Source organism: Zemynaea arenosa (assembly GCF_004614185.1).
In the GTDB taxonomy this organism is placed as follows: Bacteria; Pseudomonadota; Gammaproteobacteria; order Burkholderiales; family Burkholderiaceae_D; genus Telluria; species Telluria arenosa.
The window spans coordinates 1-55,900 of sequence record NZ_SPVF01000142.1; the positions used below are offsets into that span (position 1 = coordinate 1).

The window sequence follows — 55,900 nt, forward strand, 5'->3', positions numbered from 1 at the left end:
GCTGGTGCGCGTCCGTGCCGATATCCTCGACCGGCTGGTCAACCAGGCCGGTGAAGTCTCGATCACGCGTTCGAAACTCGAAACGCAGATCGGCACTGTCAAATCGTCCCTGAACGACTTCGCCGACAACTTGGCCCGCCTGCGCGCCCAGTTGCGCGAAGTGGAGATGCAGGCAGAGTCGCAGATTGCCTCGCGCCTGTCCATTGCCGGCGAGCGCGAATTCGACCCCCTGGAGTTCGACCGCTTCACGCGCCTGCAGGAACTGACCCGCATGATGGCGGAAAGCGTCAACGACGTGGCCTCGTTCCAGGAGACCCTGGCGCGCTCGATCGACGGCGCGGCGGGCGACTTGGCCGTGCAGTCGCGCCTCACGCGCGACCTGCAGCAGGACCTGATGCGGGTGCGGATGGTGCCGTTTTCCAGCCTCTCCGAGCGTCTGTTTCGCGTGGCCAGGCAAGCCGCCAAGGAACTCGACAAGCGCGTGAACCTCGACATCCGAGGCGGTGCGGTGGAGATCGACCGCAGCGTGCTGGAACAGATGGCCGCGCCCTTCGAACACCTGCTGCGCAACGCCATCGTGCACGGCATCGAGCCGCGCGACAAGCGTGCCGCCAACGGCAAGGCGGAAACGGGCGAGCTGCTGGTGCAGGTGAGCCAGCAGGGTAACGAAGTGGTGCTGACCTTCAGCGACGACGGCGCAGGCCTGGACCTGGACCGCATCCGCGCCAAGGCGCGCGCCAACGGCTTGATCGGCCCGGACCAGCAGGTCAGCGACGCGGAAGCGGCGGACCTGATCTTCGAATCGGGCTTCTCCACCGCCGACACTTTGACCGAGCTGGCAGGCCGCGGGGTGGGCATGGATGTGGTGCGGTCGGAAGCGCAGGCCCTCGGCGGCCGTGTGTCCATCGATTCTCAGCCCGGCAAGGGCGCACGCTTCACCATCCACCTGCCGCTGACGCTCGCCGTGACCCAGGTCGTGCTGACCAGGAGCGCGGGCAAGACCTACGCACTGCCGGGCATCCTGGTGGAGCAGGTGCTGCAGGTGAAGGAAGGCCCGCTGCAGGAGTCGCACAAGGCCGGTGTGATCGACCACCAGGGCAGCAAGCTCGCGCTGCACTATCTCCCGGCGCTGCTGGGCGACGCCAGGGCGGTGCCGCTGTCGCAGCGTTCTTCGCCGGTGCTGGTGCTGCGCAATGGCGCGGACCGCATCGCCTTGCACGTGGACGAAATCGAAGGCAACCGCGAGGTCGTCATCAAGAACATCGGGCCGCAGCTGTCGCGCATGATCGGCATCGCCGGGGCGACGGTGCTCGGCTCCGGCGACATCGTGCTGATTTTGAATCCGGTGGCGCTGGCGGCGCATCTGCAGCATCACCCTGAGCTGCGGCGTCACTTCACGGCCGCCGATGGCAGCGCCGCCGCGCCGGTGGTGCCGGAACTGCGTCCGCGCCGTGGCGTGGTGATGGTGGTGGACGATTCCATCACCGTGCGCCGCGTGACCCAGCGCCTGCTGGAGCGCGAAGGCTACCAGGTGGTGCTGGCCAAGGACGGTGTCGACGCGCTGGAGCAGATCGCGGAGACGCGCCCGGACCTGATGCTGGTCGATATCGAGATGCCGCGCATGGACGGCTTCGACCTGACCCGCAACATCCGCGGCAACGACTCCACGCACGACATCCCGATCATCATGATCACCTCGCGCACGGCGGACAAGCACCGCAACTACGCGACGGACCTGGGCGTGAATGCCTACTTCGGCAAGCCGTTCCAGGAACCGATCCTGCTGGCGGCCATTTCCGGCCTGCTGGCCAAGTAAGCCCTAGCGTCCCTTCACCACTTCGTAGCGCGCCAGTGTCTTCCGGCGCGCTGCGTCGTGGTCGACGATGGGCGGCGGGTAGCCTTTGGCGCCACCGGCCAGCCAGGGCGCGTGGATCGCCTTGCCTTCCACCTTGCGGAGCGCGGGCAGCCAGCTCTTGATGAAGTCTCCGTCCTTGTCGAACCGTTCCGACTGCGTGACCGGATTGAAGATGCGGAAGTAGGGTTGCGCATCGCAGCCGCTGGACGCCGCCCACTGCCAGCCGCCGTTGTTGGAGGCCAGCTCGTAGTCGTTGAGATGCAGCGCAAAATAGCGCTCGCCCCAGCGCCAGTCGATGCCGAGATCCTTGACCAGGAAGCTGGCCGTCACCATGCGCAGGCGGTTGTGCATGAAGCCCGTGGCGTTGATCTGTGCCATCGCCGCGTCCACCAGCGGATAGCCCGTGCGGCCCGCGCACCAGGCGGCGAACAGCTCGTCCGCTTCCGGCCCGCTTTCGAATTCAATACGGTCGTAGGCGGGCTTGAAGGACTGCGTGACCACATGCGGGTGGTGCCACAGGATTTGCTGGTAGAACTCGCGCCAGATGAGTTCCGACAGCCAGGTGCGCGCGCCTTCGCCGCCGGCGCCGTTGGCGATCAGTGTCAATGCGGTGCGCACGAGGTGGCGGATCGACGTGGTGCCGAAGCGCAGATGTACGGAGAGCAGGGAGGTGCCGTTCACCCCCGGGTAGTCGCGCGCGGTGGTGTAGTCGCGCATGCGGCCGACGAAGTCTTCGAACAGCCGGGATGCGCCGGATGCGCCGGGCGGAATCGGCGGCTCGGGCAGGTTGGTGCGTTCGAAACCGATCTGCTCCAGCGCTGGCACTCCGGCAACCGAGGAGGGTGGCGGCACCAGGGCGCCCGCATGTGCATCGACGTCGTAGGCGGCCAACACGGACGGGTCGGCGTCCAGCTTGCGCAGCCAGGCGTTCTTATATGGAGTAAACACCGAGAAGGGCTTCCCGGCCAGCGTCAGCACCTCGTCGCGGGCAAACACGACCTGGTCCTTGAACAGCAGGAGCGCGCGCCCGTCCGTCTGCAAGCTTCGCGCGACGGCAGCATCGCGCTCGATGGCGGCCGGGTCGTAGTCCTCGTTGGCGAACACCGCCTCCACGCCCAGCTCGGCCGCGAGCGCTGGAATGGCCTCGGCGGCAATGCCTTGGCGCACGATCAGCCCGCCGCCCAGCTGCCGCAAGTCCTCGTCCAGCTCCACCACCGATGAGTGAATGAACTCCACCCGCCGGTCCTGCCGGGGCAGGGATGTTAAAATAGCGTCATCAAAAATAAACGCACAATAGACGCGGTTCGCGCCAGTTAGCGCCTGATATAACGCGCAGTGGTCGAACGCGCGCAGATCGCGCCGGAACCAGACCAGGGCCGAGCCAAATTGAGTGGGCATTTGTCCAGGACAAAATGAAAGGGAAGTGGCATTGTACCGCCCGGGAGCGCGCGCGCGTTACGGTGGGCGGTTCTCGGCTGCGTGGCCGAATCGGTGTAAACTATCGAACAAGTCGATCGAAACAATCGCCATCGTTCCCCCGCCCCGAGAGTGTGCCCAGAGAGAGTCAGCGTATGAAGAAGAGCAGAATCGGCAAAACTCTACCCATGCGTGGCTTGACTCCGGAAGAACACGAGCATCTGGACCAGGGCGTCGCGGCGGGGCCGCAGCTGAATCTGGCCAACCACTTCCTGATCGCCATGCCGCAGATGCAGGACCCGATCTTTGGCGGAACGGTGGTCTATGTCTGCGAACACAACGACAAGGGCGTGCTCGGCGTGGTCATCAACAAGGCCACCGACATGACCATGGAAACCCTGTTCGAGCGCATCGACCTGAAGCTCTCGAACGGCCTGTCCGGCCGCACCGGCAGCGAGCCGATCATGTTCGGCGGCCCGGTGCAGGACGACCGCGGTTTCGTGCTGCACACGCCCGGCCGCCGCTATTCTTCTTCCCTGACCGTGACCGACGAAGTCGCGTTCACCACCTCGATCGACGTGCTGGAGGCCGTGGCCAAGGGCGACGGGCCGCAGCGCATGCTGGTCTCGATCGGCTACGCGGGCTGGAGCCCCGGCCAGCTGGAAGAAGAAATCAGCCGCAACGGCTGGCTCACCGTGAACGCGGATCCGCGCGTGCTGTTCGACCTGCCCATCGAAGAACGCTATACCGCCGCCCTCAAACTCCTCGGGATCGACCCCTTGATGCTTGCGTCCGAGGCCGGGCATGCATGAGTGCCTGGAGTGCCGGTGACAGAAATCGTCTTCGGCTTCGACTTCGGCTTAAAGCGTATTGGTATCGCGATGGGCAACACGCTCACCGGCCACGCACAGCCGCTTTCCGTGATCCATGCGGCCGACAATGCGAGCCGCTTCAAGGCCATCGAGGACCTGATCCGGGAATGGCAGCCCACCCGCCTCGTCGTCGGCGAGCCACGCCATCCGGACGGTGCGGAACACGAGATGACCATGCGTTGCCGCCGTTTCGCCAACCAGCTGAACGGCCGCTTCAATCTTCCGGTGACGCTCGTCGACGAACGCTATTCGTCCGCCGTCATCCAGGCCAGGCGCGGCGAGGTGATCGACGCGCAGGCCGCCGCCATCATTTTGCAACAGTACTTTGACGACCATGCCCACTCCTAACCCATCCGCGCTCGACGCGGAGGCGCTGTACCAGGCGCTGCTCGACCAGGTCCGCGGCGGCCTGGCCGGCCAGCCCGACCCCGCCATCGTCGGCATCCATTCCGGCGGTGCCTGGCTGGCCGAACGGCTGGCGCGCGACCTCGATCTAAAGGGCCGCCTCGGCTCCATCGACGTCTCGTTCTACCGCGACGACTATGCCAAGAAGGGCCTGCACCCGGACGTGAAACCGACCAACATCCCATTCGATGTGGACCGTGCCACCATCCTGCTGGTGGACGATGTGCTGTACACGGGGCGCACCACGCGCGCGGCGATCAACGTGCTGTTCGACTATGGCCGGCCGCAGCGCATCATGCTGGCGGCGCTGGTCGACCGCGGGGAGCGGCAGCTGCCAGTAGCGGCGGACTTCGTGGGCACGCACGTGTCGCTGAATGCCGGCCAGCTGCTGGCGCTCTCGCGCGATGCGGAGGGCAAGCTCGCACTGGCGGTGGAGGACGACCATGTCTAAGCATCCGCAGCTGAACAGGAACGGTGAGCTGACCCACCTGATCACCATCGAGGGCCTGCCCAAGTCCATCATCAACCACATTCTCGATACCGCGTCGTCTTTTGTGGGCATTTCGGACCGGGAAGTGAAGAAGGTGCCGCTCATGCGCGGCAAGAGCGTGTTCAACCTGTTCTTCGAGAACTCGACGCGCACCCGTACCACCTTCGAGATCGCGTCCAAGCGCCTGTCGGCGGACGTGATCAACCTGAACATCCAGGCCTCGTCCACCTCCAAGGGCGAATCGCTGTTGGACACTATCGACAACCTGGCCGCCATGCATGCGGACATGTTCGTGGTGCGCCATTCGCAGTCCGGCGCGCCCTACCTGATCGCCAAGCACCTCAACGAAACGAAGCAGCACCACGTGCACGTGGTGAATGCGGGCGACGGCCGCCACGCGCACCCGACCCAGGGGCTGCTGGACATGTACACCATCCGCCACTACAAGAAGGATTTCACCAACCTGACGGTGGCCATCGTCGGCGACATCCTGCACTCGCGGGTGGCGCGCTCGGACATCCACGCGCTGACCACCCTCGGCGTGCCGGAAGTGCGGGCCATCGGTCCGGCCACACTGCTGCCGGGCGGGCTGGAACAGATGGGCGTGCGGGTCTTCAACAACATGGACGAAGGCCTCAAGGGTGTGGACGTGATCATCATGCTGCGCCTGCAGAACGAGCGCATGACTGGCGCGCTGCTGCCGTCCGCGCAGGAGTACTTCAAGAGCTATGGCCTGACCCCCGAGCGCCTGGCGCTTGCCGCGCCGGACGCGATCGTGATGCACCCGGGCCCGATGAACCGCGGCGTGGAGATCGACTCCGCCGTAGCGGATGGCCCGCAGGCGGTGATCCTGCCGCAGGTGACCTTCGGCATCGCGGTGCGCATGGCGGTGATGAGTATTTTGGCGGGAACGCAGGCATGAGAATCCATATCAAGAGCGGCCGCGTGATCGACCCGGCCAACAAGGTCGATCACACCCAGGACGTCTACATCGCCGACGGCAAGATCGCCTCGGTGGGCTTTGCCCCCAACGGCTTCACCGCGGACCGCGTGATCGACGCGACCGGACTGGTGGTGGCGCCGGGCCTGGTCGACCTGTCCGCGCGCCTGCGCGAGCCGGGTTACGAGTACAAGGCCACGCTGGAATCGGAGATGCAGGCGGCGATGCAGGGCGGCGTGACCTCGCTGGTCTGCCCGCCGGACACCGATCCCGTGCTCGATGAACCGGGACTGGTGGAGATGCTGCGCCACCGCGCCAAGGGCCTGAACCAGGCCAATGTGCATCCGCTGGGCGCCCTGACCATGGGCTTGAAAGGCCAGGCGTTGACGGAGATGGCGGAGCTGACCGAAGCGGGCTGCGTGGGCTTTGCGCAGGCCGAGGAGCCAGTGCGCGATACTAACGTGCTGCTGCGCGCCCTCCAGTATGCGAAGACCTTTGGCTATACGGTCTGGCTGCGGCCGCAGGACGCCTACATCGGCCTCGGTGGCGTGGCGCACAGCGGCCCGCTGGCCTCGCGCCTTGGCTTGTCCGGGGTGCCGGTGATGGCGGAGACCATCGCGCTCAACACCATCTTTGAACTGGTGCGCTCCACCGGCGCCCGCGTCCACCTGTGCCGCCTGTCGTCTGCCGCGGGCCTGGAGCTGGTGCGCAAGGCGAAGGCGGAAGGCCTGCCGGTCACCTGCGACGTCGGCGCCCACCACGTGCACATGACGGACGCAGACATCGGCTTCTTCGACCCGAATGCGCGCCTCACGCCGCCGCTGCGCTCACAGCGCGACCGCGATGCGATTCGCGCGGCGCTGCTTGATGGGACCGTGGATGCCATGTGCTCCGACCACACCCCCGTGGACGACGACGAGAAACTGCTGCCGTTTGCCGAGGCGTCGCCCGGCGCGACGGGGCTGGAGCTGCTGCTGGCGCTGGCCATCCGCTGGTCGGAGGAGTACGCGGAGAAGCACTGTGCCGATCCGCTGCCGCGCGCCATCGCCCGCGTGACCTGCGACGCGGCCCGCATCGCCGGGCTGCGCGCGGGGACGCTGTCGCAAGGCCTGCCGGCGGACGTGGTGGTGTTCGACCCGGCCGTGCGCTGGACGGTCCAGGCCTCGGCGCTGGCAAGCCAGGGGAAGCACACGCCCTTCCTGGGCTACGAGCTGACCGGCCAGGTGCGCGCCACCATCGTCGGCGGACAGGTGGCCTGGCAGCGCTGACTGTTGTCGGGCTGCAACAGGCGGTAGGGTACAATCCCCGCCGCCTGTCTGCTGCGCCCATTGGATCCACCTTGACTATCCGTTTTGCCTTCCGCCTCGTGCGCGTTCTCCTGCACCTCGTGCAGGGACTGCTCACGTGCGCCCTGGTGTTCCCGTGGGCGAAAGCGGAGCGGCGCAATACGCTGGTACGGCGCTGGTCGCGCCAGTTGCTGGCGATGTGCGGGGTGCGGGTGCAGGAACTGGCCGGAGTGGCGCCGCTGTCGCATGCGCTGATCGTGGCGAACCACGTGTCCTGGCTCGATATCTTCGTCATCAATTCACTGCACCCGAGCCGCTTCGTGGCCAAGGTGGAGATCCGCGAGTGGCCCGTCGTGGGCTGGCTAGTGGCAATGGCGGGGACCGTGTTCATCGCGCGCGGCAACCGGCGCGACTTGCGGCATATCTTCCAGGGCCTGGTAGATAACCTGAAGACGGGCGAGCGCGTGGCCTTCTTCCCGGAAGGGACCACGGCCCAGCAAGGGACCGTACTGCCGTTCCACGCGAACCTGTTCGAAGCGGCCATCGATGCGCGCATCGACGTGCAGCCGTATGCGCTGCGCTATGTGGACCGGCATGGGGCTTTTCACCCCGCCGTCGATTACGTCGGCGAGACCAATTTTGTACAAAGCATGCTGGCGATCCTGCGCTCGCAGGGTGTGCGCGCGCAGCTGGTGTGCCTGGAGCCGATTCCGGCCGCGGGTGCGCACCGGCGCGAACTTGCGGTGGCGGCGCATGACGCCATTGCGGCGGCGTTGAAGGCGTCTTGACGCGGCTTGGCGCCGCGGCGCGGCCTACTTCTTTCCGGTGTGCGGCTTGTACTCGGGGCAGTCCACCTGCAGTACCGAGCGGTCTTCCAGGCACACGGCCGTGAGCTTGCCGCCCCACACGCAGCCGCTGTCCAGCCCAATGAGATTGGGCCGCTGGACCAGCCCAAGCGCCGACCAGTGCCCGAACACCACGGTGATATCAGCAGTGCGCCGCTCCGGCAGGTCGAACCACGGCAGCAGGCTGGAACCCTCCGGCGCGCCCGCGCTCTCCTTGATGTGAAAGTCCATGGTCCCGTCGCGCGCACACAGGCGCATACGGGTGAGGGCATTGACGATGCAGCGCAGCCGCGCGCTGCCCGTCAGGCTGTCGTCCCACTTGTCCGGATCGTTCCCGTACATCTCACTCAAAAAGGAGGTCCAGTCCGGGCCGCGCAGGATATCCTGTACTTCACCGGCCAGCGCCAGGGTTTGGGTGGCGCTCCATTGCGGCAGCACGCCCGCGTGCACCATCAGGCAGCCCGCGCGCTGCACGGCCAGGGGCCGGCGGCGCAGCCAGGCCATCAGCTCATCGCAGTCGGGGGCGTCGAGGATCTCGTCGAGAGTGTCGGACTTCGAGCGCGTTTGCGTGCCCGCATACACGGCCAGCAGGTGCAGATCATGATTGCCGAGCAGGGCCTCGCACAGGCCCGCCTCCTGCATGGTGCGCGAGCGGCGCAGGGCCTGCAGCGAAGCGGGGCCGCGGTTCACCAGGTCGCCGACGAAGACCACGTGGTAGCCGTCGGGCGACTCGTCGGCGATACGGTTGAGCAACACCTGGGCTTCGTGCGCACAGCCCTGCAAGTCGCCAATGACAAAATTCTTCATCTTTACTACGGAGTGGGTCGGTACACGAATCGTATCGGCTGGAAACGGGGTTTCACTTAGAATATAGCCTCAACGATAACGCCTGCGGGATACTAAATGATTTTTGTTACGGGTGGTGCGGGGTTTATCGGCTCGAATTTCGTGCTCGACTGGCTGGCCCAGTCGGATGAGCCGGTCCTCAATTTCGACAAGCTGACCTACGCAGGGAACCTGAAAAACCTCGCGTCCCTGCAGGGCGATGCGCGCCATATTTTCGTGCGCGGCGATATCTGCGACCAGGAGCAGGTGCTGGCGCTGTTCCGTGAGCATAAGCCGCGCGCAGTGGTCAACTTTGCTGCCGAAAGCCACGTGGACCGCTCGATTCTCGGGCCGGGAGAATTCATCCGTACCAATATCAACGGCACCTTTGCGCTGCTGGAAGCGGCGCGGGCGTATTGGACCGAAATGACGCCGGAAGAGCAGGGCGCGTTCCGCTTCCTGCACGTGTCCACGGACGAGGTGTATGGCACCCTGGGCCCGGCCGACCCGCCGTTTTCCGAGACCACGCCGTTTGCGCCCAACAGCCCGTATTCGGCGTCCAAGGCCGCCTCGGACCACTTGGTGCGCGCGTATCACCACACCTACGGCATGCCGGTGCTGACCACCAACTGCTCGAATAACTACGGTCCTTATCATTTCCCCGAAAAACTAATCCCGCTGGTGATTTCGAACGCCCTGGCGGGCAAGCCGCTGCCGATTTATGGCGACGGCCAGCAGATTCGCGACTGGCTGTTTGTGAGCGACCACTGCGCCGCCATCCGGCGCGTGCTCGAAGGCGGCAAGCTGGGCGAGACCTATAACGTCGGCGGCTGGAATGAAAAAGCCAACCTCGATGTCGTGCATACGCTGTGCGATATCCTGGACCGGCAAGCCCCAAAAGCCACGGGCAGCTACCGCGATCAGATCACCTTCGTGAAAGACCGCCCCGGCCACGACCGCCGCTATGCGATCGACGCGCGCAAGCTGGAACGGGAACTGGGCTGGAAACCGGCCGAGACTTTTGAAACCGGCATCGCCAAGACGGTTGCCTGGTACCTGGCGAACCAGGAATGGGTGCGCGACGTGCAGTCCGGCGCGTACAAGGAGTGGGTCGACCAGAATTACGGCCAACGGGAGAACGCATGAGCACACGGAAAGGCATTATCCTCGCGGGCGGCTCCGGCACCCGCCTGTACCCGATCACCATGAGCGTGTCGAAGCAGCTGCTGCCGATCTACGACAAGCCGATGATCTACTATCCCCTGACCACGCTGATGCTGGCGGGGATCCGCGACATCTTGGTCATTTCGACGCCGCAGGACACGCCGCGCTTTACCGACCTGCTGGGCGACGGCAGCCAGTGGGGCCTGAATATCACCTACGCGGTGCAGCCATCGCCTGACGGCCTGGCGCAGGCTTTCCTGATCGGGCGGAATTTCGTGGGCAACAACCCATCGGCGCTGATCCTCGGCGATAACATCTACTACGGCCACAATCTGGACGCGAAACTGAATGACGCCAACGCGCGGACGGAAGGCGCCACCGTGTTCGCCTATCACGTGCTCGATCCGGAGCGCTACGGCGTGGTGGAATTCGACGGCGGTCAGAAAGCCGTGTCGATCGAGGAGAAACCGGCCAAGCCGAAATCGAATTACGCGGTGACCGGGCTGTATTTCTACGACCAGCAGGTGTGCGATATCGCCGCGGCGATCAAGCCGTCAGCACGGGGCGAGCTGGAAATCACAGACGTCAACAAGACTTACCTGGAAATGAACCAGCTGCGGGTGGAAGTGATGGGTCGCGGCATGGCCTGGCTGGACACTGGCACCCACGAGTCGCTGCTGGACGCGTCCCAGTTCATCGCGACGCTGGAAAAGCGGCAGGGCTTGAAGATCGCCGTGCCGGAAGAGATCGCCTACCGCAAGGGCTACATTTCCGCCGAAGCGGTGGCCAAGCTCGCCGAACCGCTGAAAAAGAACGGCTACGGCCAGTACCTGATGCGCGTGCTGCAGGATAAGGTGTTTTGATGAAGGTGGGATTTTGATGAAAGCGATTCCGACTGCCATCCCCGAGGTCCTGATTTTCGAACCCCAGGTGTTCGGCGACGACCGCGGCTTCTTCTTCGAAAGCTTCAATGCGCGCACCTTCCGCGAATTGACCGGCATTGCCTGCGACTTCGTGCAGGATAACCACTCGAAGTCCGCGCGCAACGTGCTGCGCGGCCTGCATTACCAGATCGAGCAGACGCAAGGGAAGCTGGTGCGCGTCGTGTCCGGCGCGGTGTTCGACGTGGCCGTGGATATGCGCCGCAGCTCGCCGACCTTCGGCCAGTGGGTGGGGGTCGAGCTCTCCGCCGAGAACAAGCGGCAGCTGTGGATCCCGCCCGGGTTCGCCCACGGCTTCCTGGTCACGAGCGACAGCGCCGAGTTCTTGTACAAGACCACGGACTACTGGGCGCCCCAGCATGAGCGCTCGCTGCTGTGGAACGACCCGGCCCTCGGCATCGAGTGGCCGCTGCAGGGCGAGCCGGTCCTGTCCGGCAAGGACGCGCAGGCCAAGCGGCTGGCCGATGCGGAAACCTTCGCATGAAGATCCTGCTCACCGGCACCACCGGCCAGGTCGGCTACGAGCTGGAGCGCAGCCTGCAGCCGCTCGGCCAGGTGATCGCGGCGGACCGTGCCCGCATGGACTTGTGCAAGCTGGACCAGATTCGTGATGTCATCCGCGAGCTCAAACCGGATCTGATCGTCAATCCGGGCGCCTACACCGCGGTCGACAAGGCCGAGTCGGAACCAGAGCTGGCCCGGCTGTGCAATGCCCAGGCGCCCGCAGTGATGGCCGAAGAAGCGCGCAAGATCGGCGCCGCTCTGGTGCATTACTCGACCGATTACGTCTTCGATGGCACCAAGCAGGGCGCTTATGTCGAGACCGACCCGGTGAACCCGGTCAACGTCTACGGCCAGACCAAGCTGGAAGGCGAGCAGGCCATTGCCGCCTCCGGCGCCCGTCACCTGATCCTGCGCACCAGTTGGGTGTACGGCATGCGCGGCAAGAACTTCCTGCTGACCATGCTCCGCCTGGGCAAGGAGCGGGACGAACTGCGGGTGGTGGACGACCAGCACGGCGCGCCCACCTGGTCGCGCACCATCGCCGATACCACGGCGGCGGTGCTGGCGCAATCGCGCCAGGACGGCTGGTGGGACCAGCACAGCGGGATCTACCACCTGTCCGCCCGCGGCCAGACGAGCTGGTGCGGCTTCACCCGTGCCATCGTCGAGCAGGCGGGGCTGGCTTGCCGGGTCACCCCCATCGGCGCCGCCGACTACCCGACGCCGGCCCGGCGCCCGGCGAACTCGGTCATGAATGCGGACAAGCTCATGCGCCTGGCCGCGCTGCCGGACTGGGACGCCGCCCTGCGCCTCTGCCTCGCCTGACGGCTTGCTTTTTATCGCGCGCCCGACGATTCAGCGACAAACCGAAGACATCGGGCGCGCGGCTCATCCGTTACAATGCCGGCTTAGCTTTTCGGCACGCACCCATCCCTCATGTTTTCCTTCCTCGTGAGTTTCATCACGTCGGCCCTGCTGACGGTTCTGGTCATTAAACACGCGAGGCTGCATGGACCGGCGCTGGACACCGACTTCGACGGTGTCCAGAAAGTGCATTCTCATCATGTGGCCCGAATTGGCGGGCTACCCATTTTCTTGGCGACCGTCCTGTCGGCCTGCATTTCCGTTTGGCGCCTGCCGGCGATCGCGGAATGGATGTTTTATCTCCTGCTGTGCTCGGCTTTTGCTTTTTGTGGCGGAATTGCCGAGGATTACACAGGCCGGGTGAGCGCCGGAAAACGCCTGGTCTTGACAATGGCCGCCGCGGGACTAGGATTTTTCCTGCTTCAGGCTCAATGGATCCGAATCGACCTGCCCTTTACGACCATTTCATTTGCGTGGGCATGGCTGAGTTTGCCATTGACGATGCTGGCCGTTGCCGGAATTGCAAATGCAGTCAATATCATCGACGGATTTAACGGGCTGGCCGCGGTGGTGGTGATTTGCATGCTGGTGTCGCTCGGCTATGTGGCCCTGCAGGTGGGCGATTCGCAGGTGCTGATCGCGGCGCTTATGGTGGCGGGCGCGACGGCGGGCTTCCTGATCTGGAATTACCCGGTGGGCCTGATTTTCCTGGGCGATGGCGGGGCCTATTTCATCGGTTTCATGCTGGGAGAACTGGCCCTGCTGCTGGTGATGCGCAATCCCCAGGTGTCGACCTGGTATGCAGCGCTGCTGCTGATTTATCCGGCTTTTGAAACGGTGTTTTCGGCATATCGGCGGGTGTTCGTGCGTGGGACCTCCCCGGCGGTCCCGGATGGCATTCACCTGCACAGCCTGATTTTCCGGCGTATAGTCCAATGGGCTGTCGGCAGGAAAGAAGCGCGCGCCCTCATGCGCCGCAATTCGCTAACATCGCCGTACTTATGGCTGTTCTCGCTGATGGCCGTCATTCCGGCGACAATATTCTGGCGGCACACCGGGGTCCTGATTTTCTGCTGTTTATTGTTCGTCGTCAGTTATGTCTGGCTTTATGCGCGTATCGTTCGATTTAAAGCTCCACGCTGGATGATCATACGCAAGAAGGGCTAGTAATTATTCGTGGTTGTAGTATATTGCGACAATTGGTGAGAATTCATTAATTAACCAACCTGAAGGAAAGATGATGATCGATCTGTCGAATTTGTCTCTTGGTGATTTGCGCAATCTGCAAGACCAGATCAAGCAGGAAATGAAGAAGCGCGAGCACCAGGAAGTGGCAAAAGCCCGTGAACAGATTCTCGCCATCGCCCAGAGCGTGGGCATGCCGCTGAAGGAGCTGCTGGCGGCCAATCGCGGTGGCAAGGGCAGCACTGTCGCCGTCCGCTATCGCCATCCGGATAACGCGGGCCAGCAATGGACCGGCCGCGGCCGTCAGCCGAAGTGGGTCAAGGACTGGGTGGACAGCGGCAAATCGCTGGACAAACTGCGCGTGTGATTTTCCGGTCGATCTGACTGAATTCTCGGGGCCCCAGCGGGCCCCGAATGTTTTTCTGGCCCCGGCACGCAAGCGGGTTGTCATTCCCACACGACCCGCTTGCCGCTACAATCACCGGGTCTCGTACTTTCCCCGATCCCTCCCATGCTTCCACTCTCTCCCTCGATCTTCAAGGCCTACGACATCCGCGGCGTCATCGGCAGCACGCTGGACGGCAGCGTCGCCAAAAAAATCGGCCACGCATTCGGCCTCGCGGCACTGAAGAAGGGCGAGAAAAAGGTGGTGATCGGGCGCGATGGCCGCCTGTCCGGCCCCGAGCTGGCCAGCGCGCTGGCGGACGGCCTGCAAAGCGCGGGCGTGGACGTAATCGACCTGGGCGTGGTCGCCACCCCGATGGTCTACTACGCGACCAATGTGCTGGATACGAAATCCGGCATCATGGTCACCGGCAGCCACAATCCCCCGAACTACAACGGCTTCAAGATGGTGCTGGCCGGCGAAGCGATCTACGGGGACGCCATCACGGGCCTGTACGACACCATTCGCAGCCACGATGGCAGTACCGCCGTGGTGCGCGGCTCCTACGCCACCCATGACATTACCCAGGCCTACATCGACCGCATCCTCGGCGACGTGAAGATCGCGCGCCCGATCAAGATCGCGGTCGACTGCGGGAACGGCGTGGCCGGTGCCTTCGCGCCCCAGCTGTTCCGTGGCATGGGTTGCGAGGTGATCGAGTTGTTCTGCGAAGTGGACGGCACCTTCCCCAACCACCACCCGGACCCGGCGCATCCTGAGAACTTGCAGGACCTGATCAACTGCCTGCGCGACACCGCCGCCGAAATCGGCATCGCCTTCGACGGCGATGGCGACCGTCTCGGCGTGGTCACCAAGGATGGCCACATCATCTACCCGGACCGCCAGATGATGCTGTTCGCGGCCGACGTATTGGAGCGCAATCCGGGCGCGCAGATCCTGTTCGACGTGAAGTGCACGCGCCACCTGGCGCCGTGGATCGCCAAACATGGCGGCCAGCCGCTGATGTGGAAGACCGGGCACTCGCTGGTCAAGGCCAAGCTGAAGGAAACCGGCGCCCCGCTGGGCGGCGAAATGAGCGGCCATATTTTCTTCAAGGACCGCTGGTACGGCTTTGACGATGGCCTGTACTCCGGTGCGCGCATGATGGAACTGCTGACCCGCTACGAGCACCCGTCCGCGGTGCTGAACGCGCTGCCGCAGTCCGACAGCACGCCCGAGCTGCACCTGCATCTGGCCGAAGGCGAGAACTTCGAGCTGATGGACAAGCTGCGCGCCGGCGCGACCTTCCCCGGTTCGGAGCAGATCATCACCATCGACGGCCTGCGCGTGGAATACCCGGACGGCTTTGGCCTGGCCCGCTCGTCCAACACCACCCCGGTGATCGTGATGCGCTTCGAGGCCGAGACGCCGGAAGCGCTGCGCCGCATCCAGGGCGAGTTCCGGCGCGTGATCGTGGCGGCCAAGCCAGACGCCAAGCTTCCGTTCTGAGGCATCGAGCCGATTTTGAAAATCCTGCTGGTGCGCGTCTCCTCTCTCGGAGACGTGCTGCATAACCTCCCGATCGTGGCGGACATCCGCCGCCACTATCCCGACGCGGTCATCGACTGGGTGGTGGAGGAGGGCTACGTGAGCCTGGTCGGGCTCAATTCCAATGTCCGCAAGATCATCCCGTGGGGCCTGCGCCGCTGGCGCAAGAACCTGGGCGACGCGGCGACGCGCGCCGAGATCAAGGCCTTCTTCCGCACCCTCCGCGAAGAAACCTACGACTACGTGATCGATGCGCAGGGCCTGATCAAGACCGGCATCATCATGGCTTGTGCCCATGGCCGCAACAAGATCGGCTTTGCCAACGGCACCGAGACCTCGGGCTATGAAGGCGTCTCGCGCATTTTTCACACCAGGAGCTACGGCACGCCCAAGCGCGCGCACGCGGTCGAACGCGGGCGCCTGCTGGCCGCGCAAGCGCTGGGCTACCAATTGACGCAGCCCGCGGACTTCGGCCTGCCGCCGCCCAGCCGCGGCACCCGCCCGGCCTTCGTGCCTCCTGCCGACTACACTGTGTTCTTCCACGGGACCGCACGCGCCGCCAAGAAGTGGGCGGACGCGAACTGGATCGCCGTTGGCCAGGCACTGGCGCCGATGCCGGTGCTGCTGCCCTGGGGCTCGGCGCAGGAGAAGCTGGACGCCGAGGCGCTGGCCGCGCAGCTGCCGAATGCGCGCGTGCTGCCCAAGCTGTCCATGGACGATGCGGTGCAGGTGGCCCGCTATGCCAGCCTGGCCATCGGCGTGGACACCGGCCTGACCCACATCGCGGCGGCCTTTGTGCGCCCGACCATCGAGATCTATTGCGACTCGCCGCGCTGGAAGACCGAGGGCAACTGGTCGGACCGCATCATCAACCTGGGCGACAGTGGCGCCCCGCCGTCGGTGGACGACGTGCTGGCTGCGGTCCGCACGCTGCTCTGATCATGCGAACTGTGTATTCGACCGTATATTCGTTCATGTGGTGGCTGGCCCTCCCGCTGGTGCTGGGCCGCCTGTGGTGGCGCGGACGCAAGGAGCCGGGCTACCGCGCGCACTGGGCCGAGCGCCTTGGATTCTATGGTGCCCGCCGTCAACCGCCGGGGCGCGCGATCTGGGTGCACGCCGTGTCGGTGGGCGAAACCCGCGCGGCCGAGCCGCTGGTCGATGCGCTGCTGCGCGCCTACCCGGACAGCCACATCGTGCTGACGCACATGACGCCGACCGGCCGCGCCACCGGCGCCAGCGTCTTCGCCAAGCATGGTGCGCGCGTGGTGCAGTCCTACCTGCCGTACGACACCGGCTTCATGGTCGGGCGTTTCATCCGCCACTTTGCGCCCGCGATCTGCATCTTGATGGAGACGGAGGTCTGGCCCAACCTGATCGCAGGCTGCGCGGCGCATGGCGTGCCGGTGGCGCTGGTGAACGCGCGGCTTTCCGAGCGTTCGCTGCGCCGCGGCCAGCGCTTCGGGCGCCTGATGGGCGACGCGGCGCGCGCCATCACCGTGGTCGCGGCGCAGACGGAGGCCGATGCGCAGCGTATCCGTTCACTCGGCGCGCCGCAGGTGGGCGTCACCGGCAGCATCAAATTCGACGTGGTCATCCCGGCGCAGGCGCTGGAGACGGGCGCCTGGCTGCGCGAGAGACTCGGCAAGCGTCATGTGCTGCTGTGCGCGAGCACGCGCGAGGGCGAAGAGAATCTGATCCTGGATGCGTATGTGGGCGTGGACCCGGCGGTGCGCCCGCTGCTGCTGCTGGTGCCGCGCCACCCGCAGCGCTTTGACGAAGTGGCCATCCTGGTCGAGGCACGCGGCCTGTCGCTGGCGCGCCGCTCGCAGCTGCCCGGCGATGCTGCGGCTTTCGACGTGGTGCTGGGCGATTCGATGGGCGAGATGTTTGCGTACTACAGCGCCTGCGAGTGCGCCTACATCGGCGGGAGCTTGCTGCCGCTGGGCGGGCAGAACCTGATCGAGGCCTGCGCGTTGGGCAAGCCGGTGCTGGTCGGTCCGCACACCTTCAACTTTGCTCAGGCGACGGAAGATGCGCTTGCCGCAGGTGGTGCGGAACGCGTGCCGGATGCGCGCACGCTGATGTCCGAAGCCGTGCGCCTGCTCGGCGACCACGCGGCCCGTGAGGCCATGGGCCGCAACGCCGCCGCCTTCGCGGCCCAGCATCGCGGCGCCACCGCGCGCACGCTGGATCTGCTGCAGCCTTGGCTCAAGTAAGGGAGTGCCTCATGTTCTTCTTCCTGCACCCGCGCAAGGTCACCTCGAACAAGGAGGTTGCGCTCAAAGTGGTGCAGGCGCGCACGGAGCAAAAGACGATTTCGGTCGATGCACCCGTGCTGGTGGTCGAGCGCGCGCTTAAGGACGGGTCTCGTCAAACACCGTCTGCTGCTCGGCCCACGCCGCATGCGCAGCCAGCGCTGGAAACGCCGCCGGCAGCACGGCCTCTCCCAGGTTCTGCTGCATAAAGCCCCAGGCCACGGCAGTGGTGATGGAGGCTTGGTCCAGGATGCCGCCAAACGGATGGCGCGCAATCTCGCTGTCCAGCGCGGACACCGCCGCCATCAATTGTTCCATCACGCGCTGCGCCCACGGCTCGTACTGCAGTTCGCGCGGCCGCAGGTGGCGCTCCTGCACCACCTGGTTGACCTTCTCGCAGGCCGTTAGCGCGAGCCCGATCAGGCGCAGCGCGCGGCGCCGTTCGGCCGAACCATCCGGCAGCAGCGACTGGTCCGCGATGTGCTCCAGGTAGTCGATGATGAGGCTCGAATCCATCAGCACCATGCCGTCGTCGCACACCAGGGTCGGCGCTTTCACGACCGGATTGAAGACCTTGAACTGGTCATACCCGGACACGGTCGAGACCTGCTTCAGTTCGAAGTCCAGCTCCAGCAGCCGCAGGGTGATGGCGACGCGCCGCACGAAAGGGGAATCGAGCTTGCCGATCAGTTGCATGAGGTCTCCGTGTCGTTCGCAAAACCTCATCATAGGCGATGACCAGCCAATCCGCTCCAGCTCTGCTAATCTAGCGTTTTTCACGCTTTGATAAAAACGGAGAACACGCATGCTGTCCAAAACGTCTTTACTAGGTGCCGCCATCTTCTTCGCGTTCTCCGCACAGGCGGCGGATACGCTCTCCGCGCAGGACCTGCAGGCCGCGGCTGCGCTGCGCGATGCGGCGCGCACCGGAAACCTGAGCTACCAGATCCTCGAATCGCTGACCACCGAGGTCGGCCCGCGCATGGCCGGTGGCCCGAACGATGCACGCGCGGTGGCCTGGGCGGAGGCCAAGCTCAAGGCGCTCGGTTTCGACAAGGTGTGGAAAGAGCCGGTGACGTTCCCGAAATGGGTGCGCGGCGAGGAGACTGCGGAGATCACCGCGCCGTTCCCGCAGCCGCTGCATATCACGTCGCTCGGCATGTCCGTCGGCACGCCGAAGGAAGGCGTGACCGGTGAGCTGGTGCGCTTCGCGAATCTGAAGGAACTGGTCGACGCTCCGGCCGACAAGGTGCGCGGGAAGATCGTCTTCATCGACCACAAGATGGAGAACGATCACGATTACGGCAAGGTGCAGGCGGGCCGCTCCAACGGCGCGTCCGAGACCGCCAGGAAGGGCGGCATTGCCGTGATCATCCGTTCGGTGGGCACCGACAGCCACCGCTTCCCGCACACCGGTGCGATGCGCTACCAGCCGAACCTCCCGCAATTGCCCGCAGCGGCCATGTCCAACTCGGACGCGGACCTGGTGGCCCGCATGATCGCACGCGGCAAACCAGTCACGCTGAAGATGACGCTGGGCGGCCGCATGGAGGGCACCGCGACCTCCTACAACGTGATCGGCGAAATGACGGGCAGCGAAAAGCCGGACGAATATGTGCTGATCGGCGGCCACCTGGATTCCTGGGACCTGGGCACCGGCGCGGTCGACGATGGCGCGGGCGTGGCCATCACCATGAGCGCGGCCGAGATGATCAAGCGCCAGGGCCTGAAGCCCAAGCGCAGCATCCGCGTGATCGCGTATGCGAACGAGGAGCAGGGCCTGATCGGTGGCCGGGCGTACTACGAGGCGCACAAGAACGAACTGCAGAAGATCCACGCGGCGGCGGAATCGGACGAAGGCCAGGGTCCGATCCTGGCGCTGAATTCCTTCGTGGTCCCGGCCGCGCTGCCGGTGGTGAAGCAGATGCAGGAGGTGCTGGCGCCGCTGAACGTGAAGGCGGGCGACAACAACGGCAATCCGGGGCCTGACATGGGCATCCTGAAAGCGAACGGTGTCGCGAGCTTTGGCCTGACGCTGGACGGGCACGACTACTTCGACCTGCACCACACGCCGGACGACACTTTCGACAAGATCGAACCGGCACGCATCAACCAGACGGCGGCCGTGTATGCGGTGTTTGCCTGGATGGCGGCCCAATCGCCGGTGAGCTTCGGCTCGGGCACGGGGCAGCTGGTGCCGCCGCCGCGCCCCGCGCGCTAAGGAATTGAAGGCTTAAGGGAAAACGACGGGCAGCTCGGCCGACCGCTTCTTCAGGGCGGCCTTGGCTCCGTCGTAGTCCGGATAGACTTCGGCCACTGCGGCCCAGAAGCGCGGGCTGTGATTCATTTCGCGGATGTGCGCCAGTTCGTGCGCGACCACGTAGTCGACCAGCGACAACGGGTAGTGAATCAAACGCCAGTTCAGGCGGATGTTGCGCTCCACCGTGCACGAACCCCAGCGCGTGCCGGCGGAGGTCAGCGTGAACTGGTTGTACTGGACGCCCAGTTGCGGCGCATAGAAGTCCAGGCGCTCCTTGAACAGCGTCTTGGCCTGCAGCTCGAACCAGCGGCGCACGCGCTCCACCAGCTGCCATTCCTGCAAGCCGGGTGGTACGCCCACATTCAATTCATTCAAGGTCTTGTCGAACCAGCAGTGGCTGCGCGCGGCCGTCTCCAACCGCAGCGTGATCTCGCCACCGAGGTAGGGCAGCTTGGCGCCGTCCACCCAGGTGATGGGCTGTTCGTCGCGCTTGGCCTTGCGTTCTCCGCGCTCGCGCAGCTTGGTCAGGATCCAGCGCTGCTTGGCGCGGATCGCGTTATCGACATCGGCCAGCGCGAGGCGTTTCGGTGCGGTGACGCGCAGGCCGGTATCGTCGATGGTGAAGCCGATCGAGCGGCGCGCGGAGCGCTGCAGCACGTATTCCACCGATTGCGATCCGAGTGCGATCATGCGCCGCGGCGGGGCCTCGGGGACCTGCGCCGGCGGAACGATGACCGGAGGATTCGGCTGGACGCGCGGCGGTGCCTTGAACAGCGGGGCCGGCGGCGCGGGAGCGACAGCCGGGGTCGGGAGCGAAGCGAAGAAATCCTGGGCGAAGAGTTCGAGCTGGGTGCCTTGGACTTTGGGTGATGTCATTGAGCGAGGGGATGGTGCGGGCTGCGTGAGGTCTTGAATCTGCGCGCCCACTCCGCCGTTCAACCAGCGCTGTAGGCGTGGGGCGAAATGACGCGCATTTCTGATTCTATCCAATTTTCCACCTCTTGCATCAGACTCTCAGCGGTGTGGTTTTCTGGCGATATCGGCTTGCCAATGGAGACCGTCACCACGCCTGGCCGCTTCACAAAAGAGTTCTTCGGCCAGCATTCGCCCGAGTTTAATGCAATCGGTACCACAGCGGTACGGGTTTCGACGGCTAGGCGCGTGCCACCCGACTTGTATTTGCCTTTTTGCCCCACCGGGATGCGCGTCCCTTCGGGGAACATGATGATCCATTGGCCATCCGCGAGACGGCGCTTGCCTTGCGTGACCACCTGCTGGAAGGCGTTGCGGCCCTGTGAGCGGTTAATCGGAATCATGCGCAGCAGCGCCATGCCCCAGCCGAAGAAGGGGATCCACAGGATCTCGCGCTTGAACACGTAGACCAATGGGCGCGGCATGGCCTTGATCATGAAGACCGTCTCCCACGCCGACTGGTGCTTGGACAGCAGGATGGCCGGCGTATCGGGCAGGTTTTCGAATCCCTTGATCTCGTAGCGGATCCCGCACAGCACTTTGGCCAGCCAGATGCAGAAGTGGTTCCAGCGCGAGGTCACCCAGTAGCGCGTGTTGTACTTGAAGGGCGCAGCGAGCAGGCACACCCAAACCCAGGTCGCGGTCGCGACGACCATGATCGTGACAAACAAGAACGAACGCAGGAACAGGGCGGCGTTACGCAAGTGGCGTCTCCGTTAAAAAGTGAATCAGATGGGGATGTGCGCGGCCGCGGCCTGCACCTTGAGCAGCGAAGTGACCATCGCGGCGAGGTCCGGGAACACCTGCGTCCCGGGCGGCAGGCCGCCGGTCTCGAAGGTCTTCTGGCCTTTGCCAGTGAGGACCAGGTAGGGCACGCAGCCGCTCACGAAGCCGGCCTGCAAATCGCGCAGCGAATCGCCGACCGTGGGCACGCCTTTGAGGCTGATCTTGAAGCGCTTGGAAATCTCCTCGAACATGCCGGACTTGGGCTTGCGGCAGTCGCAGTTGTCGACTGCGGCGTGCGGGCAGAAGAAGATCGCATCCACCTGCGCGCCGACCTGCTGGGCGCTGGAGTGCAGCTTGTGGTGGATGGCGTTGAGGGTGGTGATGTCGAACAGTTCGCGCGCGAGGCCGGACTGGTTGGACGCCACCACCACGCGGTAGCCCGCCTGGTTCAAACGGGCGATCGCTTCCAGCGAGCCGGGAATGGGGATCCACTCGCCCGGAGATTTGATGAACTCCGGCGAATCGTGGTTGATGACCCCGTCCCGGTCGAGGATGATCATCTTCATGGTCGTTTCGTATTCCTTTACGCGGCCAGTTTGGAGATGTCCGCGACGCGGTTCATCATGCCGTGCAGGGACGAGAGCAGCGCCAGGCGGTTGTTGCGCAGGGCGAGGTCGTCGGCCATGACCATCACGTCATTGAAGAAGGCGTCCACGTCGTCGCGCAGCTGGGCCAGGGTTTTCAGCGTGCCGGTAAAGTCGCCCTGCGCGAAGGCGGCGTCCACGGAGGGCTTCACGCGCTCGATGGCGGCGTACAGGTTCTTCTCGGCCTGTTCCTGCAGCAGCTCCGTCTTCACGCCGCCCACTTCCACCTCGGTCTTCTTGAGGATGTTGGTGATGCGCTTGTTGGCGGCGGCCAGCGATGCGGATTCCGGCATCGCGGCGAAGGCCTGCACGGCCTCCAGGCGCTGCACGATGTCGTCCAGGCGGTCCGGATTCTGCGCCAGCACGGCTTCCACTTCGTTCACCGAGAAGCCGCGGTCGCGCAGCATGCCGCGCAGGCGGTCCAGCATGAAGGCGGTAACGTCCGCGGTCGGATCGGTGAAGCCGGCGCGCTCCTTGAACTGGTCGTGCGCGATGGCCAGCAGCTCGCTGATGCCCACCGGGAGGCGCTTCTCGACCAGCATGCGCAGCACGCCAAGGGCGTGGCGGCGCAACGCGAACGGGTCCTTGTCGCCAGTCGGCTGCAGGCCGATGGACCAGATGCCGACCAGGGTCTCCAGCTTGTCCGCCAAGGCGACGGCGGTGCCGGTGTTGGTGGCGGGCAGGGCATCGCCCGCGAAGCGCGGCTGGTAGTGTTCGGACGCGGCCAGCGCGACCTCTTCGTCCTCGCCGTCGTGACGGGCGTAGTAGGTGCCCATGATGCCTTGCAGCTCGGGGAACTCGCCGACCATGTCGGTCAGCAGGTCGGCCTTGGCCAGCAGGGCGCCGCGTTCGGCCAGCTGCACGTCGTAGCCCAGGCGCTGGGCGATGCCGCCGGCGATGCTCTCCAGGCGCACGGTGCGCTCGGCCTGCGTCCCGAGTTTGTTGTGGTAGACGACATTGGCCAGCTGCGGCAGGCGCGATTCCAAGGTCTTCTTCTTGTCCTGCTCGAAGAAGAACTTGGCGTCGGACAGGCGCGGGCGGACCACCCGCTCGTTACCGCCGATGATGTGGCGCGGGTCGTCGGTCTGCAGGTTGGAGACGATCAGAAAGCGCGAACGCAGCTTGCCATTCGCATCGGTCAGCGCGAAGTACTTCTGGTTGGTCTGCATGGTGAGGATCAGGCATTCCTGCGGCACGGCCAGGAACTCTTCCTCGAAGTGGCACTCGTAGACCACCGGCCATTCGACCAAGGCGGTGACTTCGTCCAGCAGGGATTCGGGCATCAGGGCCTGGTCGGCACCGGCCTTGTCCAGCAGGGAAGCGCGGATCTTTTCCTTGCGCGCGTCCACTGCGGGAATGACCTTGCCTTCGCTTTCCAGCGTCTGCGCGTACTGGTCGGCGTGCGCGATCGAAATCGCGCCGCCGTGTGACAGGAAGCGGTGGCCGTAGGTGTGGCGGCCGGCATCCAGCCCAAGCACCGAGACCGGCACCACGGCTTCGCCATGCAGCGCGATCAGCGCGTGCGCAGGGCGCACGAACTGCACGGTCGCGCCGTCCGGGCGCTGGTAGCTCATCACCTTCGGGATCGGCAGCTTGGCCAGCGTGTCCTCGATCACCGGCTGCAGGCCGACGGCGAGCGCGCTGCCGGCGGCGGTGTAATTCAGGAAGAAGCTCTCGGCCTTGCCGTCCTGCGCGCGTTCCAGCTGGTCCACGGTCATGTCGGCGCGGCCCATGGCAGCCAGCTTCTTGGCCAGCGGTGCGGTCGGCTTGCCTTCGGCGTCCAGTGCCACCGACACCGGCAGCACTTTTTCGCGGATCTGCTTGTCGGGCGAGGTGCCGCGCACATTGGTGATGGAGACCGCCAGGCGGCGCGGGCTCGCGTAGGAGGTGGCGACGCTGTCGGCTTCCAGGAAGTCGCGCGACTTCAGGCCGTTGACGATGCCGGACGCGAAGGCCGCGCCCAGCTTGGCCAGCGCCTTGGGCGGCAGCTCTTCGGTGAACAGTTCGACGAGGAGGGTCTGGTTCATGATTCGTTATTCTGTATTCAGGCAGCAGCGGGAGCGTCGGTCTTCGGGAGCATGGGGAAGCCCAGCTTTTCGCGCGAGTCGTAATAAGCCTGCGCGACGAGGCGCGACAGGGTGCGCACGCGGCCAATGTAGGCGGCGCGCTCGGTCACGGAGATGGCGCCGCGCGCGTCCAGCATGTTGAAGCTGTGCGAGGCCTTCATGATCTGCTCATACGCGGGCAGGGTCAGTTCCAGCTCGATCAGGCGCTTGGCTTCCGACTCGTGGTTCGCGAACTGCGCGAATAGCAGCTCCGTGTTGGCGTGCTCGAAGTTGTAGGTCGACTGTTCGACTTCGTTCTGGTGGAAGACGTCGCCGTAGCTCAGCTTCTTTTTGATGCCGTTTTCTTCCCACTCGGTCCACACCAGGTCATACACGTTTTCCACGCCCTGCAGGTACATCGCGAGGCGCTCCAGGCCATAGGTGATCTCGCCCAGCACCGGCTTGCAATCGAGGCCGCCGACCTGCTGGAAGTAGGTGAACTGCGTCACCTCCATCCCGTTCAACCACACTTCCCAGCCGAGGCCCCAGGCGCCCAGCGTCGGCGACTCCCAGTCGTCTTCCACGAAGCGCACGTCGTTCTGCTTCAGGTCCAGGCCGAGGGCTTCCAGCGAACCGAGATACAGGTCCAGGATGTTTTCCGGCGCAGGCTTGAGCACCACCTGGTACTGGTAGTAGTGCTGCAGGCGGTTGGGGTTCTCGCCGTAGCGGCCATCCTTGGGGCGGCGCGAAGGCTGCACGTAGGCCGCGCGCCACGGCTCGGGGCCGATCGCACGCAGGAAGGTCCCGGTGTGGAAGGTGCCGGCGCCGACTTCCATGTCGTAGGGCTGGAGCAGGGCGCAGCCTTGCTTGTCCCAGTAGGCTTGCAGCGTCAGGATGATTTGTTGGAAAGTGAGCATCGGTGTCGGGCGCCGCGCACGTTCGGCGCGGGGCATGAATGGGTTTGCAAATCGGCCAATTTTAGCATCCCGCGGCCGTGGCCGGCCGCAGGGATTTCGCTTGGCAGGGCAGGTCAGGCGCGGGCGCGGCGCGCGGAGAACCAGGCCCCCAGCAGGGCGAGCGCACCGAGGCCGAGGAACAGGGCGTTACCGAAGCGGATGTACGGCGTGCTCCCCGCCATGCCCTGCACGCTGGCTGTCAATACGCCGCGCGTGTAGTAAGCCAGCTTGGCTTGGACCTTGCCACGGCCATCGATGACGGCGGTGGCGCCGTTGTTGGTGGAGCGCAGCATCGGGCGGCCGGTTTCCAGGGACCGCATCTGCGAGATCTGCAGGTGCTGTGGAATCGCCACCGATTCGCCGTACCACGCCAGGTTGGAGACGTTGAGCAGCAGGGTGGCCGGTTGCGGCGCCTCGCGCAGCTGCTGGGCGATCTCCTCGCCAAACACGTCCTCGTAGCAGACGTTGGGCAGCACGCGCTGGTCCTTGATCGCGAACGGCGCCTGCACCGGCGCGCCGCGCGAGAAGTCGCCCAGCGGGATGGCCATCATGTCGGTGAACCAGCGGAAGCCGGTGGGGATGAATTCACCGAAGGGCACCAGGTGGTGCTTGTCGTAGCGGTAGGTCTGGCCGTTCGGCGCGAAGCCGCCGACCGAGTTGGCGAAATGGGTCGGGCTGTCCGCGAAGGGGATGCCGTAGATGATGGCGCTGTTGGTCGAGCGCGCGTAGTTGGCCAGGCTGGCCAGGTAGCCGACCGGCAGCTGCTGCGGGAAGGCGGCGATGGCCGTTTCGGGCGTGGCGATGAGGTCCGCGGGCGCCTCGGTGATCATGTTGCGGTACAGGTCCAGCGCCTGCACCAGGTGGCGCTCGTCGAACTTCTCGTCCTGCGAGATATCGCCTTGCAGCAGGCGCACCTTGATCGGCTGGCCGGCGGGCTGGGTCCACTGCCAGGTGTGCAGCCCTGCGCCGGTGGCGATCACGATCGCGAAGATCGAGATGCCCCACATGCGGGAACGCTGGGTGAGCATGGCGATGCAGGCGCCGCACAGCGCGGCCAGCACGCCGATGCCGTACACGCCGAGAATCGGTGCGAAGCCGCCCAGGGGCGCGTCGTTATGCGCATAGCCGGAAGCGGCCCACGGAAAGCCGGTGAACACCCAGCCGCGCAGCCATTCGCTCACGCCCCACATCACGGGCAGAACCAGCAGCAGGAAGGGCTTGACCTTGAGTGACCACTTGGTCCGCAGCCAGGACGCGACGCCCGTGGCGACCGCGCCATAGATGCCCATGTAGGCGCCCAGCAGCAGGATGGCGATGGCGCCGAGGATGGGATTCAGGCCGCCGAAGCGGGTGAGCGCGATGTACAGCCAGTGCATGCCCGCCACCGACCAGCCCAGGCCATAGGCCCAGCCGATCCAGGCGGCGCGCTTCGTATTCGCATCGATGCCGACCTGGTAGAACAGGAAGGCCAGCAGCGGGAACTGCAGCCACCACCAGCCGAAGGGCGCGAACGAAAAAAGGCTCAGGCCCCCCGCGAGGGCGGCGAACACCATCGGCCACGCGGTGGTGCGTGGCTTCCGGCGAGCGTTGGGATCGGGGGCGGGGCGGAAGCGGAAGCGCATCTAGTCCATTAATCTTGTTCGTCTTCGGCCTGGGGCAGCTTCTCGACGAGCAGGACGTGGATCTGGCGCGCGTCGGCGCGCAGCACTTCGAAACGCAGGTTGTCGATGTCGAACACGTCGCCCTTGTGCGGCATGCGGCCCAGGTGGTTGGCCACCAGCCCGCCGATGGTGTCGGCATCGTCCTCGGGCAGGTTGACGCCGATCTCCTCATTGAACTGCTCGACTTCCGTCAGCGCCTTGACGCGCCAGCGCGGGCCGAGCTGGCCCTCCTTGATGGAGAGGACGTTGTCTTCCTCTTCGTCGAAATCGTATTCGTCCTCGATGTCGCCGACGATCTGTTCCAGCACGTCCTCGATCGTGATCAGGCCGGCGACGCCGCTGTATTCATCCACCACGATCGCCATGTGATTGTGGTTGGCGCGGAAGTCGCGCAGCAGGATGTTCAGGCGCTTGGACTCGGGGATGTAGATCGCGGGGCGCAGCATGTCGCGCACGTCGAACGATTCCTCGGCGTAGTAGCGCAGCAGGTCCTTGGCCAGCAGGATGCCGACCACCTTGTCGCGGTCGCCCTCGATGGCCGGGAAGCGCGAATGCGCGGTGGCCAGCACGATGGGCATCCAGTCGTCGATGGGCTTGGAGATGTCGATGACATCCATCTGCGAGCGCGGGACCATGATGTCGCGCGCCGAGAGGTCGGACACCTGGAACACGCCTTCGATCATCGACAGCGCGTCGGCATCGATCAGGTTGCGCTGGTGGGCGTCGTGCAGGACTTCGAGGAGTTCGTCCCGGTTTTCTGGCTCGGGGGAGATGAGTGCGGTCAGCCGTTCAAACAGGGACCGGTGGTGCGGCTTGCCGTCATTTCTGACGTCTGAGGGATACTCGGGCATAGTTGGCGTGACGCCGTTGTTGCGAAGGGGGATAGGATACACCAAATCGGATTTTGCCCGTTTTTTGGGCAGGTGCGCGCGAGCTTCCGTGCGCTGTCGCGGCGGGCCTTGGCCTATATTGGTTTTCTCACCACACGCTCTGCAAGAAGGAAGGGGAAGCCATGCCTACGCTATCCATCAACGGCAAGGACACGACGCTCAACGTGCCGGACGATATGCCCTTGCTGTGGGCCCTGCGCGATGTCGCGGGCCTGACCGGGACCAAATTCGGCTGCGGAGTGTCGCTGTGCGGCGCCTGCACGGTCCACCTGGACGGGCAGCCGGTCCGCTCCTGCGTGACGCCGGTGTCGGCGGCGGTGGGCAAGGCCATCACCACCATCGAGGCGATCGGGCAGGACCCGGTCGGCCGCCGCGTGCAGGACGCGTGGCGCAAGATCGACGTGGTGCAGTGCGGGTACTGCCAGTCCGGCCAAATCATGTCCGCCACCGCGCTCCTGAAGGGCAAGCCGAATCCGACCGACGCCGACATCGATGATGCGATGGCCGGGAACATCTGCCGCTGCGGAACGTATGGACGGATCCGCAAGGCGATCAAGATCGCGGCGCAGGGAGGCCCGGCATGAGCACCACGCGGCGTGATTTCCTGAAGGTCGGTGCGGCGGCGGGTGGCGGCCTGCTGGTGAGCTTCTTCATTCCTGGCTGCTCGCGCAAGGACGAAGGCAATTCGGCGGCGCGGCAGGAGAAACCGCCGGAAGCGGCGGTGGGCGCGGCCACCAGCAACGTCACCGGCACGGACGCCGGGCTGCACCCGAATGCCTTCATCCGCATCGACCGCGCGGGCATCGTCACCCTGATCATGCCGAAAGTGGAGATGGGGCAGGGGACCTTCACCTCGATTCCGATGCTGATCGCGGAGGAACTGGGCTGCGACCTCTCCAAGGTGAAGCTGGAGCAGGCGCCTGCCAACAACGAACTGTACGGCGACCCGCTGCTGGGCGGGCAGGTGACCGGCGGCTCGACCTCGGTGCGGGGCGCGTGGAAGCCCCTGCGCACGGCCGGTGCGGCGGCGCGCGCGGTGCTGTTCCAGGCAGCGGCCAAGCAGTGGAATGTGGGGGCCGACTCGCTCACGGTGAACAATGGCGTGATCTCGCATGGGGCGTCCAATAGGTCGCTGCACTACGGGGAGCTGGTGGAGGCGGCGTCCAAGCTGGATGTGCCGAAGGAAGTGCAGCTCAAGGACCGCACGCAATTCCGCCTGATCGGCAAAAACCACTACCGCATGGACTCGGCCATCAAGACCGATGGCACCGCGCAGTTCGGGATCGACGTGCGGCTGCCGAACATGCTGGTGGCCACGGTTGCGACCTCGCCCGTCACCAATGGCAAATTGACAGGTACCCAGGACGACAAGGCGATGGCGGTGCCGGGCGTGCGCAAGATCCTCAAGATCGAGAATGCGGTGGCGGTGGCCGGGGACCACATGTGGGCGGCCAAGCAGGGCCTCGCCGCGCTGGCGCCGCAGTGGAACGATGGGGCGAACGGCGGCATGAGCAGCGCGACCATTGCGCGGGACATGGCGGCGGCGTCCAGCAAGGCCGGGGCGGTGGCGCGCAACGATGGGGACGTGAACAAGGCGCTCACTTCGGGCGGTGGGCGGCGCATCGATGCGGTCTACGAGCTGCCGTTCCTGGCCCACGCGACGATGGAGCCGATGAACTGCACCGTGCTGCTCACCAATGACCTGTGCGAGCTGCACGTCGGGACCCAGGTGCCCGCGCTGGCGCAGGGCGCAGCGGCCAAGGCGACCGGGCTGCCGCTGGAGAAAGTCAAGGTGTACAACCAGTATATCGGCGGCGGCTTCGGGCGGCGGCTGGAAGTGGACAACGTGACTCAGGCGGTGCTGTTCGCGAAGCAGATGGTCGGCCAGCCGCTCAAGGTGGTGTGGACGCGCGAGGAGGACATCCAGCACGACATGTACCGGCCCTATTACTACGACCGGCTGTCGGCCAAGGTGGATGACAAGGGCATGCCGGTGGCGTGGTTCCACCGCGTGACCGGGTCGTCGATCATGTCGCGCTTTGCCCCGGCGGCGATGAAGGATGGCGTCGACCCGGACGGAGTGGAAGGCGCGAAGGATGTGCCGTATGCGATCCCCAATGTGCGCGTGGAATACGTGCGGCACGAGCCGCCGGTGGCCACGGCGTTCTGGCGCGGGGTGGGGCCGACACACAATATCTTCGTGGTCGAGAGCTTCATCGACGAACTGGCGCACAACGCGAAGATCGATCCAGTGGCCTACCGGCGCGCACTGCTCACCAAGTCGCCGCGGCTGCTCACGGTGCTCAACACAGCGGCCGAGAAGGCCGGGTGGGGCAAGCCGCTGGCGGCAGTCGCCGGGCGCAAGATGGGGCGCGGGGTGTCGCTGCAGTTTGCGTTCGGGAGTTATATGGCGCAGGTGGCCGAGGTGTCGGTCGGCGCGGACAACGAGGTACGCGTGCACCGGGTGGTGTGCGCGGTGGACTGCGGGCAGGCCGTGAATCCGGACGGTGTCGTCGCGCAGATCGAAGGGGGTGTGATCTTTGGCGCCACCGCCGCGCTGTGGGGCGAAATCACCTTCGATAAGGGGCGGGTGCAGCAGTCCAACTTCAGCGACTACCGCATGATGCGGATGAACGAGGCGCCGGCGGTGGAGGTCTACATCGTCAACAGCACCGAGGATCCGGGCGGGATCGGCGAACCGGGGACGGCTTGCGTGTTCGCGGCGATTGCGAATGCGGTGTTTGCGGCGACGGGCAAGCGGGTGCGCCGGCTGCCGATTGCGAAGGCGCTGGCGGCGGCTCCCGCTGCGGCTCCGGCGGCAACGCCCGCGCGCGCCAAGGTCTGAACTCAGCGCGGGCTGACCAATTCGCTGGCCGGGCGGCTGGCGGTGGCGGGGGTGGCGATGCTGTAGATGGCGTCGAAGTTTTCGAGCGCGTCGTCCAGCACCAGGCAGCGGTCGCAGGGCGGTTTGCGGCCCGCGGGACGCGGCAGCGATGCGAGCCCGCACTTGCCGCCCGCACGGCACTGCCAGGCCGCGCCGCCATTGGTGCGCACGTCGATCGTGAAGCTGCCTTCGGTAGCAAAGTAGGCCGGCAGCGCGGGCGCGGCGCCGTCCGGCCGCTTCTTCATCGCATGGACGTTGCCGCTCAGGGTGAGCAGTTTGGCTCCGGGGTACCAGGCCAGCGCGGCCTGCAGGCGCTGGGCCGCCGCTTCGTCCGTGCCGCTCTGGAAGCAGACCGCCTGCTCGAAGGCGCTGCCCTGATTCTGGCGCAAGGCGCGCAGGTATTCCAGCAGCTGAACCATGGCGATGCTGGCACGGCCGTCATTGACCGTGGCCGGCCGCTGCCAGAACGCGGAGGCCAGCATGGCACGCCGCGCGGCAGCCACTTCGTCATCCGACGACTCGAGGAAGCGGTTGACCAGCTCCTCTTCCGACGGCGGCAGCTCCAGTCCGACGATGAACTGCTCGCCGTTGTCCGCGTACTCCTGCACGATGTTGGCAAACACCGCCACCGCCTGCTCGGTGCCATGCACTTCGCCGACAAACAGCGCGCGCGGCGTATAGCCAATGGTGGGGAGGATGCGCTCAGCCAGGCGGTGCTCGGCGGTGGGGGCGGGCGTCGCGGCGGTGCCGGCAGAGGCCGCGCTCGCGGCGAGCAGTGTGCCAACGACGAACGCGACATGCTGCCACGGCGTGCGGAGGAAGGGAGTCATGGCGTTCGGAGGGAATGGACCGAACGCCGAGTTTAGCGATGCATCTAGCCCCTCGATTGAGGCGCATCAAAGCATCGCTGCCGTCACTTGTACGCTACAGGTACGGGTCGGGGTAGCCCAGGCCTTCGAGGATGGAGGCTTCGAGGTTTTCCATCTCCTCGGCATCCGTCTCTTCCATGTGGTCATAGCCCTGCGCGTGCAGCACACCGTGCACGATCAGGTGCGCGACGTGCTCCTCGATCGTCTTCTTCTGCTCTTCGGCTTCCTTGAGCAGGACGTCGGTGCAGAGAATGATGTCGGCGCGGGTCGGTTCGTTCTCGTCCTCGGTGTAGGCGAAGGTGAGCACGTTGGTGGCGTAGTCCTTGCCGCGGTAGTCGCGGTTCAGGACCTGGCCTTCGGCGGTGTCGACGAAGCGGATCGCCAGCTCGGCGTCCGCCATGAGGGCGGCCTGCACCCACTTGCGGATGGTGGGGCGGGGGATGGTCTCCTGCAGCCGCTTGTCGGCGTACTGCACGGAGAGCGTGAGCTTATTTTTTGGTGCGGGCATTGCGGGTGGCCGGTTTGGGGAGAGGGATCAGTTCCTGCGCCGAGGCGTGCGTTTCGTACGCATCGACGATGCGCGCGACCAGCGGGTGGCGCACCACGTCGGCCGACGAGAACTGCGTGAAGGCGATGCCGCGCACGTCGCGCAGCACCTGCATGGCGTCCACCAGGCCGCTCTTCATGGTCTTGTGCAGGTCGACCTGGGTGACGTCGCCGGTGACCACGGCCTTGGAGCCGAAGCCGATCCGGGTGAGGAACATCTTCATCTGTTCCACGGTGGTGTTCTGCGCCTCGTCGAGGATCACGAAGGCGTGGTTCAGGGTGCGCCCGCGCATGTAGGCCAGCGGCGCGATTTCGATGACCTGTTTCTCGAACATCTTCTGGGTGCGGTCGAAGCCCAGCAGGTCGTACAGCGCGTCGTACAAGGGGCGCAGATACGGGTCCACTTTCTGCGACAGGTCACCGGGCAGGAAGCCGAGGCGCTCGCCCGCTTCGACGGCAGGGCGGGTGAGGATGATGCGCTTGACGGCGTCGCGCTCCAGCGCATCCACCGCGCAGGCGACGGCGAGGTAGGTCTTGCCGGTGCCGGCCGGGCCGATGCCGAAACTGATGTCGTGCTCCAGCACGGCCTTCAGGTATTCGATCTGGTGCGGGGTGCGGCCGCGCAGGTCGGCGCGGCGGGTCTTGAGGGTGGGGCTGACCAGTTCTTCCGGCTCGCCGTCGTCATCGTCCGCCGCTTCCGCTTCCGGCTCCGGCTTGGGGATGTGCGGCTTGATGCCGGTGCGCTGCTCGACGAGGGCCAGCTGCACCTCCTCGATCGGCACGATCTTGTTGGCCACCGCGTAGAAGCGTTCCAGGATCTCGACCGCACGCTCGGCGTTGGCACCGCTGACGATGAATTTTTCGCCGCGGCGGAAGATGGTCACGTCCAGCGCCGCCGAGATCTGGCGCAGGTTCTCGTCCAGCGGCCCGCACAGGTGGGCCAGCCGCGTGTTATCGAGGGGCTCGGGGATGAAGTACGACGGCTGTTGAGGAGTCTTTTTCAAAGGGCTTACGACGCTTTCGCAAGTTCGGCTGCGCTGGCGACCAGTTCACCGCGCAGGGAGTAATGAAGGGTTTCGGTGATACGAGTATCGACCAGCTGGCCCACGAGCGACGCACCGTTCGCGCCGCCGTCGAACACCACCACGCGGTTGTTCTCGGTGCGGCCCTGCATTTCACCGTCGCCCTTCTTGGACGGGCCGTCGACCAGGATACGCTCGACGCGCCCGACCATGCCCGCGCTGATGCGGCGGGTCTGCTCGTCCACCACGGCCTGCAGATGCTGCAGGCGGCGCAGCTTGACCTCGTGCGGGGTGTCGTCTGCCAGGTTGGCGGCCGGGGTGCCGGGGCGCTTGCTGAAGATGAAGCTGTAGCTGTTGTCGAAATTGACGTCCGTGATGAGCTTCATCAGCGCGTCGAAGTCGGCGTCGGTCTCGCCGGGGAAGCCGACGATGAAGTCCGAGGAGATGGTGATATCCGGCCGCACGGCGCGGATACGGCGGATGATGGACTTGTATTCGAGCGCCGTGTAGCCGCGCTTCATGGCGCCGAGGATCTTGTCCGAGCCATGCTGCGCGGGCAGGTAGAGGTGGTTCACCAGCTTGGGCACCTTGGCGTAGGTATCGATCAGGCGCTGGGTGAATTCCTTTGGGTGGCTGGTAACGAAGCGGATCCGTTCGATGCCCGGAATTTCGGCCACGTACTCGATCAGCAGCGCGAAGTCGGCGATGGTGCCGTCTTCCATCGGGCCGCGGAAGGCGTTCACGTTCTGGCCCAGCAGGGTCACTTCGCGCACCCCTTGGGCGGCGAGGCCCGCGACTTCGGTCAGCACGTCCTCGAAGCGGCGCGAGACTTCCTCGCCGCGGGTGTAGGGCACCACGCAGTAGGAGCAGTACTTGCTGCAGCCTTCCATGATGGAGACGTAGGCGGTGGCGCCTTCCACGCGCGCCGGCGGCAGGTGATCGAACTTTTCGATCTCGGGGAAGCTGATGTCCACCTGGGCGCGGCCGGAGTCGCGGCGCAGCTGGATCATCTGCGGCAGGCGGTGCAGGGTTTGCGGGCCGAACACCATGTCCACATACGGCGCGCGCTTGACGATGGCGGCGCCTTCCTGCGAAGCGACGCAGCCGCCCACGCCGATGATCAGGTCGGGCTTGGCGGTCTTCAGCTCGCGCAGGCGGCCCAGGTCGGAGAACACTTTTTCCTGGGCCTTCTCACGCACGGAGCAGGTGTTCAGCAGGATCACGTCCGCGTCTTCCGGCGTTTCAGTGCGCACCAGGCCATCGGAGGCGCCGAGGACGTCCGCCATCTTGTCGGAGTCGTACTCGTTCATCTGGCAGCCGAAGGTTTTGATGAAGACTTTTTTCTGCATGGTGAGCCGTGAATGGTGATCAGTGCGCCCGCGCCGGCGGCAGGGCAAGAGCGGAAGTTTACCGTAATTCCAGGGTGCCGGCCAAAATCCCTGCTTGCCAAACGGGCGCCGATATGATCAAAATGGCATTGCTTTTCGTAAAACTATCTCTACAGTAAAAGCAGATCAATATAACAAGGGGAGCGCAGATGGCGAATGTGGGACTCGTGAACAGCACCAGCCAGGCGGTGCACCAGCTGCGGCAGGACGCCCAGCGGCAGCAGGACAGCAAGTCCACCGCCGAGGCCAGCCAGGTGAAACAGCAGCAGGAACAGATGAAGCCACGGCAGGATCCGGAAGCACAGCACATCAAGGAGCAGGCCCAGGCGGCGCAGCAGGAAGCGTACGCGCACCGCGTGCAGGCCGCGCGCCAGGCGGCCGAACAGCAATCGGTGCAGCAGCGCGTGGGCGGGAAGATCGACGTCAAATCCTAATTGCTCTGGAATCAATATTTTTATTGTAATTCCTTGTGATTTCGCAAACAAAGTGTCGTTCTTGTGAGAACTCACGAACATTTTTTCATCATAATTTTTCACAGTTGATGAAAACAATGTCTTGCGTGCGCCGCTAAATGGCCTCATGTGTTGAAATGTGTTTGTGACAAGGTTTCCACGTGATAGCTTGATTTTTAACAAACGGCAGCCTGTCGCGGTCGAGCGAGCCAGGCAGGCAAGGCATCAATAATTTTTGTTAAGAATGCAAGTAGTGGAAGCAGGTCGCGCTGCGGAGAGGCGCACTATTTCAACTAACGTGAGTGAGGAAAATCATGGCACAGCATCACGCTCTGGCATCTCAAGAAAGTTACAACCCGAATCACCTGCTCGACATCCTGCTGGGCAAAATGCAACTGAAGAACGACGCTGCGCTGTCGCGGATGCTGGAAGTGGCCCCGCCGGTCATCTCCAAGATCCGCCACCACCGCCTGCCGGTGGGCGCCTCGCTGCTGATCCGCATGCATGAAGTCACCGGCATGAGCATCCGCGACCTGCGCGACCTGATGGGCGACCGCCGCACCAAGTACCGCCTGTCCGACGCCCAGGGCCGCCCGAAGCCCGAGCAGAAGGCTGCGATGGAAGCTGCCGCCGCCGCGGCTGCACAGCAGGGTCAAGCACAGGGCCAGTCCCAGCAATCGTCCGGGGCCTCGTCCGCTGCCAGCGAAAACAAAGGCTCGGGCAATGCACAATAATGCGCTGGCATGGCAGCAGTCGTGACTGCCGTGCCATGCGTTAATGCGACTTGCCCGGCGTAGGGTCTACGTCGGGTGTCCTTCCGGTCCGGAGCATCGCACTCCGGCAACACTTTCCTTGCCTTGCAGCAGGGGTTCCCGTACATTGGTGCTGAAGCAACCGCTATCGAGCGCGCATGTTCAGCATCCAGAGCCGTCTCAAACTTCTGTTCGTCCTGATTGTCACGGTCGTGCTGACGATCTCGGGCAGTTACGCGCAGTATTCCCTCGGTAAGGATCTCGAAGAAAGCCACCAGCGGCTGCGGCAGGGCGTGCTCACGCGCTTGCAGATCAGCTTGCCGTCGGCGCTGTGGGACCTGGACAAGTCCAAGGTCGACAGCATCGTCGAGGCCGAGATGCTGCCGCCGGAGGTGCTGGCGATCCGGGTCTACGATGCCTCGGTCGGCCTGTTCTCGGGCAAGGCGCGCGAGCCGGACGGACGGATCGGCCCGCTGGGCAGGGACGAGCCGGTGGGCGACAAGGTCGAGGCCGCGCTGGTGTTCTCGGACGCCACCACCTCCTCGGCCAAGCCGGTCACGGTTGGCAAGGTCACCATCTATTTCACCCGGGAGCAGATCACGGCGGCGCTGCAGCATGAATTGCTGCGTAAGGTCGCCGAGATCCTGCTGCTGGACACCATCCTCGTACTGGCGCTCTCGGCCAGCTTGCGGGTGATCTTCGAGCCGTTGAAGAGCCTGCGCGACCGCCTGTTCGACCTGGCCACGCGCGGCTCGGAGGTGGAAGAGCTGCCCGAGCGCCGGCGCGATGAGGTCGGCGACGTGATCCGTGGCTTCAACCAGATCCAGCGGCGCATGAAGTCGACCCTGGAGCACACGCGCGAGGCGGAAGACCAGGCGCGCCGCTCGGCCGAGGAAACGGCGCGCGCGCTGCAGGAGCTGCGCCAGACCCAGGAGTCGCTGCTGCAGGCCGAACGGCTGGCCTCGCTCGGCGGGCTGGTGGCGGGCGTGGCGCATGAGATCAACACGCCGGTCGGCATCGCGCTGACCAGCGCTTCGGTGCTGAAGGCCGCCACGGACGAGGTCCAGGCCGCCGTCCACACGACCGGCCTCAAGAAATCCGAAGTGCTGCGCTACCTGGACACGGCCAGCGAAAGCGCCAGCCTCATCATGAACAACGCCTACCGCGCGGCGCATTTGATCCACAGTTTCAAGCAGATCGCAGTGGACCAGACCAGCGAGGCGCGGCGCCCGTTCGGGCTCAAGGAGTACGTGGAAGAGATCGTCTCCAGCCTGCAGCCCAAGCTGAAGAAGACGCCGATCCGCCTGTCGATTTCCTGCCCGGCCGACGTGGTGCTGGACAGCTACCCCGGCGCCTTCGCCCAGGTGATCACCAACCTCACCCTCAACTGCGTCGAGCACGCGTTCGACATCGACACCGCCGGCCACATCCAGATCGATGCGCGGCTGGACGGCGACATGGTCGAGCTGCACGTGAAAGACGACGGCAAGGGCATCCCGCCGGACATCCTGGACCGCATCTTCGACCCCTTCTTCACCACCCGCCGCGGGCAGGGCGGCACCGGCCTGGGCCTGAACATCGTGTACAACCTGGTGGTCAAGCAGTTTGCGGGCACCATCACGGTGGCCAGCACGCCGGGGCAGGGCACCCACTTCACCCTGCGCATCCCGCGCGTGACTCCGCAGGCCGAGACCGAGCCGCGCCCGGCCGCGCTGGCCTGATCCGGTTCAGCGGCCCCGGCCGATCTGTTGTATTCTCGCCATGCTTCGCGCCGGGTCGCCGGCGCCACCGGAATACATCGGAAAGGATCACCATGAAACTGTTCTTTGCCCCGGGCACGTGCGCGCTGGCGCCCCACATCGTGCTGCACGAGCTCGGCATCCCGCATGACAGCCAGAAGGTCAACCTGCAGACCAAGGAGCTCGACGGCGGCGGCGATTACCGCGCCATCAACGCCAAGGGCTATGTGCCCGCGCTGCAGCTCGACAATGGGGAACTGCTGACCGAAGGCCCGGCCATCATGCAATACTTGGCCGACATGGCCGCCGACAACCACGGCCTGCTGGCGCCGTGCGGCCAGCTGGCGCGCTACCACACCGTCGAATGGCTGAACTTCATCAGCAGCGAGATGCACAAGAACTACGGCGCCCTGTTCAACCCGCATGGCTCGGACGAGATGCGTGCGCAGGCATACTCGACGCTGAAGAAGCGCTACGAATACACCGAGGCGCAGCTGGCCGGGAAGGAGTACCTGACGGGCAGCCAGTACACGCTGGCCGACGTCTTCTTCTACGTCGTGACCGACTGGGCCGGACACGTCAAGTTCGACCTCGCGCCGTTCCCGCAGGTGCGCGCGCTGCATGCCCGCGTGGCCGCGCGCCCCGCCGTGCAGGCGGCGCGGCAGCATCAGCGCTGAGGGAATTTTTTTCTGGTTTCTGGTCCAAAAGAGAAATAAAAATCCACTTGTTTCACCCCACTTCACTGTCAACAAGGAGAACAATATGACCCGCACCCTGCGCGCCCTGGGCGCCAGCCTCGTCCTGGCCACCGTGGCCGCTCCGGCCGCCTTGGCCGCCTCCGCCGCGCCCGCGCCCGTCAAGTCGCTGCGCGTGTACGTGCTCGACTGCGGCACCATCGACGTGGCCGACATCTCGCAGTTCAGCCCCGGCGTGAATGTCGGCAAGCACAAGAAGCTGACCGACACCTGCTACCTGATCGCGCATCCGAAGGGCACGCTGGTGTGGGACACTGGCCTGCCGGACGCGCTGGCCGAGAAAAAGGATGGCATGGACATGGGCAAGTCCTATCACCTCAAGCGGGACCGCACCCTGGCCAGCCAGATCAAGGCCATCGGCTACGATCCCCTGCAGGTCACCTATCTCGGCATCTCGCACATGCATTTCGACCACATCGGCAACGTCGGCCTGTTCCCGAAATCGACCCTGCTGATGCAGAAGGAAGAATACGCGAGCGCGTTCGGCCCGGACGCGGCCAAGTACGGCAACGACCCGAAGACCTATCCGACCCTGAAGGACAATCCGGTCCAGGAACTCACCGGCGACCATGACGTGTTCGGCGACGGCAGCGTGGTGATCAAGCGCGCCATCGGCCATACCCCGGGCCACCAGTCGCTGTTCCTGAAGCTGCCCAAGACCGGCAACGTGGTGCTGTCCGGCGATCTGGCCCACTTCACGGAAAACTGGGCCAACCGCCGCGTGCCCAGCTTCAACTATGACAAGGAGCTGTCGGTAAAGGCCATGAACGAGATGGGTGACTTCCTGAAGGCTAACAAGGCGGTGCTGTGGATCCAGCACGACTACGAGCAGAACGCGCAGATCAAGCACGCGCCCGCTTTCATCGAGTAACGGTAGCATGCGGCCCATGAACACGACGGATATGCGCTGTTACGTCGCACTTCTTCGCGGCATCAATGTGGGGCGGGCCAAGCGGATCGCGATGGCCGACCTGCGGACGCTGATCGGCGAGCTCGGCTTTGTCGAGGTGAAGAGCGTACTCAACAGCGGGAACGTCGTGTTCCAGGGCCAGCGCGCCCAGCCCAAGGCCATCGCCACCCGCATCGAGGAAGCGCTGGTGATGAAGGTCGGGGTGACGGCGCGCGTCACCGTGCTGGCCAGCGACGAGCTGGCCGAGGTGGTCGATGAGAATCCCCTGCTCGATGTGGCCACCGAGCATTCCCGCCTGATGACCTTCATCCTGACCAAACCGAAGGACCGGGCCCTGGTCGAACCGCTGACCGCCATGGACTGGGGCCGCGAGGCGCTGGCCGTGGGCACGCGCGCGGCCTATGTGTGGTGCCCCGAAGGCATCCTGGAAAGCCGCGCCGCCGCCGCGGTCGGCAAGGCGCTGGGCGACGGCACCACGTCGCGCAACTGGAGCACGCTGTGCAAGGTGCACACGCTGTGCCAGGCGGCAGCGACCGTCTGAACCGCCGCTAGGACACGTCCGGCGGCTCGAACTTCTCCCGGCTCAGCACGCGGCTCGCGCGCACGCCGACCAGGATCACGCCGATCAGCATCATCACCACGATGTGCGGCTCGGGGATTTCCGAAAAGGGTATGAACACGATGGCACCTGTGCAAAGGATGGAGGGACGACCCTTCATCCATTAAAGCACAGGCGCTGTGGAATACCAGCCGCGCGGCCAGCCGTGCGCGGTTCGGCGCTCCGCCCGGCTCAGCGTGGCGTGACGGTGATGGTGGTGCCGCGCAGGTCGATGTTCTTGATGTCGATGCTGCCGAAGCTCGGCCCGCTGGTCGCGCCTGCCACGCGGATGTTCTTGAAGCTGATCTCGCCGATCGTGCTCGGCAGCCGCAGGGTGATCGAGCCGTCCTTGTTGATGTGCGAGACCGAATTGGCCGGATCGTAGACCACGTCCTTGACCGTGGTGGTCGCGCCCAGCAGCATCGAGAGCGGATTGAAGATCTTGGACATCTCCGTCAACACCCGCATGCCATCCGGCGTCTGCATGATGCTGGCAGCCGCGCGCGCCGGGTCGATCTGCGTCCCGTGCGCGTTCAAGTAGGACAGCTGCATCTCGGCATGGCGCGCCTGTTCCTGCAGGGCCTGCTCGGGGATACCCTGGGCCGCGATGCTGCCGAGCTCTTCGTCGGTCAGCGGACGCATGCTGCCGCCCGTGCCGGCCCCCTCGGCGGCCCCCCGATCTTCCTTCTCCGAATTCAGCGAGCGCACCGCCACCGCCGCCGCCGGCGCCACCGCCACGGCCGCGTAGGCTTGCAGCGGGCCGAGCAGGGCCGTGGCCACCCCCGCGGCCAGGCGCAGGTTGCGCTGGCGCCGGATCGCGCTCTGGATCTGGCGGTCGGTGATGACCTTCCAGTCCGCCAGAATCTCACCGAGGCGCTTGCCGCTGCGGCCCTGTTCCTCGATCGCCTTGTTGAGCAGGTCTTCCGAGATCAGCTTTTTGCCAAGCAGAATCTGGCCGAGCTGGGAGCGCTTGTCGTTCTGGTAGAGCCAATCCATGGTTGTTCTCCTTGAAGGGCGGCATCAGCGGCTTACGGAGTGACGGCGGCGCGCAGGCGCAGGCCGATTTTTTCCTGCAGCGCCGCCATCTCCGGCTTGATCTGGCCCTGCAGCTGCGCGGCCACGCTTTCCCCGATGGTCTTTTGCAGCTCGGGCGCCAGCGCCTCGAACTTGGCGCGGAGCGGCGACTCCAGGAAGGCGGCCAGCTGCTTCAGTTCCTCTTCGCTGAACTTCTCGGCCAGCATGGGCGCGATCTTGGTCTTGACCGCGGTCTGGGTGCTGGCTTTCACCAGCGGCGCGTTCTTGGCAAAGAACTTTTCGGCCTCGGCCGTGATGTCCTTCATGGCCGCCTCGGCCTTCTCGGGCGTGGCGCGGCCCTGCAGCATGGCGCGCGACTGGCGCACCGATTCCGCCACTGGCGCCTGCAGCATGGCCAGCCCGACGTTCTCGGTGTGCATCTTGGCGAGCACGCGGTCCACCAGCGCCTGCTTGGATGCGGGCACCGCCTGCGCGGCGCATGAGCCCGCCGCGCAGAGCGCGAGAGCGGCTAGGGTCAACTTCAGCATGGGAATCTCCTTGTACGTTGTTCAGAATGGCCGCGTGAACGAGACGCCGAAGTAGCGCACGATCAGGTCGCCCGACACAGTGGTCGCGGCGTAGGGGTTGTAGATCAGGTTGAAAAAGCCGTCGCAGTTCAGGTTGCAGTCGGTGCGGGCCGGCACGTTGTAGGTCCCCTTCATGTAGCTGCCCGTCACGTTGAGTTCGGCGCCGTTGTGGAACTGGTAGCGTACTCCCACGCTCTTGAGTTTGGTATCGGGCAGCGGCGTCAGCAAGCTGATCTTGTCGCCGGGGATCGAGCTCTTGCGCGGCTCGTAGCCGAACCGCAACGTCAGCGACTTGGTGGGGAACAGCTGCAGCCCGTAGGCCATGTTGGTCACGCTGCGGAAACCCATCGGGAAGGTGGCTTGGGTCGAGTTGGCGTGGCCGAACAGGCGCGCCATCTCCAGCAGCTTGATGCTCTGGTCGAAACGGAAGGTCAGGTATTCCCACTTTTTCCAGTCCGCATACATGGCGTCGACGTTGAGCTGCGCGTAGTCGGTGACTTTCAGCTTCATGCCGACCTGGACGCGGAATGGGAAGGGGATCTTGGCGGTCAAGTTGCCGCTCTGGTACTCGGGAATCTCCTGCGGCAGTGCGGCCACGCCCGCCACGATCGGCCCCAGCAGCGAACTGTTCAGGCCTTTCACGAACTGGCGCAGCATCGGCTCGCTGTGGAAGTTGTAGGTGCCGACGAAAGTGGTCGAGGTGCCGCCCTGGTACACCGCGCCCAGCGCGAACCAGGGCTTGGGTTCCCACAGCACGCCCAGGTTGACCGTCGGGTCGAACGAGGAGTGCATGTCGAAGTCGATGTTGGCGGCCTTTTTGAACGGGTCCACCATGCCCTCGGGGCCGCCGCCGCACAGGCCGAAGGTCAGCGTGTCGATGATATTGCCGCTGCCGTTCGGACACACGCCTTTCTGCAGCGCGCCGACCGTCCCCAGCAGCTTGTTGGGCGCGCGGAAGTCGGTGTTGATGGCGAAGTTGGCGTAGGCGATCGGCACCGAGATGCCGACCTTGAGCGTGTCGGTCAGCTTGTAGCCGATCGCGGGCGACAGGTAGACCAGGCGCTGCAGCTGGATCAAACGGCCGTCGAAACGGCCGGGGTCGTTAGCATCCTTGGTGCGGTCGATCGACATCGCCTGCGACAGGTAGACGCCGGTGGCAAAGGTCAGCCGCGAGCCCGGGTTGTTCCAGGAAAAGCCGAGCCCGGGCACCACCACCGCAGGCAGGCGCGCCTTCGGGATCCCGAGGAAGGGCAGGGCCATCGCCTGGCGCACCGGACCGGTCTCGGTGTTGTTGATCGGGTCGTCCTTGAAGCCGCCGATATCGATGTCCGGCGCGGTCTTGAACTTGCTGTGCGCGCGGATCGAGGCGATGAACAGCGTGTCCGTGTGCTGGTAGCCGGTCAGGCTGGCCAGCCCGGCCGGATTGAAGTGGATCGATTCGATGCCGCCTGGGTCGGCCGTCACCGCATTCCCCAGCGCCATCGCGCGCGGGCTCACCACCAGGTTGTCCGTGACCCCGGCGTGGACCAGGCCGGCACTGCCGGCCAGCAGGCCCGGGAGGAGATAGCGCTTCATCGGACGCTCGTCTGAATCACGGACGTCAGAAGCTCAGCGGCAGGCTGACGTCGATGTTCATGTTCGGCGCCGCGGCGGTCAGGCCGATGCCGACCACCACGTTGAGCGTGGTCTTGGGCGACATGCGGTAGCCCGCGCCGATCGACAGGATGCCGGCGGACTGGGTACTGGTCTTGGCCTCGCGTCCGTTGTCGAAGGACAGGCGCGAACCTGCCGAGATCTGCTCCTGGAAGGAGAACGAGGTGGTGATCTTGTACGACAGCGCATAGGCGAAGCCCATGCCGAAGCCGATGGTCGAGCCTGGCCGCACGGTCTTCAGCTTGGCGCCGCCGATGTTCTGCGACAGGTGCTTGGCGGGCGCGCTGGCGCCCACGTTGAACGACCCGAACAGGGCCACCGGATCGACGATCTTGTTCACGTTCATACCCAGGGTCAGCGTGGTCAGGCCGGAGCCGGTCGCCAAACCCTTGCCGGGATCGACCTTGAACGGGCTGTCGCCGGTCGGCAGGCGCAGGCTGCTGGTGAAGGTCAGCGAGGCCTGGTCGCGCTGGGCCGAGAACGGCTGCACGCGGGCGCCTAGCGTGATGTCGCCGATGCTGTTGGAGGTGCCGTTGAAGGTGTCGCTGTCCGAGTAGCGCGACACGAAGGGCAGGGTGACGCTGGCGGTGACGTTGTCGCGCAGGCCGTAGTCGACCAGCAGGGTGTTGGTGAAGGTGTGCGAGTTCTGGTTCTCGATCGAGAACAGGGTCGCGTTGCCGGACGAAAGGTCGGTGTTGATCTTCTCCTGGCCGATGTAGGCGTAGTTCAGGTCGTAGGTCAGCAGGGTCTGGCCGCGCTTGATCAGGGTGTACTGCTTGTCGACCGCGGTCAGGGTTTCCTTAAGCAGGCTGGTCTGGTCGGTGTCGTCGGCCTTCTTGGCGAGCGCGTCGCGCACGGCCTCGCTGGTCGGCTGGGCGGGCTGCTGCTGCGCGTGGACGGCGGGCAGGGCGGCCAGGGCGCTGGCGGCGAGGGCGAGGCGGAAGCGGTTCTTCATGGCGGATCCTTCAGGCAGGCGTGTGTTTCGATTCATTGTTTGTGGATGGAGATGCCGCCCTGCCCATTGAGCAGGCGTTCCATCGCATGGGCATTGCTGATCGGACCGAGCGTCGCGCGGCCGCGGATGCGGTCGGGGTCGATCACGCCGAGCTCCTGGTCGGTCAGGGCCAGCTGGGCGACGGCGGGCTTGTCCTTGGGCGGGTAGACCAGGAACAGCGTGTTGCCATCCCACAGGGTGGCAAACTCGGTCACGGAAAAGGTGATGTTGCCCATGGCCGGGTCGGCCACGAACACCAGGCCGTCGCGCACGCCGCGGAACACCACGAAGTGCTTGAAGCCGGCGTAGTCGATCGGCACGATGGCCGGGTCCTTCAGCTCCTCCAGGTCCTTCATCTCGGCCTTGAAGCCGGCCGACTGCACGCCCAGCGAGGCCACATAGCGCTTCATGTCCAGCAGGGAAAAGCCGCGGCGGGCGATGATCTTGTCCTTCTCGCCTTTGTCCATCATCCCTTCCATCGAGTCCTGTTCGGACACTTTGATACCCAGGTGATAGTTGAGGATGGTGACCAGCGCGGCCGAGCCGCAGCTGTAGTCGTAGGCCTGGTGGACGATGTGCTTGAACTTGAGCTCGGACATCGGCTCGATCTTGACCAGCCGCTCGCCCGCGCCGCCGCCGACCATGGCGGGGGACAGGTCGAACTGGTCCAGCGGCCGGTCGGCCGGTTCATGGCGCGACCATAGGCCGGTGCCGCCCAGCACCACGGCCAGGATGCCCAGCAGGACTGTGTACATGTCGTCTCCTCCGGACTGGCTGCGTGGCCAATCCCTGTTTGGATGTCCCTTTGCACCGGGCCGCTCTTATTCGTTAAGCGGTCTCTACCGATGACGCCAAAAACGTGTCGTCTTTGCCACGAATCCGGGGAACATATCCTATTTTCGATGCAGCAAACTTGATCTGATGCTATAAAACGCTATCGTTTTTGTTAAAAAACGTTCATCGGGGACAGCGCTTCATGAAAACGTGGGATCGCATCAGCTCGGCCTTGGGCTGCCAGCCGGCGGTCAGCACGGACGTGCGCGGGGCCATGCCGCTGCGGGTGGACCGCTACATCTTCCAGCTCAACCAGTGCGAGGTGCCCTCGCTCGACAGCATGGTGCTGCTGTGCCTGCTCGGCGGCGCGCGCGCGACGGTGGGCCGCAAACCGACCAGCCAGTTCAATTTCATTCCCAGCACCTCGGCCCTGTTCCAGCCGGGCTTTGCCAGCCGCTGGAACTTCGGCGGCGCGGTCGACATGGCCATCATCCATTTCCTCGATGAGTCGGCCGACAACGTGCAGCGTCTCAAGCGCCTGCTGGGCGCACGCGGGCGTTCGGCCCACTTCTCCGATCCGCTGGTGGCGGCCGGGGCGCAGCAGATCGTCTCGGAAATCTCGCGCGTGACCCAGCCGGACCTGGCCTTTGTCGAGCGCGTCTCAATCCTGATGGTGGAGCAGGTGTGCCGCGTGCTGGACGGGCGTGCCGGCCCCAGCGGGCCGGCCGACGCTCTGCAGCTGGGCCGGCTGCAGCACGTGCTCGAATGGATGCAGAACCATTTGTCGGAAGAGTTGTCCAACGCCGAACTGGCCGAGCGGGCCGGCGTGTCCGAATCCCATTTCCGCCGCATCTTTCAAGAAGCGATGGGCGTCACGCCACACCGCTACGTCATGCAGTTGAGGCTGGAAAAGGTGCGCGAGCTGCTCACCCGCACCAGCTTTTCCATCGCCCGCGTGGCCGCCCAGTGCGGGTTCAACAGCCAGAGCCACATGACGGCCTGCTTCAACACGGCCTACGGCATCACCCCGGCGCGGGTGCGCCAGCAGGCCCGCCTGCACGCGCCTTGAGCCGTCGTTACGGGCCGCGGATGGGCTCGCTTTCGGTAAAAACGCAACACTTCGCCGCCGTGACGCACGCTTGCGCACGCTCAAACTCGGCAATTCGGCTCTCGATATGATCGCTTTTTGATAAAGACGGGATCATTTTTTAACGCTGCACAAGAAACGAGCGCCACATAATAAAAAACAGCTCGCGGATGACGGGCAGCAAAATAAGAAATGCGGAGACGATCATGGGCAAAGTTCACGGCGCGCGCCGCCTGGCGTGGGGCGGGGTATGAAGTATTCCTCGGCCACGGACGTCGTCCGGCGCATCAAGGTCTGCCTGGCAATGGATGGGTTCGACGTCGAGCGCCTGTTCCACCAGGCGGGGCTGGACCAGATCGATGTCGACGAGGACAGCCACGACATCCAGGCGGTCTCGGACAAATTCAGCCTGCTGTGGGAAAAGCTGGCGGAGGTGTCCGGCGACGACCTGCTGGGCTTCCGCGTGACCTCGCCGCATCCGCTCAGCTGGCTCGGCGTGCTCGGCCACGTGATGCTGGCCTCGCCCAATCTCAAGACCGCGGCGGATAGCCTGCTGCGCTACATGCCGCTGGTCACACCGACCGTGCGCGCCTCGATCGAGCATGACGGCGACCGCACGCTGATCGCCCTGCACCTGGTCGGCGGCAAGCGGGCCGTGCCGCACCAGCGCTACGATTTCACCTGGTCCATGCTGCTGTCCACCATGCGCTTCGTGGTGCAGCAACCGGAGTTGCACCCGGTGGCAATGGAGTATGCCTTCCCGGTGCCCCCGGAGAGCCGTCCCTATGAGGAGCGCTTTGGCTGCCCGGTGCGCTTCAACGCAACGCGCAACGCGATGATCTTTTCGAATCGCGATCTGCTCACGCCGATCCCGACCTGCAACCCGCTGGCGGCCGAAGGCCTGCTGCGCCTGCTGGAAGACCGGCTGGCGCAGGCACGCCGCACCACGTTCACGTCCAAGGTGCAGAACCTGCTGGTGTCGATGATCGACCAAGGCGGGGCGCTGCGCGAGCAGGTCGCCAGGCGGCTGTTGATCAGCGAGCGCACGCTGCAGCGGCGCCTGGCCGATGAGGGCACGGACTTTTCGACACTGGTGGACGAGGTGCGCCGCGAGATCGCCCAGCGTATGCATGAGCGCCTGCAGGTCATCAAGATCGTCCCCCGCCACGTGCTGGACGCCGGCTGCGGCAGCGGCGCCGACTTGCCGACCCTGCAAGAGCGCTTCCCCGCTGCCCACCTGCTGGCCCTGGACGGCTCCGAACCGATGCTCCAGTCCATCCCCGCGCCAAGGAAAACCCTTTTTGACAAGCTCCTCCCCAGCAAGGCGGGCCTCGACAAACTCTGCGCCGACCTCGGCAACCTGCCCCTGGCGCAGAACTCCCTGGACCTGATCTGGTCCAACCTCGCACTGCACTGGCACCCCCAGCCTGACCGCGTGTTCGCCGAGTGGCGCCGCGTGCTGCGCGTGGAGGGCCTGCTCATGTTCTCCACTTTCGGCCCCGACACCTTGCGCGAAGTCGCCGCCGCCTTCGGGGAGCTGGACGGCACCCCGCACACGCTGCCCTTCGTGGACATGCATGACTTTGGCGACCAGCTGGTGGAAGCCGGCTTTTCGACCCCGGTGATGGACATGGAAAAACTGACCGTGACCTACGACTCGTCCCAGGCGCTGTTGCAGGACGTGCAAGCCCTCGGCGGGAACCCCCTGGCCACCCGCCGCCGCGGCCTGATCGGCAAAGACGCCTGGAAAAAGATGGAACACGCCCTGGACAACCAGCGCCGCCCCGACGGCAAGCTGCACCTCACCTTCGAGATCGTGTACGGCCACGCGTTCCGCCCCGCGCCACGTACCACGGCGTCCGGGGAAGCGATCATCCGCTTCCAACCCCGCAAGCCGCAGTGACCGCCGCCGCAACACATCGGCCGTAAAAGCAAGAAGCCCTAGCAGAATTACAAGGTATTTCCTTGATGTAGATCCTTGCGCTTGAGTATAATCAACCGCTAATTTTGTCCACAAAGCTCTTAAATGCTGATTTTTTGAGCAAGGACAAAACAAAAGAGCGCCGCCAGAACACCGGCCCAGCGCGATAAAAAAGGTTTAAGGAAGCGGCGGAAGTGCCAGCGTTTCATGGGCCACAACCGCCGTTTTGAAAAACATTCTTTCTTTAGGTGGTTGGGGATATGACTTATGTAAAGCGGCTTCAAGCGTTGATGCTCGGCCTCGCGGCAGCGGCCAGCATCCCGGCACTCGCAGCACCGGAAGGTGTGCAGGGCCGGCCCGTCGCGCACCAGCTGGATCTGCAAATGCCGGTGACGGGCATCGCGACCGAGGTCAACAGCCTGCACAACTGGATGATGCTGGTCTGCCTGGTGATCTTCATCGCTGTGTTTGGCGTGATGTTTTATTCCATCCTCAAGCACCGCAAATCGCTGGGCCACAAGCCGGCGACCTTCCATGAATCGACCGCGGTCGAAATCGCCTGGACCATCGTCCCCTTCCTGATCGTGATCGGCATGGCCCTCCCGGCCACCAAGACCGTGGTCGCGATGAAGGACACCTCCAACGCCGACGTGACCATCAAGGCCACCGGCATGCAGTGGAAGTGGGGCTATGAATACCTGGCCGGCGAAGGCAAGGGCATCAACTTCATCTCCAACATCGCCACCCCGCGCGCCGCCGTCGGCAGCCCGGGCGTCGCACCGACCGTGGCCCGTACCGAGAACTACCTGCTGGAAGTGGACAACGAAGTCGTGGTCCCGGTGAACAAGAAGATCCGCATCGTCACCACCGCCAACGACGTGATCCACGCCTGGACCATCCCGGCCTTCGCCGTGAAGCAGGACGCGATCCCGGGCTTCGTGCGCGACACCTGGTTCAAGGCCGAAAAGATCGGCACCTACCGCGGCAACTGCGTGGAACTGTGCGGCAAGGAGCATGCCTTCATGCCGATCGTCGTGAAAGTCGTCTCCGATGCGGACTACAGCGCCTGGGTCGCCAAGAAGCAGGCCGAGATGGCCGCGCTGGCCGATGACCCGAGCAAGGTCTGGACCCTGGACGAACTGAAGACCAAGGGCGAGAAGATCTACAGCACCAACTGCGTGGTCTGCCACCAGGCCAACGGCAAGGGCGTGCCGGGCGCGTTCGCCGCGCTGGACGGCTCGCCGGTGGTGAACGGCCCGAAAGCGGACCAGATCCACGTGCTCCTGAACGGCAAGAAGTCGGGCAAGTTCCCGTCCGAGATGCCGGCCTGGAAGCAGCTGTCGGATTCCGACATCGCGGCCGTAATCACCTACACCCGCAACAGCTGGTCGAACAAGGCCGCCGAGAATATCGTCCAACCGGCTGAAGTCCTGGCCGCACGTGGCAAGTAAGAGGAGTCGTCAGAGATGAGCACCGCAACTATCGATCACGGTCACGCTGACCACGCGCACGACCATCACCACGACCATCCGCACGGCTGGCGGCGCTGGTTGTTCGCCACCAACCACAAGGACATCGGCACGCTGTACCTCTGGTTCTCGTTCATCATGCTGCTCTCGGGCGGCCTGCTGGCGATGGGCATCCGCCTGGAGCTGTTCCAGCCGGGCCTGCAGTTCTTCAATCCGGAGTTCTTCAACCAGCTGACCACCATGCACGGCCTGATCATGGTGTTCGGCGCGATCATGCCGGCCTTCGTCGGCTTCGCGAACTGGATGATCCCGCTGCAGATCGGCGCGTCCGACATGGCGTTCGCGCGCATGAACAACTTCTCGTTCTGGCTGCTGCCGCCGGCGGCGATCCTGCTCGCGACCTCGTTCCTGGTCCCGGGCGGCGCCACCGCGGCCGGCTGGACCCTGTACGCGCCGCTGTCGACCCAGATGGGCGCGGGCATGGACATGGGTATCTTCGCGATGCACATCATGGGTGCTTCGTCGATCATGGGTTCGATCAACATCATCGTCACCATCCTCAACATGCGCGCCCCTGGCATGACGCTGATGAAGATGCCGATGTTCTGCTGGACCTGGCTGATCACCGCCTACCTGCTGATCGCCGTGATGCCGGTGCTGGCTGGCGCCATCACCATGACGCTGACCGACCGCCACTTCGGCACCTCGTTCTTCAACGCCGCCGGTGGCGGTGACCCGGTCATGTACCAGCACATCTTCTGGTTCTTCGGCCACCCCGAGGTGTACATCATGATCCTGCCGGCGTTCGGCATCGTCTCGCAGATCATTCCGGCCTTCGCGCGCAAACCGCTGTTCGGCTACGCCTCGATGGTGTACGCGACCGCGTCGATCGCGATTCTGTCCTTCATCGTGTGGGCCCACCACATGTTCACCACCGGCATGCCGGTGACCTCGCAGCTGTTCTTCATGTACGCGACCATGCTGATCGCGGTGCCGACCGGCGTGAAGGTGTTCAACTGGGTCGCCACCATGTGGAAAGGCTCGATGACCTTCGAGACCCCGATGCTGTTCGCGGTCGGCTTCATCTTCGTGTTCACCATGGGCGGCTTCACGGGCCTGATCCTGGCCGTGACCCCGATCGACATCCAGCTGCAGGACACCTATTACGTGGTGGCGCACTTCCACTACGTGCTGGTGGCCGGTTCGCTGTTCGCGCTGTTCGCGGGCTTCTACTACTGGGGTCCGAAGTGGACGGGCCACATGTACAACGAGACCATGGGCAAGGTCCACTTCTGGTCCTCGCTGATCTCGTTCAACGTGACCTTCTTCCCGATGCACTTCCTGGGCCTGGCCGGCATGCCGCGCCGCTACGCCGACTACCCGGCGCAGTTCGCGGACTTCAACGCCATCGCCTCCATCGGCGGCTTCTGGTTCGGCCTGTCGCAGGTGTTCTTCCTGTTCTTCGTGGTGCTGCCGACCATCCGCGGCGGCAAGAAGGCGGCCGACAAGCCGTGGGAAGGCGCCGAAGGCCTGGAGTGGACCGTGCCGTCGCCGGCGCCGTTCCACACCTTCGAAGAACCGCCGCTGGTCAAGTAATCGATGACGATCATGGCTGAGCAACCGAAGAAGAAGCCGAATAACCTGCGTACCGGACTGCTGCTGGCCGGGGTCGCACTGTTCTTCTTCGTGATGCTGTTTGTGAAACGCCTCTGGTTGATGTAGAGATGAGCACCGAGAACGCGACGCCGAATGCGACCACTCGCCTGAACAAGGCGATGATGGGCAAGCTGGTGGTGGTCGCGATCCTCATGTTCGGCTTCGGCTACGCGCTGATCCCGGTGTACAAGCAGGTGTGCGAGCTGCTGGGTGTGAACACCATCACCCAGAAGGACGACGTGGCCAAGAACACGCAAGTGGACATGAGCCGCAGCGTGACAGTGGAGCTGGACGGGAACGCCCATGGTCCCTGGCGCTTCCGTCCCGTGCAGTCCAGCGTTACCGTGCACCCGGGCGAGATGACGACGGTGGTCTACGAAGTCGTCAACATCCAGCCGCGCACCATGGTCGCCCAGGCGATTCCGAGTTACGCGCCGCAGTCGGCCGGGCCGCACTTCAAGAAGGTGGAGTGCTTCTGCTTCAAGCAGCAGACCCTCAAGCCGAATGAGGCCAAGCAGTATCCGGTGGTGTTCTACGTCGACCCGGCCCTGCCGAAGGACGTCAAGACCATCACCTTGTCGTACACGTTTTTTGAAGTCGCAGGAGCGGTGGCGCAGCAATGAACGACGCTCATAAACGCAAGGCGTCGTTCCTGGCCACGATGAAGGCGGTGTTCTGGTCCTTCTTCGGGATCCGCAAGCGCAGCGATTACGAGAAGGATTCGGCGCAGCTGAATCCCATTCACGTGATCATTGCGGGCGTGATCGGTGCAGCGCTGTTCATCGGGATCCTGGTGACGATCGTGAAATTCGCAGTATCCAAGGCATAAAAAGAAAATCATGTTCTTCCCGCGCGGCGGGGAGGACGTACAGCAAAAAATCAGCAAGTTTTTTGGGAGATGAAGAATGAGCTCTAATCACGCCGCGCCGTACTATTACGTACCCGGTCCATCGCGCTGGCCCGTCATGGCCGGCATCTCGATGCTCGCCACCATGGCCGGTGCATCGGGCTGGGTGAATGGCGCCGAGTGGGGCATGCCGCTGAATATCGCCGGCATCCTGTGCACCATCGCCGTGCTGTACTTCTGGTTCGGCGAAGCGATCGCCGAATCCGAAGGCGGCAAGTACAACCAGCGTATCGACACCTCGTTCCGCTGGTCGATGTCCTGGTTCATCTTCTCGGAAGTGATGTTCTTCGGCGCCTTCTTCGGCGCGCTGTTCTACGCCCGTTCGGTCACCATGCCGTGGCTGGCGGACCTGGACCACAAGGTCCTGTGGCCCGACTTCGCCGCCCACTGGGGCAACGCCGGTCCGGCAGGCACGATCGAGTCCTTCCGCACCATGGGCCCGTTCCCGATCCCGACCATCAACACCGCGCTGCTGCTGACCTCCGGCGTCACTCTCACAATCTCGCACCACGCCCTGCGCGCGGGCCAGCGTGGCAAGACCGCCTTCTGGCTGGCGCTGACCATCCTGCTGGGCGCCGTGTTCATGGGCTTCCAGGCGTACGAGTACCACCATGCCTACACTGAGCTGAACCTCAAGCTCACCTCCGGCATCTACGGCTCGACCTTCTTCATGCTGACCGGCTTCCACGGCTTCCACGTGACCATGGGCGCGATCATGCTGGCGGTGGTGCTGCGCCGCGTGCTGCGTGGCGACTTCACCCCGGACCACCACTTCGCCTTCGAAGGCGCGGCCTGGTACTGGCACTTCGTGGACGTGGTCTGGCTCGGCCTCTACATCGTCGTCTACTGGCTGTAAGCCGGGGACTCGATCCAAACGAAAGCCGCCGGCCGGATCCTCCGGCGGCGGCTTTTTTCTTTGGCGGCTCATTATGAAAATCTTCGTCGGCATCGCCTTCATCCTGATCATCGGCAGCCTGGCCTCGGCGCTGTTCTTCCTCATGCGTGACAAGGGCAAGAGCAACCGCACGGTGCAGGCGCTGGCCATGCGCGTGGGACTGTCGGTGCTGCTGTTCATCTGCATCCTAATGCTCTACAAGCTGGGGTACATCCAGCCCACCGGGATTCGCTAAGCGATATATCCGATGGCTTTCCGCTTCCGTCTCATCCCCTTTACCGTCACCGTGGCGCTGGTGGCGCTCGGAATCTCGCTCGGCAACTGGCAGGAGCGCCGGGCCGCATACAAGACGGCGCTGCAATGGCGCGTGGAAGCGCGTGCGGCCCAGGCGCCGCTGGTGCTGGGCGGCGCTGCATTGCCGACGACCGATTTCGCCGAGTACCGCCGCGTGCAGGCGACCGGCACCTGGGTCCCGCAATGGGCCGTCTATCTCGACAACCGCCCCTACAAGGGCCGCTCCGGCTTCTACGTGCTGATGCCACTGAAGCTTGCGGGCAGCCACCAGCACGTGCTGGTCGCACGCGGCTGGCTACCGGTCGATCCGGCCAACCGCGCGCAGATTGCGTCGTATGCCACGCCCACCGGCGAGGTGACGGTGCAGGGCAGGGCAGTCGCCAGCGCGGGCCATGTCCTGCAGCTGGGCGCTGCCGCCGCCGTCAAGCCGGGCGCGATCGTGCAGAATATCGAACCGGCGCAGCTGGCGCCGGCCAGCGGGCTGGCATTGGCGCCGTTCGTGGTCGAGCAGACCGGCGACGCGGCGCAGGCCGGAGACACGCTGGTGCGGGACTGGCCGTCGCCATCTTTCGGTATCGACAAGCACAAAGGCTATGCCTTCCAGTGGTACGCGCTGGCCGTGATGGCCGCGCTCTTTTTCGTCTTCACAGGATTCAGACGTGGAAAACAGTAAGCAAACCCGCAGCGGACGCTGGAAGCTGATGGCCGTATTGGCCGTTTGCGCCTCGCCGCTGATCGCCTCGTACATCTTCTATTACGGCGGCTTCGCCAGGGACATGGCCAAGGACAACTACGGCACCCTGATCGACCCGCGCCAGTATCCGATCCCCGCGCTCAATGCGACCACGCTCGATGGCAAGGCCACCAGCCTGGAAGCCTACAAGGGCAAGTGGCTGATGCTGCGCGCCGGTCCGGCCGCATGCGATGACGCCTGCAACAAGCAGCTGTTCGCCATGCGCCAGCTGCGCCTCATGCAGGGCAAGGAGATGGAGCGCATCGAGCGCGTGTGGCTCGTGACGGACCAGGAGCCGATCGAAACGCTGCTGCTGCGCGAGTACGACGGCATGCGCGTGTTGCGCGTGGACCCGGCGGTGGTGGCCAAGTGGCTGCCGGTGGAGGGCACGGAGCCGGCGTCCACCCACATCTATCTGCTCGACCCGCTGGGCAACCTGATGCTGCGTTTCCCGCAGAACCCGGAGCCGAAGCGTGTGAAGAAGGACCTGTACCGGGTGCTCAAGGCCTCGGGGATCGGCTGAGCCATGGCACCGTGGTCGCTGTTCTTGCTGAGCCTCACGGCGCTGGTCATTGCCGTGGTGCCGCTGCTGTGGGTCCTGCGTTCGCCGGACCCCAACAAGTACCGTAAGCTGGTGCGGGTCTGCATGTTCCTCACCTTCGACCTGGTGGTGTTCGGGGCGTTCACGCGCCTGACCGACTCGGGGCTCGGCTGCCCGGACTGGCCGGGGTGCTATGGCCTGGCCAACCCCTTCCTCGCGCATGAACACATCGCCCGCGCCGAGGAGCTCTTGCCGACCGGGCCCGTGACCGTGTTCAAGGCCTGGGTTGAGATGATCCATCGCTTCTTTGCCATGACCATCGGCCTGCTGGCGACCGCGGTGCTGGTGTGGTCGTGGAGGCGCTGGAGGGCGACCGGCGACAAGGTGTATTCGATCGGCGTGCCGCTGCTGACCTTTTTGTGGATCTGCCTGACCGGGGCATTTGGGCGCTGGACCGTGACGCTCAAACTGCAGCCGGTGATCGTGACCGGCCACCTGCTGCTCGGGATGAGCACCCTGGCCTTGTTCACGTGGCTCGCCTCCCGGCAGGACCGCGTCCCCGCTGACCCCACCCAGACGGCCGCGCAGCTGGCCCGCGTGCGCATGCTGGCGCTGCTCACCGCCGTCGTCGTGGTGGTGCAAGTGGCATTGGGCGGCTGGGTGAGCACCAACTACGCGACCCTGGCCTGCACCGAATACCCCACTTGCGCCGGCCGGATGGTGCCGGCGATGGACTTCGAGCACGGTTTCCACCTGTGGCGTGAACTCGGCAAGACCGCGGCGGGCCATTACCTTCCGTTCCAGGCACTGACCGCGATCCATTGGGTGCACCGCAACTTCGCCCTGGTCGTGTTCCTGGTCGCCGGCTACACGGCGGCGCGGGCGATGAGGGTGCCCGCCCTGCGCGCGCCCGGCCGCGGCATCATGTGGGTGCTGCTGGCGCAGGCCGCGACCGGCATCGCCACCATCTACCTGAGCTCTCCGCTGGTGATCGCGGTCCTGCACAATGCGGGCGCCGCGCTCCTTGTGCTCTTGACGGCCATGTTAAACTACAGGGTCAAGTCTTTACTCCAGGCCTCACCCGCCGCACACCCCAAAGCAGCATGACTTCCCAGACCGCAGCTCACCCCAAACGGCCCGGCCAAACCGGCCGCGCCGCCCAGTACTGGGCCCTGACCAAGCCGCGCGTGACGCAGCTGGCCGTGTTCTGCGCGGTGATCGGCATGTTCCTCGCCACCGACGGCTTCCCCGGGTGGCAGCCGCTGATCGCCGGGACCATCGGCATCTGGCTGCTGGCCGGTGCCGCTTTCGCCATCAACTGCCTGGTCGAGGCGCAGATCGATGCGCGCATGGCCCGCACCGCGCGCCGCGCGACCGCCAAGGGCGAGCTGACCACCCCGCAAGTGCTGCTGTTCTCCGCGATCATCGGCGGAGCGGGGATGTGGGTGCTGTATGCGCTTGTCAATCCGCTCACGATGTGGCTCACCTTCGTCACCTTCGTCGGTTACGCGGTGATTTACACG

57 protein-coding genes and 2 pseudogenes (1 of these 59 cut by a window edge) are annotated in these 55,900 nt (G+C 64.9%); 39 read left to right on the forward strand and 20 right to left on the reverse strand.

The genetic code is table 11. The features are described 5' to 3' along the window. Positions 1-1,816, forward strand: a 1,816-nt coding sequence (locus E4L96_RS11180) for a hybrid sensor histidine kinase/response regulator (protein WP_135207300.1), incomplete at its 5' end; no start/stop codon positions are given. 3 nt (positions 1,817-1,819) lie between these two features. On the opposite strand, the gene E4L96_RS11185 is transcribed toward E4L96_RS11180, so the two are convergent. Further along, complete coding sequence (locus E4L96_RS11185; RefSeq protein ID WP_135207301.1) at positions 1,820-3,253, reverse strand: cryptochrome/photolyase family protein; 1,434 nt, start codon at positions 3,251-3,253, stop codon at positions 1,820-1,822. A 206-nt stretch (positions 3,254-3,459) separates the two neighbouring features. Between E4L96_RS11185 and E4L96_RS11190 the strand changes: the two genes are divergently transcribed. The 6 genes from E4L96_RS11190 (at position 3,460) to E4L96_RS11215 (ending at position 8,052) form a co-directional block, all read left to right on the forward strand. Then, the gene (locus E4L96_RS11190) at positions 3,460-4,083 is read left to right on the forward strand and encodes a YqgE/AlgH family protein (RefSeq protein ID WP_229414401.1); all 624 of its coding nucleotides are present in this window, start codon (positions 3,460-3,462) and stop codon (positions 4,081-4,083) included. Between the two features lie 15 nt (positions 4,084-4,098). Continuing rightward, a complete protein-coding gene (ruvX, locus tag E4L96_RS11195; protein WP_135207303.1) occupies positions 4,099-4,491 on the forward strand; it encodes a Holliday junction resolvase RuvX in 393 nt (130 codons plus the stop codon). Further along, complete coding sequence (pyrR, locus tag E4L96_RS11200) at positions 4,478-4,999, forward strand: bifunctional pyr operon transcriptional regulator/uracil phosphoribosyltransferase PyrR (protein WP_135207304.1); 522 nt, start codon at positions 4,478-4,480, stop codon at positions 4,997-4,999. Before ruvX ends, pyrR begins: the two co-directional genes overlap by 14 nt. Next, complete coding sequence (locus E4L96_RS11205) at positions 4,992-5,960, forward strand: aspartate carbamoyltransferase catalytic subunit (RefSeq protein WP_135207305.1); 969 nt, start codon at positions 4,992-4,994, stop codon at positions 5,958-5,960. The genes pyrR and E4L96_RS11205 overlap by 8 nt, the downstream gene beginning before the upstream one ends. Continuing rightward, a complete protein-coding gene (locus E4L96_RS11210; protein WP_135207306.1) occupies positions 5,957-7,246 on the forward strand; it encodes a dihydroorotase in 1,290 nt (429 codons plus the stop codon). Before E4L96_RS11205 ends, E4L96_RS11210 begins: the two co-directional genes overlap by 4 nt. Positions 7,247-7,317: 71 nt before the next feature. Next, positions 7,318-8,052 carry a lysophospholipid acyltransferase family protein gene (locus E4L96_RS11215; protein ID WP_135207307.1) on the forward strand — a complete coding sequence of 245 codons (735 nt, stop codon included), beginning with the start codon at positions 7,318-7,320 and terminating at the stop codon, positions 8,050-8,052. A 24-nt stretch (positions 8,053-8,076) separates the two neighbouring features. On the opposite strand, the gene E4L96_RS11220 is transcribed toward E4L96_RS11215, so the two are convergent. Further along, the gene (locus E4L96_RS11220; RefSeq protein ID WP_135207308.1) at positions 8,077-8,916 is read right to left on the reverse strand and encodes a symmetrical bis(5'-nucleosyl)-tetraphosphatase; all 840 of its coding nucleotides are present in this window, start codon (positions 8,914-8,916) and stop codon (positions 8,077-8,079) included. A gap of 96 nt (positions 8,917-9,012) precedes the next feature. On the opposite strand from E4L96_RS11220, the gene rfbB reads away from it, so the two are divergent. From rfbB to waaA, 9 genes are all read left to right on the forward strand, one after another. Further along, positions 9,013-10,080, forward strand: a complete 1,068-nt coding sequence (rfbB, locus tag E4L96_RS11225; protein WP_135207309.1) for a dTDP-glucose 4,6-dehydratase — start codon at positions 9,013-9,015, stop codon at positions 10,078-10,080. Continuing rightward, positions 10,077-10,961, forward strand: coding sequence for a glucose-1-phosphate thymidylyltransferase RfbA (gene rfbA, locus E4L96_RS11230; protein ID WP_135207310.1), 885 nt, complete (start codon positions 10,077-10,079; stop codon positions 10,959-10,961). The genes rfbB and rfbA overlap by 4 nt, the downstream gene beginning before the upstream one ends. Before the next feature lie 16 nt (positions 10,962-10,977). Continuing rightward, positions 10,978-11,523: a dTDP-4-dehydrorhamnose 3,5-epimerase gene (rfbC, locus tag E4L96_RS11235; protein ID WP_370660742.1), complete on the forward strand. Its 546-nt coding sequence runs from the start codon at positions 10,978-10,980 to the stop codon at positions 11,521-11,523. After that, positions 11,520-12,368, forward strand: coding sequence for a dTDP-4-dehydrorhamnose reductase (gene rfbD, locus E4L96_RS11240; RefSeq protein WP_135207312.1), 849 nt, complete (start codon positions 11,520-11,522; stop codon positions 12,366-12,368). Before rfbC ends, rfbD begins: the two co-directional genes overlap by 4 nt. A gap of 111 nt (positions 12,369-12,479) precedes the next feature. Continuing rightward, entirely contained in the window at positions 12,480-13,574 is a 1,095-nt protein-coding gene (locus E4L96_RS11245; protein ID WP_135207313.1) for a glycosyltransferase family 4 protein, read from the forward strand. 76 nt (positions 13,575-13,650) lie between these two features. Next, a complete protein-coding gene (locus tag E4L96_RS11250; protein ID WP_135207363.1) occupies positions 13,651-13,959 on the forward strand; it encodes an H-NS histone family protein in 309 nt (102 codons plus the stop codon). A 144-nt stretch (positions 13,960-14,103) separates the two neighbouring features. Beyond that, a complete protein-coding gene (locus E4L96_RS11255) occupies positions 14,104-15,486 on the forward strand; it encodes a phosphomannomutase/phosphoglucomutase (RefSeq protein WP_135207314.1) in 1,383 nt (460 codons plus the stop codon). 15 nt (positions 15,487-15,501) lie between these two features. After that, positions 15,502-16,464 carry a lipopolysaccharide heptosyltransferase I gene (gene waaC / locus E4L96_RS11260; protein WP_135207315.1) on the forward strand — a complete coding sequence of 321 codons (963 nt, stop codon included), beginning with the start codon at positions 15,502-15,504 and terminating at the stop codon, positions 16,462-16,464. Positions 16,465-16,466: 2 nt separating this feature from the next. Further along, the gene (waaA, locus tag E4L96_RS11265; RefSeq protein ID WP_229414403.1) at positions 16,467-17,744 is read left to right on the forward strand and encodes a lipid IV(A) 3-deoxy-D-manno-octulosonic acid transferase; all 1,278 of its coding nucleotides are present in this window, start codon (positions 16,467-16,469) and stop codon (positions 17,742-17,744) included. A gap of 138 nt (positions 17,745-17,882) precedes the next feature. Here the strand turns inward: waaA and E4L96_RS11270 are convergent, their stop codons facing one another. Next, entirely contained in the window at positions 17,883-18,479 is a 597-nt protein-coding gene (locus tag E4L96_RS11270; protein ID WP_135207316.1) for a glutathione S-transferase family protein, read from the reverse strand. A 109-nt stretch (positions 18,480-18,588) separates the two neighbouring features. Between E4L96_RS11270 and E4L96_RS11275 the strand changes: the two genes are divergently transcribed. Next, positions 18,589-20,004, forward strand: a complete 1,416-nt coding sequence (locus tag E4L96_RS11275; protein ID WP_135207317.1) for a M20/M25/M40 family metallo-hydrolase — start codon at positions 18,589-18,591, stop codon at positions 20,002-20,004. A 12-nt stretch (positions 20,005-20,016) separates the two neighbouring features. Here the strand turns inward: E4L96_RS11275 and E4L96_RS11280 are convergent, their stop codons facing one another. The 7 genes from E4L96_RS11280 to E4L96_RS11310 form a co-directional block, all read right to left on the reverse strand. After that, positions 20,017-20,919, reverse strand: a complete 903-nt coding sequence (locus E4L96_RS11280; protein ID WP_135207318.1) for a M48 family metallopeptidase — start codon at positions 20,917-20,919, stop codon at positions 20,017-20,019. 59 nt (positions 20,920-20,978) lie between these two features. Beyond that, positions 20,979-21,719, reverse strand: a complete 741-nt coding sequence (locus E4L96_RS11285) for a lysophospholipid acyltransferase family protein (RefSeq protein WP_135207319.1) — start codon at positions 21,717-21,719, stop codon at positions 20,979-20,981. A 24-nt stretch (positions 21,720-21,743) separates the two neighbouring features. Next, entirely contained in the window at positions 21,744-22,307 is a 564-nt protein-coding gene (gene gmhB / locus E4L96_RS11290; RefSeq protein ID WP_135207320.1) for a D-glycero-beta-D-manno-heptose 1,7-bisphosphate 7-phosphatase, read from the reverse strand. Positions 22,308-22,324: 17 nt separating this feature from the next. Next, a complete protein-coding gene (glyS, locus tag E4L96_RS11295; protein WP_135207321.1) occupies positions 22,325-24,412 on the reverse strand; it encodes a glycine--tRNA ligase subunit beta in 2,088 nt (695 codons plus the stop codon). 17 nt (positions 24,413-24,429) lie between these two features. Further along, a complete protein-coding gene (gene glyQ, locus E4L96_RS11300) occupies positions 24,430-25,347 on the reverse strand; it encodes a glycine--tRNA ligase subunit alpha (RefSeq protein ID WP_135207322.1) in 918 nt (305 codons plus the stop codon). A gap of 113 nt (positions 25,348-25,460) precedes the next feature. Next, on the reverse strand, positions 25,461-27,008 hold the full coding sequence (gene lnt / locus E4L96_RS11305) for an apolipoprotein N-acyltransferase (RefSeq protein WP_229414405.1): 1,548 nt from the start codon (positions 27,006-27,008) through the stop codon (positions 25,461-25,463). An 8-nt stretch (positions 27,009-27,016) separates the two neighbouring features. After that, positions 27,017-27,898, reverse strand: coding sequence for a CorC family transporter (locus E4L96_RS11310; RefSeq protein WP_135207323.1), 882 nt, complete (start codon positions 27,896-27,898; stop codon positions 27,017-27,019). 161 nt (positions 27,899-28,059) lie between these two features. Here E4L96_RS11310 and E4L96_RS11315 point away from each other — a divergent pair, with 161 nt between their 5' ends. Together E4L96_RS11315 and E4L96_RS11320 are read left to right on the forward strand one after the other, a co-directional pair. Next, positions 28,060-28,521, forward strand: a complete 462-nt coding sequence (locus E4L96_RS11315; RefSeq protein ID WP_135207324.1) for a (2Fe-2S)-binding protein — start codon at positions 28,060-28,062, stop codon at positions 28,519-28,521. Beyond that, positions 28,518-30,782, forward strand: a complete 2,265-nt coding sequence (locus tag E4L96_RS11320) for a xanthine dehydrogenase family protein molybdopterin-binding subunit (protein WP_135207325.1) — start codon at positions 28,518-28,520, stop codon at positions 30,780-30,782. The genes E4L96_RS11315 and E4L96_RS11320 overlap by 4 nt, the downstream gene beginning before the upstream one ends. A gap of 2 nt (positions 30,783-30,784) precedes the next feature. Here the strand turns inward: E4L96_RS11320 and E4L96_RS11325 are convergent, their stop codons facing one another. The 4 genes from E4L96_RS11325 to miaB all read right to left on the reverse strand — a co-directional run bounded on the left by E4L96_RS11325 (position 30,785) and on the right by miaB (position 34,607). After that, positions 30,785-31,651, reverse strand: a complete 867-nt coding sequence (locus tag E4L96_RS11325) for a hypothetical protein (protein WP_135207326.1) — start codon at positions 31,649-31,651, stop codon at positions 30,785-30,787. Between the two features lie 94 nt (positions 31,652-31,745). After that, entirely contained in the window at positions 31,746-32,198 is a 453-nt protein-coding gene (gene ybeY, locus E4L96_RS11330) for an rRNA maturation RNase YbeY (RefSeq protein ID WP_135207327.1), read from the reverse strand. Next, a complete protein-coding gene (locus tag E4L96_RS11335) occupies positions 32,179-33,240 on the reverse strand; it encodes a PhoH family protein (protein ID WP_135207328.1) in 1,062 nt (353 codons plus the stop codon). Before E4L96_RS11335 ends, ybeY begins: the two co-directional genes overlap by 20 nt. A 5-nt stretch (positions 33,241-33,245) precedes the next feature. After that, positions 33,246-34,607, reverse strand: a complete 1,362-nt coding sequence (gene miaB, locus E4L96_RS11340; RefSeq protein WP_135207329.1) for a tRNA (N6-isopentenyl adenosine(37)-C2)-methylthiotransferase MiaB — start codon at positions 34,605-34,607, stop codon at positions 33,246-33,248. Positions 34,608-34,795: 188 nt separating this feature from the next. Here miaB and E4L96_RS11345 point away from each other — a divergent pair, with 188 nt between their 5' ends. The 6 genes from E4L96_RS11345 to E4L96_RS11370 all read left to right on the forward strand — a co-directional run bounded on the left by E4L96_RS11345 (position 34,796) and on the right by E4L96_RS11370 (position 39,795). Next, positions 34,796-35,080, forward strand: a complete 285-nt coding sequence (locus E4L96_RS11345) for a hypothetical protein (protein ID WP_167758667.1) — start codon at positions 34,796-34,798, stop codon at positions 35,078-35,080. 332 nt (positions 35,081-35,412) lie between these two features. Continuing rightward, positions 35,413-35,832, forward strand: a complete 420-nt coding sequence (locus E4L96_RS11350; protein WP_135207331.1) for a hypothetical protein — start codon at positions 35,413-35,415, stop codon at positions 35,830-35,832. A 176-nt stretch (positions 35,833-36,008) separates the two neighbouring features. Next, positions 36,009-37,571, forward strand: a complete 1,563-nt coding sequence (locus E4L96_RS11355; RefSeq protein WP_135207332.1) for a sensor histidine kinase — start codon at positions 36,009-36,011, stop codon at positions 37,569-37,571. Positions 37,572-37,663: 92 nt separating this feature from the next. Then, complete coding sequence (gene gstA / locus E4L96_RS11360; RefSeq protein ID WP_135207333.1) at positions 37,664-38,266, forward strand: glutathione transferase GstA; 603 nt, start codon at positions 37,664-37,666, stop codon at positions 38,264-38,266. An 85-nt stretch (positions 38,267-38,351) separates the two neighbouring features. Further along, positions 38,352-39,215 (forward strand): N-acyl homoserine lactonase family protein, encoded by an 864-nt coding sequence (locus E4L96_RS11365; RefSeq protein WP_135207334.1) that lies wholly within the window; start codon positions 38,352-38,354, stop codon positions 39,213-39,215. Positions 39,216-39,231: 16 nt separating this feature from the next. Continuing rightward, positions 39,232-39,795: a DUF1697 domain-containing protein gene (locus E4L96_RS11370; RefSeq protein WP_135207335.1), complete on the forward strand. Its 564-nt coding sequence runs from the start codon at positions 39,232-39,234 to the stop codon at positions 39,793-39,795. Between the two features lie 7 nt (positions 39,796-39,802). On the opposite strand, the gene E4L96_RS24575 is transcribed toward E4L96_RS11370, so the two are convergent. From E4L96_RS24575 to E4L96_RS11395, 6 genes are all read right to left on the reverse strand, one after another. Then, positions 39,803-39,934 (reverse strand): hypothetical protein, encoded by a 132-nt coding sequence (locus E4L96_RS24575; RefSeq protein ID WP_267874328.1) that lies wholly within the window; start codon positions 39,932-39,934, stop codon positions 39,803-39,805. Between the two features lie 110 nt (positions 39,935-40,044). Beyond that, complete coding sequence (locus tag E4L96_RS11375; protein WP_135207336.1) at positions 40,045-40,848, reverse strand: cyclic di-GMP-binding domain-containing protein, MshE-related; 804 nt, start codon at positions 40,846-40,848, stop codon at positions 40,045-40,047. 32 nt (positions 40,849-40,880) lie between these two features. Then, positions 40,881-41,414 (reverse strand): DUF2059 domain-containing protein, encoded by a 534-nt coding sequence (locus tag E4L96_RS11380; protein ID WP_135207337.1) that lies wholly within the window; start codon positions 41,412-41,414, stop codon positions 40,881-40,883. 21 nt (positions 41,415-41,435) lie between these two features. After that, on the reverse strand, positions 41,436-43,028 hold the full coding sequence (locus tag E4L96_RS11385; RefSeq protein WP_135207338.1) for an OmpP1/FadL family transporter: 1,593 nt from the start codon (positions 43,026-43,028) through the stop codon (positions 41,436-41,438). A 25-nt stretch (positions 43,029-43,053) separates the two neighbouring features. After that, complete coding sequence (locus E4L96_RS11390) at positions 43,054-44,061, reverse strand: transporter (RefSeq protein ID WP_135207339.1); 1,008 nt, start codon at positions 44,059-44,061, stop codon at positions 43,054-43,056. A 32-nt stretch (positions 44,062-44,093) separates the two neighbouring features. Then, entirely contained in the window at positions 44,094-44,855 is a 762-nt protein-coding gene (locus E4L96_RS11395; RefSeq protein WP_135207340.1) for a C39 family peptidase, read from the reverse strand. A 221-nt stretch (positions 44,856-45,076) separates the two neighbouring features. On the opposite strand from E4L96_RS11395, the gene E4L96_RS11400 reads away from it, so the two are divergent. From E4L96_RS11400 to cyoE, 14 genes and pseudogenes are all read left to right on the forward strand, one after another. Continuing rightward, complete coding sequence (locus tag E4L96_RS11400) at positions 45,077-45,943, forward strand: helix-turn-helix domain-containing protein (RefSeq protein ID WP_135207341.1); 867 nt, start codon at positions 45,077-45,079, stop codon at positions 45,941-45,943. Positions 45,944-46,265: 322 nt separating this feature from the next. After that, positions 46,266-46,817, forward strand: a pseudogene (locus E4L96_RS24330) (AraC family transcriptional regulator); the annotation flags it as partial. Positions 46,818-47,057: 240 nt separating this feature from the next. Next, positions 47,058-47,864, forward strand: a pseudogene (locus E4L96_RS24335) (methyltransferase domain-containing protein); the annotation flags it as partial. A 278-nt stretch (positions 47,865-48,142) separates the two neighbouring features. Further along, positions 48,143-49,333, forward strand: a complete 1,191-nt coding sequence (gene coxB, locus E4L96_RS11410; protein WP_167758668.1) for a cytochrome c oxidase subunit II — start codon at positions 48,143-48,145, stop codon at positions 49,331-49,333. Positions 49,334-49,348: 15 nt separating this feature from the next. Beyond that, entirely contained in the window at positions 49,349-50,947 is a 1,599-nt protein-coding gene (ctaD, locus tag E4L96_RS11415; RefSeq protein WP_135207343.1) for a cytochrome c oxidase subunit I, read from the forward strand. A gap of 12 nt (positions 50,948-50,959) precedes the next feature. Beyond that, positions 50,960-51,073 (forward strand): cytochrome oxidase small assembly protein, encoded by a 114-nt coding sequence (locus E4L96_RS24070; protein WP_220433422.1) that lies wholly within the window; start codon positions 50,960-50,962, stop codon positions 51,071-51,073. 2 nt (positions 51,074-51,075) lie between these two features. After that, a complete protein-coding gene (locus tag E4L96_RS11420; RefSeq protein WP_135207344.1) occupies positions 51,076-51,630 on the forward strand; it encodes a cytochrome c oxidase assembly protein in 555 nt (184 codons plus the stop codon). Continuing rightward, positions 51,627-51,836, forward strand: coding sequence for a DUF2970 domain-containing protein (locus E4L96_RS11425; RefSeq protein ID WP_135207345.1), 210 nt, complete (start codon positions 51,627-51,629; stop codon positions 51,834-51,836). The genes E4L96_RS11420 and E4L96_RS11425 overlap by 4 nt, the downstream gene beginning before the upstream one ends. A 76-nt stretch (positions 51,837-51,912) precedes the next feature. Then, positions 51,913-52,770: a cytochrome c oxidase subunit 3 gene (locus E4L96_RS11430; protein WP_135207346.1), complete on the forward strand. Its 858-nt coding sequence runs from the start codon at positions 51,913-51,915 to the stop codon at positions 52,768-52,770. Between the two features lie 73 nt (positions 52,771-52,843). Next, complete coding sequence (locus tag E4L96_RS11435; protein WP_135207347.1) at positions 52,844-53,044, forward strand: twin transmembrane helix small protein; 201 nt, start codon at positions 52,844-52,846, stop codon at positions 53,042-53,044. Positions 53,045-53,056: 12 nt separating this feature from the next. Next, positions 53,057-53,776, forward strand: coding sequence for an SURF1 family protein (locus tag E4L96_RS11440; protein ID WP_135207348.1), 720 nt, complete (start codon positions 53,057-53,059; stop codon positions 53,774-53,776). Further along, positions 53,763-54,359, forward strand: a complete 597-nt coding sequence (locus tag E4L96_RS11445; RefSeq protein WP_307721640.1) for an SCO family protein — start codon at positions 53,763-53,765, stop codon at positions 54,357-54,359. The genes E4L96_RS11440 and E4L96_RS11445 overlap by 14 nt, the downstream gene beginning before the upstream one ends. Positions 54,360-54,362: 3 nt before the next feature. Continuing rightward, positions 54,363-55,484, forward strand: a complete 1,122-nt coding sequence (locus tag E4L96_RS11450; RefSeq protein WP_135207349.1) for a COX15/CtaA family protein — start codon at positions 54,363-54,365, stop codon at positions 55,482-55,484. Continuing rightward, on the forward strand, positions 55,481-55,900 hold the 5' portion of the coding sequence (gene cyoE, locus E4L96_RS11455; protein ID WP_135207350.1) for a heme o synthase. 486 nt of this gene lie beyond the right edge of the window; only the first 420 of its 906 coding nucleotides appear in the window; it begins with the start codon at positions 55,481-55,483; its stop codon lies beyond the right edge, outside the window. The genes E4L96_RS11450 and cyoE overlap by 4 nt, the downstream gene beginning before the upstream one ends.

Bases quoted from the DNA above. Each gene is read 5' to 3' on its own strand.
- E4L96_RS11185 (WP_135207301.1), bottom strand. From the start codon at position 3,253: ATGCCCACTCAATTTGGCTCGGCCCTGGTCTGGTTCCGGCGCGATCTG.
- E4L96_RS11190 (WP_229414401.1), top strand. From the start codon at position 3,460: ATGCGTGGCTTGACTCCGGAAGAACACGAGCATCTGGACCAGGGCGTC.
- pyrR (WP_135207304.1), top strand. From the start codon at position 4,478: ATGCCCACTCCTAACCCATCCGCGCTCGACGCGGAGGCGCTGTACCAG.
- E4L96_RS11205 (WP_135207305.1), top strand. From the start codon at position 4,992: ATGTCTAAGCATCCGCAGCTGAACAGGAACGGTGAGCTGACCCACCTG.
- E4L96_RS11210 (WP_135207306.1), top strand. From the start codon at position 5,957: ATGAGAATCCATATCAAGAGCGGCCGCGTGATCGACCCGGCCAACAAG.
- E4L96_RS11220 (WP_135207308.1), bottom strand. From the start codon at position 8,916: ATGAAGAATTTTGTCATTGGCGACTTGCAGGGCTGTGCGCACGAAGCC.
- rfbB (WP_135207309.1), top strand. From the start codon at position 9,013: ATGATTTTTGTTACGGGTGGTGCGGGGTTTATCGGCTCGAATTTCGTG.
- rfbA (WP_135207310.1), top strand. From the start codon at position 10,077: ATGAGCACACGGAAAGGCATTATCCTCGCGGGCGGCTCCGGCACCCGC.
- rfbC (WP_370660742.1), top strand. From the start codon at position 10,978: ATGAAAGCGATTCCGACTGCCATCCCCGAGGTCCTGATTTTCGAACCC.
- rfbD (WP_135207312.1), top strand. From the start codon at position 11,520: ATGAAGATCCTGCTCACCGGCACCACCGGCCAGGTCGGCTACGAGCTG.
- E4L96_RS11245 (WP_135207313.1), top strand. From the start codon at position 12,480: ATGTTTTCCTTCCTCGTGAGTTTCATCACGTCGGCCCTGCTGACGGTT.
- E4L96_RS11255 (WP_135207314.1), top strand. From the start codon at position 14,104: ATGCTTCCACTCTCTCCCTCGATCTTCAAGGCCTACGACATCCGCGGC.
- waaA (WP_229414403.1), top strand. From the start codon at position 16,467: ATGCGAACTGTGTATTCGACCGTATATTCGTTCATGTGGTGGCTGGCC.
- E4L96_RS11270 (WP_135207316.1), bottom strand. From the start codon at position 18,479: ATGCAACTGATCGGCAAGCTCGATTCCCCTTTCGTGCGGCGCGTCGCC.
- E4L96_RS11275 (WP_135207317.1), top strand. From the start codon at position 18,589: ATGCTGTCCAAAACGTCTTTACTAGGTGCCGCCATCTTCTTCGCGTTC.
- E4L96_RS11280 (WP_135207318.1), bottom strand. From the start codon at position 20,919: ATGACATCACCCAAAGTCCAAGGCACCCAGCTCGAACTCTTCGCCCAG.
- gmhB (WP_135207320.1), bottom strand. From the start codon at position 22,307: ATGAAGATGATCATCCTCGACCGGGACGGGGTCATCAACCACGATTCG.
- glyS (WP_135207321.1), bottom strand. From the start codon at position 24,412: ATGAACCAGACCCTCCTCGTCGAACTGTTCACCGAAGAGCTGCCGCCC.
- glyQ (WP_135207322.1), bottom strand. From the start codon at position 25,347: ATGCTCACTTTCCAACAAATCATCCTGACGCTGCAAGCCTACTGGGAC.
- lnt (WP_229414405.1), bottom strand. From the start codon at position 27,008: ATGCGCTTCCGCTTCCGCCCCGCCCCCGATCCCAACGCTCGCCGGAAG.
- E4L96_RS11310 (WP_135207323.1), bottom strand. From the start codon at position 27,898: ATGCCCGAGTATCCCTCAGACGTCAGAAATGACGGCAAGCCGCACCAC.
- E4L96_RS11315 (WP_135207324.1), top strand. From the start codon at position 28,060: ATGCCTACGCTATCCATCAACGGCAAGGACACGACGCTCAACGTGCCG.
- E4L96_RS11320 (WP_135207325.1), top strand. From the start codon at position 28,518: ATGAGCACCACGCGGCGTGATTTCCTGAAGGTCGGTGCGGCGGCGGGT.
- E4L96_RS11325 (WP_135207326.1), bottom strand. From the start codon at position 31,651: ATGACTCCCTTCCTCCGCACGCCGTGGCAGCATGTCGCGTTCGTCGTT.
- ybeY (WP_135207327.1), bottom strand. From the start codon at position 32,198: ATGCCCGCACCAAAAAATAAGCTCACGCTCTCCGTGCAGTACGCCGAC.
- miaB (WP_135207329.1), bottom strand. From the start codon at position 34,607: ATGCAGAAAAAAGTCTTCATCAAAACCTTCGGCTGCCAGATGAACGAG.
- E4L96_RS11345 (WP_167758667.1), top strand. From the start codon at position 34,796: ATGGCGAATGTGGGACTCGTGAACAGCACCAGCCAGGCGGTGCACCAG.
- E4L96_RS11350 (WP_135207331.1), top strand. From the start codon at position 35,413: ATGGCACAGCATCACGCTCTGGCATCTCAAGAAAGTTACAACCCGAAT.
- E4L96_RS11355 (WP_135207332.1), top strand. From the start codon at position 36,009: ATGTTCAGCATCCAGAGCCGTCTCAAACTTCTGTTCGTCCTGATTGTC.
- gstA (WP_135207333.1), top strand. From the start codon at position 37,664: ATGAAACTGTTCTTTGCCCCGGGCACGTGCGCGCTGGCGCCCCACATC.
- E4L96_RS11365 (WP_135207334.1), top strand. From the start codon at position 38,352: ATGACCCGCACCCTGCGCGCCCTGGGCGCCAGCCTCGTCCTGGCCACC.
- E4L96_RS11370 (WP_135207335.1), top strand. From the start codon at position 39,232: ATGAACACGACGGATATGCGCTGTTACGTCGCACTTCTTCGCGGCATC.
- E4L96_RS11375 (WP_135207336.1), bottom strand. From the start codon at position 40,848: ATGGATTGGCTCTACCAGAACGACAAGCGCTCCCAGCTCGGCCAGATT.
- E4L96_RS11380 (WP_135207337.1), bottom strand. From the start codon at position 41,414: ATGCTGAAGTTGACCCTAGCCGCTCTCGCGCTCTGCGCGGCGGGCTCA.
- E4L96_RS11385 (WP_135207338.1), bottom strand. From the start codon at position 43,028: ATGAAGCGCTATCTCCTCCCGGGCCTGCTGGCCGGCAGTGCCGGCCTG.
- E4L96_RS11390 (WP_135207339.1), bottom strand. From the start codon at position 44,061: ATGAAGAACCGCTTCCGCCTCGCCCTCGCCGCCAGCGCCCTGGCCGCC.
- E4L96_RS11395 (WP_135207340.1), bottom strand. From the start codon at position 44,855: ATGTACACAGTCCTGCTGGGCATCCTGGCCGTGGTGCTGGGCGGCACC.
- E4L96_RS11400 (WP_135207341.1), top strand. From the start codon at position 45,077: ATGAAAACGTGGGATCGCATCAGCTCGGCCTTGGGCTGCCAGCCGGCG.
- coxB (WP_167758668.1), top strand. From the start codon at position 48,143: ATGACTTATGTAAAGCGGCTTCAAGCGTTGATGCTCGGCCTCGCGGCA.
- ctaD (WP_135207343.1), top strand. From the start codon at position 49,349: ATGAGCACCGCAACTATCGATCACGGTCACGCTGACCACGCGCACGAC.
- E4L96_RS24070 (WP_220433422.1), top strand. From the start codon at position 50,960: ATGGCTGAGCAACCGAAGAAGAAGCCGAATAACCTGCGTACCGGACTG.
- E4L96_RS11420 (WP_135207344.1), top strand. From the start codon at position 51,076: ATGAGCACCGAGAACGCGACGCCGAATGCGACCACTCGCCTGAACAAG.
- E4L96_RS11425 (WP_135207345.1), top strand. From the start codon at position 51,627: ATGAACGACGCTCATAAACGCAAGGCGTCGTTCCTGGCCACGATGAAG.
- E4L96_RS11430 (WP_135207346.1), top strand. From the start codon at position 51,913: ATGAGCTCTAATCACGCCGCGCCGTACTATTACGTACCCGGTCCATCG.
- E4L96_RS11435 (WP_135207347.1), top strand. From the start codon at position 52,844: ATGAAAATCTTCGTCGGCATCGCCTTCATCCTGATCATCGGCAGCCTG.
- E4L96_RS11440 (WP_135207348.1), top strand. From the start codon at position 53,057: ATGGCTTTCCGCTTCCGTCTCATCCCCTTTACCGTCACCGTGGCGCTG.
- E4L96_RS11450 (WP_135207349.1), top strand. From the start codon at position 54,363: ATGGCACCGTGGTCGCTGTTCTTGCTGAGCCTCACGGCGCTGGTCATT.